This is a genomic window from Agromyces aerolatus (assembly GCF_031432255.1).
Lineage (GTDB): Bacteria > Actinomycetota > Actinomycetes > Actinomycetales > Microbacteriaceae > Agromyces.
The window spans coordinates 57,672-115,063 of record NZ_JAVKGQ010000001.1; the positions used below are offsets into that span (position 1 = coordinate 57,672).

Here is a 57,392-nt window from a genome sequence, read left to right on the forward strand (position 1 = left end):
TCGGCGCCGACACGCCGGGAACACGGCACGTCTTCCTGAGCAAGCTGGCTGGGGCGAGTCGCGGGGCGGGTCGGCAAGCGGATGCCTCCGGCGAGCCGGGAAACCGCGGCTCGGCCGAGACCTTTCCCTTGGGGTTCCCTGTTCAGGCCCTTGGGATTCCCTGTTCAGGAAGATCCGCACGACACGTCGACTGTGCGGGGCCGACACGCTGACGCCGCGCTGCGGCTTCCTGAGCACGCAGCGGGGTGAGTGGCGCGGGTGGTGAGCGGATGCCTCCGGCGGAGCCGGCGAGGGGTGCGACGCGTCAGTCGCGCGGGGTGAGCAGGTAGGCGTTGAACGCGGCGGTCGTGTCGGCGTCGTAGGGCAGCGGCACGCCGTCGAGCTCGCGGATCCCGGCGGCCAGGCGCACGCTCGACACCAGCCACGCGGCATCCGCCGTGCGCAGCTCGTCGACCGGGATATCCCGGTACTCGACGCGCTCGCCCTGCGCCGTGAGGTGCTCGAAGAGGCTCTGCTGCGTCGTGCCGTGCAGGATCGCGCCCGACGGCGCCGGAGTCGAGTAGACGCCGTCACGGCGCACGATGACCGTCGACGTCGGTCCCTCCATGACGAACCCGTCCGACGAGACGAACACGGTGTCGTCGGCCCCGCGGCGCTTGGCCTCGCGCAGCGCGGCCATGTTGACGGCGTACGACAGCGTCTTGGCGCCGAGCAGCAACCAGGGCGCCCGCTCGGCGGCACCCCGGTCGTAGCCGCGGTCGAGCGTCACGGCACGGATGCCCTGCGTGCGCGGCACGCTGAAGTCGGCCGCGGGCGAGGCCGCGAGCCACGCGGTCGGCGCCGGCCCGTGCTCGACACCGCGGCTCAGCACGAGCCTGATGAAGAACTCGCCGCGCTGCGGCAGCCTGGCGGCCGCCGTGGCGATCGCGGCCTCCCACTGGGCGAGGTTGGGCTCGGGCAGGTCGCAGATGCGCGCCGAATTGCGCAGCCGCTCGAGGTGGGGCCGCACCTCCTGCGCGTGCCCGTCGACGAAGCCGATCGTCTCGAAGATGCCGTCGCCGCGCTGCGTCGACAGCTCCCCCACCCGCAGCGCGGGCTCGCTCGCATCGACCTCGCGGAACGTCGCCGACGCGTCGCCGACCTCAGCATCCGCCGGGACAGGGTCGATGAGCAGGGTCACGATGACAGCCATGCTCCCACCGTAGCCGCGCATCGCACCTCGCCGGTCAAGGAGCGAGCACGCGCATCGAACCTCGCCGGTCGAGTAGCGAGCGAGGAACGAGCACGCGTATCGAGACCCGCCCGGGCAGAGAAATACCGGGCCGCAGAACGCCTCTCGGCGCGAGGCCGCTCGTAGCGGCGAATTTTGGAGCCCGGGGTTACTGCGGCCCGGCCATTCGAGTGTAACCCGGCGCTTCGGCGAGATATTCCAGGGTTGTCGGATCCGCTCGCGGTTCGTACCCTGCGCCGCGGGCGCCGGCTCAGTCGAGCGAGTCGTGGCGCCAGAGGCGCGCGCAGGAGGCGAGCTCGTCGCCGAGCTCGGTGAGGCGCAGGGCGCGCGTGGTGAGAGCTGCGGGGCGGTCGGGGTGCACCGCGTCCGAGGCATCCGCATCGTCGGCGAGGTCGGTGAACCCGGCCGAGGTGACGCGGCAGAACGCGGCAGCGCGCTCGAGCGCGACCGCGAAGTCGCCCGCGAAGACGCCGTGCAGGATCGTGTCCGCGAGATCGCGCACCTCGTCCGGTCCCGTGGGGATCGCCGCCCCCGCGACGACCTGGTCGATCGTGCGCGAGACCTCGGTGCCGCGCTGGAACGCGAGGCTGATGCCGACCGGGTCCTGACGGATGAGGGTACGCAGCAGGTAGAGCCGCCAGAGCGAGCCGGGCAGGCTCTTCGGCGAGGCCTGGGCCCAGAGTTCCGCGATCGTGTCGATGCCGTGCTGGTCGGCGTACGAGACGAGCCGCTCGACGATCTCGGGGTCGGGGTTGGCGCGCACGCGAGCCAGCAACGCCGCGGCGGTGTCGTGCGCGATGCGGCTGAGCTGGGCCGGGTCGTCGCCGCCCTGGTAGGCCTCGAACATCCCGGGCGGGAATCTGGTGGGTCGATGGAAGTCGGCGGGCATCCCGGCCACCCTACCTCCGCTATCCTGATTCGGCGGGCCTCTAGCTCAGTTGGCAGAGCAGCGGACTTTTAATCCGCGGGTCGTGGGTTCGAGCCCCACGGGGCCCACCACCTCTCCCGCGTCATCGCTGGAAAGGCCAAGGGCCCGGACGGTGGAACCGCCGGACCCTTCGTGAAGTTCTAACGGGGAGACCTGCCCCCGTCTTCAGGGTCTATCCTACCTCGCATGCACCAGGGGGTCCACGCGTCCGAGGCAGCTCGGTACCGGCTTCTCGAGCGGCGACTCACCGCCGTGCGGCTCGCGCCGTACGTCCGGGCGGCTCATGGGAATCATCGAGATGCGCTCCGCCTGTACAGGTGGAACATCACCCTGTCCGGCGCCGCCTTCCGAGCCGGGACCCCGGCCGCAGGTATCTGTGGGATCACGCGATCAGCCGCGCTTTTCCACATCTTCAGCGAAGCCCGAAAGAGCTCGTGGCTTCGGTCGATGGGATCTACCAGCTGCGCAATCGGGTAGCGCACCTCGAACCCCTGCTTCGTTCCGGGAACGTTCGCGCACAGTTCGGCAACATGCGCCAGGTGCTTCGCGAGATCGATCCCGTGGCCGCGGAGTGGTTCGTGAGCGTGCAGCAGATCACGACGGTATTGCGCAGCCGCCCACAGCTCTGACAGCGCCACCACAGCGGCGTGCCCCTGTCAAGTCCCTCCTTCGCGGTGCGCGAAGCGGAGAGGATGGGTGCGCGGGGATCGCCAGATCCCGCGGGCGGATCGAACGCTCCGCGCACGGCTCAGACCGGGTGCGGTGTTCCCGGGAGGGAGCGGGTTCGATCCGTCACCACCGCGCGGCGCGAAAGGGCAGGTCGATCATGATGACCCAGACGATGACACCGGCTCCGATCGCGCCGAGCGCTGCACCGAAGCTCGCGCCGTCCGCGAGGGCGAAGCCGCGCGGGGTCGCTCCGGTGACGGTCCTGCCGGTCCGGTCCGAGCCTGCGTCGCCTGCGGCTGCGAGCCCTGAGGGCGATGCACGCGTCGAGCTCGTGCAGCTCAGCGAGGTGACCTGGCGCGTGTGCGACTCGCACGCCACGCCCGGCGAACGGGGCTACATCGTCGGCTACCTCGAGCAGCTGGACGACGAGCTCGAGATGCTGTGGATGCATCCGCGCCCCGGTGTCGTCTACCGGCACGCCGATTTCGATGAGGCGGTGCGCGCGATCTCCATGCGCCTGCGCATGTCGGCGCGCTAGCGGCGACGACGCAGCCGACAATGACTGCGCCGGCGTCGACTCAGTCGACCAGGTCGCGGAACTCGCGCATCAGCGCGACACGATCGGCGGATGCCTCGGCCAGCGGTGTGACCGTCAGGGTCGTCACGCCCGCCTCGCGGAAGGCGGCCACGCGCTCGACGACGTCGCCTGCGGGGCCGACGAGGGAGATCGCGCGGACCAGCTCGTCGGGCACCGCGGCCACGGCCTCGGCCTTCCGGCCCGCGAGGTACAGGTCCTGGATGCGTGCGGCGGCGTCCGCGAAGCCGTAGCTCGCCACGAGGTCGTTGTAGAAGTTCTTCCCCCTCGCACCCATGCCGCCGACGTAGAGCGCGAGCTGCGGCTTGAGCTGCGGCAGGACGTCCTCGGGCCGATCGGTGATCGCGAGCGCGGGGCTCGCGAACACGTCGAGGTCGCCGAGGCCCGCCGGACGCTTCGCACGCCCCGCAGCGAGCGCCTCGCCCCACACCGCACCGGCCCGCTCGGGGTGGAAGAACATCGGCAGCCAGCCGTCGGCGAGCTCGGCGGTCTGCTCGACCGACTTGGGCCCGAGCGCGGCGATGGTGATGGGGACGCGTTCGCGCACGGGGTGGTTGATGAGCTTCAGCGGTTTGCCGAGCCCCGTGCCGTCGCCCTCGGGCAGCGGGATCGTGTAATGGCGCCCGTCGTGCTCGACGGGCTCGCGTCGCCAGACCTGCCGGCAGATCTCGATGAGCTCGCGGGTGCGGCCGAGCGGAGCGTCGTACCGGACGCCGTGGAACCCCTCGATGACCTGAGGGCCCGAGGCGCCGATGCCGAGCTCGAAGCGACCGCCGGAGACGTAGTCGAGGCCCGCAGCAGTCATCGCGGTCAGGGTCGGCGTGCGCGTATACAGCTGCAGGATGCCGCTCATGAGCGTCATCCGCTCGGTGCGCGCGGCGAGGAACCCGAGCTGACTGACCGCGTCGAACGAGTACGCCTCGGGGACCGCGATGAGGTCGACGCCGGAGGCCTCGAGCTCGACGACCTCGTCGGCCACCTCGCGGAACCCGCCCGCATAGTTCAGGAACATCCCGACGCGCATCCGTCGCTCCTCCTCAGGTGCCAGACCGCGCGCCCGCGCGGGCACCTCACCCTAACCGACCCGAAGGACACGGCGGCCCCGCGGCCCGTCCGTTGTGCCCTCAGCACCCTCGAAGCCGCGTGCGAGAGGGTGGTGAGATGACCTGGAGCCTCCTGCTCGACATCCTGCTCGTGCTCATCCTGATCGGTGCCCTCGTGAACGGGTTCCGCGCCGGGTTGCTGCGCACGGCCGCGGGGCTCGCGGGACTCGTCGCCGGCGGCATCGCCGCGTACTTCGTGATGCCGTGGGTCACCTCGATCGTCCCGGCGGCCGAATGGCGGGCACCGGCGGCGATCGCCGCGGCGATCGTGCTGCTCGTCGGCGGATCCTGGCTCGGCGCCGCCGTCGGCCGGGTGCTCCGACGTGGCGCGCGGGCCGTCAAACTGGGCGTGCTCGACCGCGTGCTCGGCGCGATCGGCAACGTGATCGTCACGGCCTTCGTAATCGCGCTCGTCGCGTCGGGCGTGACCTCGCTCGGCGTCCCCGTGCTGTCGCCGGCCGTCGCCGGATCATGGGTCGTCCGCGGCATCGACCAGGCGACCCCCGCGCCGGCCCGCACGCTCATGGCGGAGCTGCGCACCGCGACGATCGGCGGCGCGATCCCGTGGCTCGGCGAGGTGCTCGGCGGGCCCACCGAGCCGCCGCAGCTTCCCGACGGCTCGCTCGACACGCCCGAGCTCTCGAACGCGAGCGCGTCGGTGGTGCGGATCACCGGCACCGCGTTCGAGTGCGGCAGCAGCATGTCCGGCTCGGGCTTCGTCGTCGCGCCGAACCGCATCGTGACGAACGCGCACGTGGTCGCGGGCGTCACACAGCCGATCGTGGAGGCGCCGGGCCGCGCCCCGGTGCAGGGCCGCGTCGTCGCGTACCAGCCCGAGCACGATCTCGCGCTCATCGCGGTCGACGGCCTCGACGTCGACCCGCTCGCGGTCGCCGAGCGTCCGGTCGACGGAACCCAGGTCGCGGTGGCGGGGTACCCGTTCGGCGGCCCGTACCAGATGCGGCCGGCCCAGATCCTCACGACCGGTCCACTCACCATCGTCGAGGCGGGGACCGAGTCGACGCGCGAGGTCGCCACGCTCGCCGCGAAGGTCGACCACGGCAACTCGGGCGGGCCTGTGCTCACGCTCGACGGCGAGATCGGCGGAGTCGTCTTCGCCAAGAGCGAGACGGTCGACAACGTCGGCTACGCGATCCCGGTGACGACGCTCGAACCGCTGGCCGCCACGGCCGGCACGCTCTCCGCACCCGTCGACTCGGGGTCGTGCGTGCGCTGACGCGCCGCAGGTCGCTGGTCGAGTAGGCGCGCCGTCAGTCCGCCGGCGTGAACCCTCGGAAGCGGATGCCCCAGCTGGCGTGCCACTCCTCGCCCGGGTCGAGCCAGCGCAGGCCGCGGCCCGAGTTGAACGCCTCGGCGGGTGCCGTCATGGGCTCGACCGCGATCGCGACGTCGCCGCTCTCGCCGGGGAACTCGCGCGTCGTGAACACCTGCACGAAGCCGAACTCCGCGTCGGCCCAGACCGACACCGTGCGGCCGTCGGGCGCGGTGAGCGTGTGCTCGACGCATGCGTCGTCGTCGGTCGCGAGCTCGCCGAACGCGTCGTCGAGCTCGACGTCGCCGACCCGGCGCCCCTCGCGGAAGTCCCACACGCTGCCGTCGACGGGCACCTCACCCGTGGGCAGGAGCCGGTCGTCGACGTCGATGTGGCTCGCGGCGTCGAGCCGCAGCGTGAGGTCTTCGGTGCGCACCCCGCCGATCTTCACGAACGGGTGCGTGCCCACCGCGACGGGAGCCGGTGCGCCGCCCTGGTTCTCGAGGTAGTGCGTGACCTTGAGGCCGTCGGCGACGAGCTCGTACTTCACCGCGGTGCCGAGCAGGAACGGGTACCCGAGCTGGGGGTACACGGTCGCAGCGAGGGTGATCGAGTCGCGCGTGCGCTCGACCTCCGCGTACTCCGTGTAGCGGAGCAGGCCGTGGATCGCGTTGTGATACTTGGGCTCGGTGATCGCGAGCTGGTGATCGACGCCGTCGTGCGACCAACGACCGTCGCGGATGCGGTTGGGCCACGGCACGAGCACGATGCCCGACCCGAAGGGCGGCGTCTGGTCCTCGCCGTACGACGGGACCAGGTCGACGCCGTCGATGCTGAGCGTGCGGATCGCGGCCGCCACGCTCGTGATGGTCGCGCGGAGCTCACCGCTGGCCGTGGAGGTCTCGAGCACGTGCTGGTCACCGGTGGGCAGCGTCATGATTCCCACTCTATGCGGTCGGTTCGTCGCCGTCTGAGCGCTGCTGGTCGAGCTGCGCGCCGCCGAGCTGCGCGCCGCCGAGCTGCGGCCCCGCGGACGGCGCTCCCGCGACGAGCACGGGCAGCCCGAGCGCCTCGAACTCCTCGATGAGCACCTCGGGCGCCGCGGGATCCGTGATCAGCAGGCTGAACGCGTCGACCGGCGCGATCCGGCCGAGGTGCACCTCGCCGAGCTTCGACGCGTCCGCGACGATCACCGCCCGGGCGGCCGCGCGCAGCATGAGCGCCTTCACCTGCGCCTCGGGCAGGTTGGCGTTGGTGAACCCGTGCACGGCGTCGACGCCGTTGCCGCCGATGAACGCGAGGTCGACGTGGATCTCATCGAACATGGAGCCCGCGAGCGGATGCACGAGCGAGTGCTGCCTGGGCCGCAGCGTGCCGCCCGTGACGACGACCGTGAACCGCGGGATCTCGGGCTCGAGCTCGAGTGCGATGGACAGCCCGTTGGTGAAGATCGTGACGTCGTCGAGGTCGGCGCGTCTGCGGAGGGCGCGCGCGATCTGCAGCGTCGTGGTGCCGACGTCGAGGATCACGCTCTGGCCGCTGCGCACGAGCCCGGCCGCGGTCTCGCCGATCGCCTGCTTCGGTCGGACGGAGGCCTCGAGCGCCTCCTCGAACGTCGGCTCGCGCTCGGGCCGGTCGGCGCCCCCGGCGCCGAGGCCGTGCCCGCCGCTGAGCGGGACCGCTCCGCCGTGCACGCGGCGGATGGCGCCCGCCCGCTCGAGCGCGTCCAGGTCGGCGCGCGCGGTCACGGGGGTGACCCCGAACGTCGCTGCGAGGTCGGCGACCCGCACGAACCCGCGCTCGAGGACGAGGGCGAGCGCGAGCTCACGCCGGCTGGCGGCGTCGGGCGCGTCGGTCATACCGCGATTGTCCTCCCCCGGGCAGCTGCTTTGCAATACGAAAGCATAGTTGTTTGCGAAACGAAAGCCGCGTATCGTGTCGGCCGTGACCCACGATCCGCGCATCGCCGTCCGCCGCGCCCGCCTCGCCGACGGCCGCGCGCTCCTCTATTTCGACGACGCCGACACGACACTCGGCCCCGAGCGCGCGGTCGACGAGCGCGAGCTCGCGCCCCGCCCGCCCGCCGCCCACATGCGCCAGGACCCGCTCACGGGCGATTGGGTCTCCATCGCGGCCGCGCGCCAGCACCGCGTCATGCTGCCTCCCGCCCATCTCGACCCGCTCGCGCCGCAGTCGCCCGGAAACCCCTCCGAGATCCCGAGTCGCTACGACGTCGCGGTCTTCGAGAACCGCTCGCCCTCGTTCGGTCCGGACCTCGCAGATCCGGATGCCTCGCCGGCCGCGCAGCTCGCGGCGACCCGTGAGATCGGGCTCGAGCGCACGCTGCCCTCGCTCGGGCGCTGCGAGGTCGTCTGCTTCTCGCCCGAGCACGAGGGATCGTTCGGCACGCAGTCGGTCTCGCGGGCGCGCACCGTGATCGAGGCGTGGGCGCACCGCACCGCCGAGCTGTCGGCGCTGCCCGGCGTGCAGCAGGTCTTCCCGTTCGAGAACCGCGGCGAGACGATCGGCGTCACCCTGGGGCATCCGCACGGCCAGATCTACGCGTATCCGTACGTCACGCCGCGAACGCAGCGCCTGCTCGACTCGATCGACGTCTACGGCCCGACGCTCATGGCCGACCTCGTCGCGCGCGAGCTCGGCGGGCCGCGCGTGCTGCTCCGCGGCGAGCACTGGAGTGCGTTCGTGCCGTTCGCGGCGCGCTGGCCGATCGAGGTGCATCTCGTGCCGCACCGGCATGTCCCGGACCTCGCCGAGACCACGCTCGACGAACGCGACGAGCTCGCCTCGCTGTACCTGCGCCTGCTGCGCGGCGTCGACGCGCGCTACGACTCCCCCACGCCCTACATCGCAGCCTGGCACCAGGCACCCGTGCACGAACGGCGCGACGAGGTGCGTCTCATGCTCCAGCTCACGAGCCCGCGCCGCGCGGCCGACAAGCTGAAATTCCTCGCGGGCTCGGAGGCCGCGATGGGAGCATGGATCGGGGACGTCGCCCCCGAAGCACAGGCCGAGGCGCTTCGCGCCGCGATCGAGGGAGTGCAGCTGTGACCGACCGGGTCGACGCCGCCGAGGCGGCACGAGGGTTCACCGAGTACTTCGGCCACACGCCCGTCGGCGTGTGGAGCGCGCCGGGGCGGGTCAACCTGATCGGCGAGCACACCGACTACAACGACGGCTTCGTGTTCCCGTTCGCGCTCGACCGGCGCACGGTCGTCGCGCTCGGCGACCGCGACGACCAGGTGCTGCGCGTGAGCTCGACGTTCGCGCCCGACGCCGTGTCGGTGCACCTCGACGACCTGACGCCCGACGCGGTCAGCGGCTGGGCGGCGTACCCGCTCGGCATCGCGTGGGCGCTGCGCGAGTCGGGTGCCGACCTCGCGCACGTGCGCGGCGTGGACCTGCATCTGACGTCGGATGTCCCGATCGGCGCTGGGCTCTCGTCGTCGGCCGCGATCGAGTGCGCCGTGGCCCTGGCGCTGAACGAGCACTGGGGACTCGGGTTCGACCGGCCGGCGCTCGCGAAGGTGGGTCAGCTCGCCGAGAACCGCGTGGTCGGCGCCCCGACCGGCATCATGGACCAGTCGGCGTCGCTGCTCGGCGAGCCGGACGCAGGGGTCTTCCTCGACTGCCGGAGCCTCGACGCCGAGGTGATCCCGCTCGGATTCCGCGACGCGGGGCTCGTCGTCCTGGTCATCGACACCCACGTGTCCCACGCGCACGCCTCCGGCGGCTACGCCGCCCGGCGTGCATCGTGCGAGGCGGGGGCACGCGCGCTCGGCGTCCCGTCGCTGCGCGAGGTGCGCGTGGCCGACCTCGCGCGCGCCGAGGCCGTGCTCGACGAGGAGACGTTCCGGCGCGTTCGGCACGTCGTGACCGAGAACCAGCGGGTGCTGTCCACCGTGCGGGCCCTGCACGAGCAGGGGCCGGCGGCCATCGGCCCCTTCCTCGACGCGTCGCACGCGTCGATGCGCGACGACTTCGAGATCTCGGTGCCCGAGCTCGACGCCGCCGTCGAGGCCGCGGTGACCGCGGGCGCGCTCGGCGCGCGCATGACCGGCGGCGGCTTCGGCGGCGCCGCGATCGCGCTCGTCGCCGAAACGATCGTGCCCGTTGTGACCGAGTCCGTGCTCGCGGCATTCGAGGCGCGCGGGTTCCGTGAGCCGACCGTATTCACGGTCGCCGCATCGGAGGGGGCCCGGCGCGACGGCTGAGACAAGACGGGATGCCCGATGAATGGATAGTGGTATACTGACATTATGAGCATCTTCACCACTCTGGTTGCCGCGTCGCTCGCTGCCACCGTTTCATTCAGCCCAGCCGCCGCAGCCACTTCCCCGAACACCGACGACGCGACGAGCGCTGGGGTGGTGGTCAAGGAGGTCATCGCCGGCTGGGGCGAGTTCGAAGGAAACACGTCCAAGTGGTTCACAAGGTTCGAATGCCCCGCCGCCTACCCCTATCTCACGAAAGAGATCTTCAACCAGAGCCAAGGGTTCGCACTTCCTCCAGGCGTGGAGATCCGCTCGCACAACTTCTTCGGAATGATCGCGTCGGCAGTTGTCGCAAATCGGTACGTCAACGGGTACGTACGCGCGTCGGGCATCGATTCGGCGCTGATCCACAATGGCGTCGGAGACAAAGCCATCTACATCGTCCTGCACTGCACCACATAGCGCCCGTGACCCTTCACTGACGCCGACTGACAGCGTCGGCGCGCCGTGGCAGCATAGCCCGTGTGGAACGGCATGACGGGCACGAGCAGCGGCTGCGCGACCTCGCGCTGCTGCGGCGCGTGCGCGATCGGATGGACCGGGAGTACGCGCAGCCGCTCGACGTCGAGGCGCTCGCGCGCGGCGTGAACCTGTCGGCTGGGCACCTCAGCCGCGAGTTCAAGCAGGCCTACGGCGAGTCGCCGTACTCCTACCTGATGACGCGGCGCATCGAACGCGCGATGGCGCTGCTGCAGGTCGGCGAGCTCACCGTCACCGAGGTGTGCTTCGCGGTCGGGTTCTCGTCGCTCGGCACGTTCAGCACGAGGTTCACCGAGCTCGTCGGGGTCCCGCCGAGCGTGTACCGCCGTGAGGCGAAGCATCCGCTCGAGGGCGTGCCGTCCGTCCTCGCGAAGCGTGTGACCAGACCGGTCAGGAATCAAGAAGCCGCGGTCACGCGGCGTCGGTAACGTGACGCCCATGGACCTCAACATTCAGTACACATTCCTGCCCCACACCGACGCCGAGGCCTCGCTCACGTTCTACCGCGACGTGCTCGGCTTCGAGCTGCGCAACGACGTCGGGTACGACGGCATGCGCTGGCTCACACTCGGCTCGGCGAGCCAGCCCGAGACCTCGATCGTGCTGACCCCGCCCGCCGTCGACCCCGGGATCACCGACGACGAGCGGCGCGTGGTCGAGGAGATGATCGCGAAGGGCACCTACGCGAGCATCGTGCTCTCGACGCCCGACGTCGACGGCGTGTTCGACGCCGTCCAGGCGAGCGGCGCCGAGGTCGCCCAGGAGCCGATCGATCAGCCGTACGGTGTCCGGGACTGCGCGTTCCGCGATCCTGCGGGCAATATGGTTCGTATCCAGCAGCCGAGCTGACGGCCGACGAGTCCGGCCGCGGCCAGCCCGCGGCCGGACCGCCGCGAGATGACCCCCGATCGAACCATGGAGCAAGGATGACCCTGGCCGAGACCTCGACCACGTCCCCCGGCGACCGCCACCCCGCCGACCGGCACGACCTGATCCGAGTCGAGGGGGCTCGCGAGAACAACCTCAAGAACGTCAGCGTCGACCTGCCGAAGCGCCGGCTCACGGTGTTCACCGGCGTCTCCGGGTCGGGCAAGAGCTCGCTCGTGTTCGAGACGATCGCGGCCGAGTCGCAGCGCATGATCAACGAGACCTACAGTTCGTTCGTGCAGGGCTTCATGCCCTCGCTCGCGCGGCCCGACGTCGACCTGCTCGACGGCCTGACGACCGCGATCATCGTCGACCAGGAGCGCATGGGCGCGAACTCGCGCTCGACGGTCGGCACCGTGACCGACGCGAACGCGATGCTGCGCATCCTGTTCAGCCGGCTCGGGGAGCCGCACCTCGGCTCGCCGCAGGCGTTCTCCTTCAACGTGCCGACCGTGCACGGCAAGGGCGGCATCACGATCGAGAAGGGCGACCAGAAGTCCCAGAAGCCGATCCGCGCTGAGTTCACCCAGATCGGCGGCATGTGCCCGCGCTGCGAGGGCATGGGCTCGGTCTCCGAGATCGACCTGACCGAGCTCTACGACGAGACGAAGTCGCTCGCAGGCGGGGCCATCACGATCCCCGGCTACACGGCCGACGGGTGGTCGGTGAAGATGTACTCCGAATCGGGGTTCTTCGACGCCGGCAAGCCGATCCGCGAGTACACCGAGACCGAGCTGCACGACTTCCTGTACAAGGAGCCCGTGAAGGTCAAGGTGAGCGGCATCAACATCACCTACGAGGGCCTCGTGCCGCGCGTGCAGAAGTCGATGCTCTCGAAGGACGTCGACGCCATGCAGCCGCACATCCGGGCGTTCGTCGAGCGCGCGGTCGCGTTCACAGCATGCCCCGACTGCGGCGGCACGCGCCTGAACGAGGGCGCGCGGTCGTCGAAGATCCGCGGCGTCGGCATCGCCGACGCGTGCGCCATGCAGATCAGCGACCTCGCCGAGTGGGTGCGCGGCCTCGACGAGCCGTCGGTCGCGCCGCTGCTCACGGGCCTGCGCGAGACGTTCGACTCGTTCGTGGGCATCGGCCTCGGCTACCTCTCGCTCGACCGCCCGTCGGGCACGCTGTCGGGCGGCGAGGCGCAGCGCACGAAGATGATCCGGCATCTCGGCTCGTCGCTCACCGACGTCACCTACGTGTTCGACGAGCCGACCGTCGGGCTGCACCCGCACGACATCGAGCGCATGAACACGCTGCTGCTCCAGCTCCGCGACAAGGGCAACACGGTGCTCGTCGTCGAGCACAAGCCCGAGACCATCGCGATCGCCGACCACGTCGTCGACCTCGGCCCGCGCGCGGGCGCGGCGGGCGGCGAGATCGTGTTCGAGGGCACGGTCGACCAGCTGCGCGCGAGCGGCACGCTCACCGGCCGGCATCTCGACGACCGGGCGAGGATCAAAGCCGAGGTGCGTACGCCCGCGGGCGCGCTCGAGGTGCGCGGGGCGACATCGCACAACCTGCAGGGCGTCGACGTCGACATCCCGCTCGGCGTGCTCGTGGTCGTGACCGGGGTGGCCGGCTCGGGGAAGAGCTCGCTCATCCACGGGTCGGTGGCCGGCCGCGAGGGCGTGGTCGCGGTCGACCAGGGCGCGATCCGCGGCTCGCGGCGCAGCAACCCGGCGACCTACACGGGCCTGCTCGAGCCGATCCGCAAGGCGTTCGCGAAGGCGAACGGCGTGAAGCCGGCACTCTTCAGCGCCAATTCCGAGGGCGCGTGCCCGAACTGCAACGGCGCGGGCGTGATCTACACCGATCTCGGGCCCATGGCGACCGTGTCGACGGTGTGCGAGGTGTGCGAGGGCAAGCGCTTCGACGCCTCGGTGCTCGACTACACGCTCGGTGGGCGCGACATCAGCGAGGTGCTCGCGATGCCGGTCGACGAGGCCGAGCAGTTCTTCGCCGCGGGCGACGCGAAGCTGCCCGCCGCGCATGCCATCCTGAGGCGGCTCGTCGACGTCGGGCTCGGCTACCTCACGATCGGCCAGCCGCTGACCACGCTCTCGGGCGGCGAACGGCAGCGACTCAAGCTCGCCGTGAGCATGGCCGAGACCGGCGGGGTCTACATCCTCGACGAGCCGACCACGGGCCTGCACCTCGCCGACGTCGACAACCTGCTGGGCCTGCTCGACCGACTCGTGGAGTCGGGCAAGTCGGTCATCGTCATCGAGCACCACCAGGCCGTCATGGCGCACGCCGACTGGATCATCGACCTCGGCCCCGGGGCCGGGCACGACGGCGGGCGGGTCGTGTTCGAGGGGACGCCGGCCGACCTCGTCGTCGACCGATCGACGCTCACCGGGCAGCATCTCGCGGAGTACGTCGCCGGCTGACGGACGCGGCTGGCCGCGCCGGCTGACCGCGCCGGCTGGCGGCGGCTGACCGCGCTCGGGCGGGCGGGCTGCGGTCGGGTCAGGCGGCGCCGGATGCCTCGGCGTCGGCGCCGCGCGCCGGCTCGACCTCGCGCGGGGTGCCGCCGGTGATGCGGACCAGCTCGTCGAACGTCGTCGGGAAGACCGTCTTCGCGTGGCCGGCAGCCGCCCAGACCTCGTCGTACTCGTCGAGCATGACGTCGACGTACGTGCGCACAGGCGCCGGGTGGCCGACCGGCGCCACTCCCCCGATGACCTGACCGGTCGCGGCCTTGACGACCTCTTTCGACGCCCGGCCGATCGTGCCGCCGAGCTCGGCACCGAGCCAGTCGGTGTCGACCCGGTGCGCCCCCGAGGTCAGCACGAGGATCGGCTCGTCGTCGAGCGTGAAGACGAGCGAGTTGGCGATCTGCCCGACCTCGATGCCGAGCGCGTCGGCCGCGAGCTTCGCGGTGGTCACGGTGTCGCCGAACCAGGTGATGCGCGGTTCGACGCCGGCGGCGCGGAGCGCCTCGGTCACACGGTCGACGGCGGGATGCGAGGGCGAGGTCATGCACCCGATCGTACTCACCGCCGAGGCGGCGGGCAGCGAGAGTTCACCCGAGGGTCACTGGCGCTTCACTCCCGCGCCGTAGCGTGCCCGCATGACCGAGGCATCGTCCGCGACGCACGGCGTGGCCGTGGCGATCATCCCCGCGCGGGGCGGGTCGAAGGGCCTGCCGGGCAAGAACGTGATGCGGGTCGGCGGGGTGCCGCTCGTGGCTCGGGCGATCGCCGCCGCACGTGCGGCCCGCTCGGTCGGGCTCGTCGTCGTCACGACCGACGACGACGAGATCGCGCGGGTCGCGCGCGACGCCGGCGCGGTCGTCGTGCCCCGGCCGGCCGAGCTCGCGGGCGACACCGCGTCCAGCGAGTCGGCCCTGCTGCACGCGCTCGACGATCTGCTCGAGGACGGCGGCTGCGACGGGGTCGACGGCTGCGACGGCACGGACGGGCACCCCGAGGCATCCGTCACGCTCTTCATCCAGGCGACCTCGCCGTTCATCTCGCCCGCCGATCTCGACGCCGCGGTCGCGCAGATCGCGACCGGCGAGCGGGACAGCGTCTTCGCCGCGGTCCCGAGTCACGCGTTCCTGTGGACGGATGCTCCGCGCGGAGGTGCGGCGGGCGTGAACCACGACCCGGCGTTCCGCCCGCGACGGCAGGACCGCGCGGCCGAGTACCGCGAGACGGGCGCGTTCTACGCCATGCGGACCGACGGGTTCCGTTCGGCGCGGCATCGCTTCTTCGGTCGCATCGGGGTGCAGCTCGTGCCCGAGCTGCACGCCATCGAGATCGACACCGCGGCCGACCTCGTCGTCGCGCAGGCGCTCGCGAACCTCATCGACGGGGCCGCGCACGGGCTCGACGTCGACGCGGTCGTGACCGACTTCGACGGCGTGCACACCGACGACACCGCGATCGTAGGCGAGGCGGGCGTCGAGTTCGTCCGCGTGAGCCGCAGCGACGGCGCGGGCGTGGCTCGCCTGCGCGAGGCGGGCGTGCCGGTGCTCATCATCTCGGCCGAGACGCATCCGGTGGTCTCGGCGCGGGCCGCCAAGCTCGGCGTCGAGGTGCGTCAGGGCGTCGCCGACAAGGCGGCCGCCCTGCACGAGTGGGCCGCCGAGCGTGGCATCCCGCTCGATCGCGTCGCCTATCTCGGCAACGACCGCGGCGACCTGCCCGCGCTCGAGATCGTCGGCTGGCCGGTCGCGGTCGCCGATGCGATCCCCGACGTCCGGCGCGTGGCCCGCATCGTGCTCGAACGTGCGGGCGGGCACGGCGCCGTGCGCGAGCTCGCCGACGCCGTCCTCGCGGGGCGCGCCGCCCACGCCGACCGCGCGGACCATCCCGGCCACTCCGAGCGCGCCGAAGGCGCGCGGCCCCCGATCGCCGACCACCGCGTCCGCCCACGTATCCGTCCCTAAGGAGCCTGACATGTCCGTTCGCCTCGGCCGCCACGAGATCGGCGTCGACCAGCCCGTGTACGTCATCGCCGAGATCGGCCTCAACCACAACGGCGACGTCGAGCTCGCGAAGCGGCTCATCGACGTCGCCGCGGGCGCGGGCTGCCAGGCGGTCAAGTTCCAGAAGCGCACGCCCGAGCTCGCGACCCCCGAGCACATGAAGGATGTCCCGCGCGAGACGCCGTGGGGCACCATGAGCTACCTCGACTACCGCCGGCGGGTCGAGTTCGGCAGCGACGAGTACCTCGAGATCGCGCGGCACGCCGACCTCGCCGGGCTCGACTGGTTCGCGTCGCCGTGGGACGAGCCGTCGGTCGCGTTCCTCGAGGAGCACGGCAGCGCCGCGGTCAAGGTGGCGTCCGCCTCGGTCACCGACCTGCCGCTGCTGCGCGCCATCGCCGCGACCGGCAAGCCAGTGATCCTGTCGACCGGCATGTCGACCGTCGAGGAGATCGACGAGGCCGTCGCCACGCTCGGCACCGAACGGCTCGTCCTGCTGCACGCCACGTCGAGCTACCCCATGCCGACCGAGGAGGCGAACCTCCGCACGATCGACACGCTGCGCGAGCGCTACGCGGGCGTGCCCGTCGGGTACTCGGGCCACGAGCGCGGGCTGCAGATCTCGCTCGCAGCCGTCGCGCTGGGCGCGGTCGCCGTCGAGCGGCACATCACGCTCGACCGAGCCATGTGGGGATCGGACCACGCGGCATCCCTCGAGCCGCAGGGCCTCGAGCACCTCGTGCGCGACATCCGCATCATCGAGGAGGCCATGGGCGACGGCGTGAAGCGGGTCTTCCCCGGCGAGCTCGCGCCGAAGGCGAAGCTGCGCCGGGTGCTCGTGTGACGGGCGCTGCCGCGCCCGGCGCCCACGCCGCGGCGGGCGCGCACACCGCGCCCGGCGCCCACGCCGCGGCGGGCGCCACCCGCCGGCTGCTCGTCCTCAGCGACTCCGACTCGTACACGAAGTGGGGCGCGACCCTCGCCGCGTCGCTCCCCGAAGGCTGGCACAGCGAGCTCGCACTGCTCGACACCGATGTGATGCCGAGCCCGCGCCAGCTCTCGGTCGCGGTCGCGGGCACGCGCTGGGCGGACGTGCCGCCGCGGCGGGTGGCCCTCGACGGCCTCGTGGCGTTCGTCGGCGAGGTCCATCCCGACGCGGTGCTGCTCGCGTTCCGCGGGCCGCTCGTGCGGGTGACCGCGGGCCTGCTGCAGGCGCTGCCCGACCGGCCCGTGCTCATCGCCGGATTCCCGGGGCTCACGATCCCGGCGGTGCCGAAGGCGATCATCTACCGCGAGCAGGTCGACCTCGTGGTGCTGCACAGCCGGCGCGAGGTGCGCGAGTTCACGCGGCTCGCCGCCGACCTGCCCGCGGCTCCGCGGTTCGGGCTCGCGACACTGCCGTTCCTGCCGGGTCGCGGGGCGGATGCCTCGGGGCGGGTGCGGCCCGACGGCGACGTGGTGTTCGCGGTGCAGGCCAAGGTGCCCGCGACCCGCGAGGAGCGCGTGCACCTCGTCGGTGTGCTCGCCGCGGCCGCGCGACGCCAGCCGCGGCGCCGGTTCGTCGTGAAGGTCCGCGCTCAGGCCGGGGAGGCGCAGACGCACGCCGAGAGCTACGACCTCGGGGAGCTCGTGCGCGACCCCGACGTCGCGCGCGAGCTCGGGTGCACGCTGCCGCCGAACCTGCTCGTCGAGGACGGGCCGATGTCGGCGCACCTCGCGCGCGCCGCCGCGCTCGTGACCGTGAGCTCGACCGCCGTGCTCGAGGCGATCGCGGCCGGCGTGCCGGCGCTGCTGCTCGACGACTACGGCATCGGCCCGCGGCAGCTCAACGTGGTCTTCGAGGGCAGCGGCCTGTTCGGCGACGGCGAGGCCCTCGCGGCCGGTGCCTGGCGGCAACCGGACCCCGGGTGGCTCGACGACAACTACTTCCACGGTGCGGCGGCCGACGACTGGGTCGACCGGCTCGAGTCGCTGCTGGCGGCCCGCGCCGCGGCGCCGCTGCCGGTGCTCACCCGGCATCACAACCGCACCGGGGGTGCGCTTCGGCGCGCGTTCGAGCGACGCAAGATGCTCGGGTCGCACGACCGCACGCTGGCCGGCCGGGCGTCGATGCTCGTCGCGGTGCCGGTGCGCGGCGTGGTGCGGGCCGTGCGGCGGCTCCGCACGCGGCTCACCGGGGCCGCCGCCGTGGACCCGTCGCAGCCGGTGCACGAAGCCCGGACCGCGGAGCGTGCGATGCGCTGATCCCCGGAGAGTGGCCCGAGGTAGCTCAACAGGATCGAGACGGAAACTCTGATATACTAGTGGTCATGCTTTGATCTCGTGCAACCTCAAACGCCCTGGTCGGCAGCGCTGTCGCGCTCGCGATCGCCGCGGCGACCGCCCTGACCCCTGCCGCGGCCCTCGCCGACGAGCACGTCGCGCCAGCAGTCGACGTGACCGTCGTCGACGCGCAGATCGACACCGACGGCTTCAACAAGCTGCTCATCAACCGCGGCATCCCCTTCGGCCCCACTCGGATCGACGCGCACTGCCCGACGGACTTTCCCTACCTCGACGGCACCCAAGGCACTCCGCTCATGAACGTCGGGAGAGGACTCATCGTCGGCGCCGCGGTCGGCGTAACGGTCGACATCGATGCCCCCGCGACAATCTGGGAATACGACTCCCGCATGGATCGATACCTCGCCAAGGGGACGACACTCGTCGCCTGGAATCATTGGGCGTTCGCCGATCTCAACGTCGGCGTCATGATGTACTGCACGAAATCGAAGGAGAAGGCGTGGGCGGAGCGGCCGCGCTAATCCACCGGGGTGGTGTGCGTCACGACGTTGCGCAGGTACGACTCGGCGTTGCGGCGGATGCCCGCGCGCTCCTCGTCGGTGAGCTCACGCCGTACCTTGGCCGGCACGCCCGCCACGAGCGAGCCGGGCGGCACCACGGTGCCCTCGAGCACGACGGCGCCGGCCGCGACGAGCGAACCGGCGCCGATGACGGCGCCGTTCAGCACCGTCGCGCTCATCCCGATGAGGCAGTCGGCCTCGATCGTGCACCCGTGCAGCACGGCGCCGTGACCGACGGAGACCCCCGCCCCGACCGTGAGCGGGAATCCGGCGTCCACATGACAGACGACCGTGTCCTGCAGGTTCGCGTCCGCGCCGAGCACGATGGGTTCGACCTCGGCGCGCAGCACCGCGTTGTACCAGACGCTCGAACCCGCCTCGAGGCGGACATCACCGACGATCACCGCTCCCGCGGCCACGAAGGCCGACTCATCGAGGACGGGCGCCGGCACACCGGCGAGCTGGATGATCCTGGCCGAGGGGTCTGCACTCATGCCGCAAGCCTACGGCGGCGGGCCCGCACGACGAGGCGCACGGCCGCGCCCACCGCGAACACGGCGGCGCCGGCCACGACCGACAGCCACGGCAGGGTGACGACGAGGACGAGGCATCCAATCGCCCCCGCGACCGAGAGGGCGCGCGGAACCCGTCGCTCGCTGCGCGGCTGCGTGACCGCCGCGAGGTTCGCCACGAGGTAGTAGACGAGCACGCCGAAGCTCGAGAAGCCGATCGCGCCGCGCAGGTCGGCGACCAGGATCAGCACGACGATCGCGGCGCCGACCGTCGCCTCGGCGACGTGCGGCACGCGGAACCGCGGATGCACCGCCGCGAGCGGCGCGGGCAGCTCCCGGTCGCGGGCCATGGCGAGGCCCGTGCGCCCGATGCCCGCGATCAGCGCGAGCAGCGCGCCGAGCGCCGCGAGGCCGGCTCCCGCGCGCACGATCGGCTCGGCCCAGCCCCACCCGGCGAGCGCGACCGTGTCGGCGAGCGGCGCGGTCGATGCGGCGAGCGCGGACGAACCGAGCGCGGCGAGGAGGACCACGGCGATCGCCGCGTACACCGCGAAGACGATGCCGAGCGACGTCTGGATCGCGCGCGGGATGGTGCGCGCAGGGTCGACCACCTCCTCGCCGAGGGTCGCGACGCGGGCATAGCCGGCGAAGGCGAAGAAGATCAGGCCTGCGGCCTGCAGCACCCCCCAGGCGGATGCCTCGGCTGTGGGCGCGTCCGCGAGGAGCGCGGTGCGCAGGCCCGCGCCGGGGTCGCCGACGAACGCGAACGTGAGGCCGGTCGTCGATCGGATGACCGCGACGACGATGCCCGCGACGATGACGAGGACGAGCACGGCGAGCACGATCGTGACGATGACGGTCGCGGCGCGCGATGTGCGCGTGATGCCACGCAGGTTGACCGCGACGATCACGAGCACGGCCGCGATCGCGACCGGCCGCTGCCACGCCTCAGGAACGAGGTAGGCGGCCGCGGTCATCGCCATGGCCGCGCAGCTCGCGGTCTTCCCGATGACGAAGCCCCACCCGGCGAGGAATCCGGGCCATTCGCCGAGCCGCTCGCGCCCGTACCGGTACGCGCCACCCGACTCGGGGTATCGCGCGGCGAGCTGCGCGGTCGAGCCCGCATTCGCGAACGCCACGAACGCCGCGATCGCGAGGCCCACGAGCAGCAGATCCCCAGCCGCTGCCGCGGCCGGCGCGAACACCGAGAACACGCCGGCGCCGATCATCGACGCGAGCCCGATGGCGACCGCGCCGCCGAACGTCAGACGCCGGGCGAGGGAGGGCTGATCACCAGTCACGTGGGGCAGGGTACCGGGCGCGGGTGACGCGCGGGCCCCGGTCGGTGGTGGACGCCGGTCAACGGCAGCCGGGGTCGTCGGGGTAGTCGAGGCATGAGCCGCGGGTGAGGCGGGTCTCGACGGTGACGACGCGGACCCGGGTCGGGGCGGCGGCGACGTCGAGCTCGCCCACGGTGGTCCAGCCGGAGCCGTCGAACCGGTAGGCCGCCTCGAACGTGACCGTGGGGCGGACGTCGTAGTAGCCGCGTTCCTGGTAGCGGTGACTGGTCGCGGTGTCGGTCAGCTCCTTCACGCGCAGCTTCGCCCAGGTCCTGCCCGGCTTGGCCGACTCGACCCGCCCGCCGTCACCGGTGTCCCACACGTAGAAGACCGGGGTGAATCGCACCTCGGCGGGGCGGCCCAGCAGCGGTGCGCTGACGACCTGTTCGGTGGCGTGGCTGATGAAGTTCGCCGGTAGCCGTCGGACCGCGATCCCGGGGCCGGGCTCCATCGACCCGGCCGGCACCGCGGGCGCGAACGACGCGATGTCCTCGATCGTGACCCCGGGCGTACCCGGGTCGGCCGGCTCGGCTGTCGACGGCGGCGCCCACCCGCAGATCCCCGCGCTGCACCACGACGGCGTGCCACGCGGGTCGCCGCCGCGGTCCGAGTTCGATCCGTGGCCGCCCCCAGGGTCAGAGCGATGTTCGCTCGACGGTGCTCCGGCGATCCGTTCCCACGCGTCGAGCTCGACTCTCCCGTTCCCGATCGACCCCTGAACTGGAGGTGGGCACCCGATCCAGGATCCGTTCGCAGAACAGCTCGTCGACGCGCCGGCCGCGGCCGTCAGACCGAGGACGATCGTGCCGCTCAACAGAATTGCTCGCCAGACCACGTCTCACTCCCGTCCAGTCGCACCTGACCTGAGTCCAATACCGTGAATGAGACGACCAGCGGCGCGACATCGGGCCGATCGGGCGTCCCATCGTTGCCAGCCGCATCGATGATCCGAGTATCGCCAGCGCTCAGGCAAAGTTCGAGGTCGAGGTGCCGCCGCAGCTCGTCGATCTCGGCCAGACGCCAATCAACGAGCGCGCCGCTCCCCGTGATGTGCACGCCCGCCTCCCGCATGCTGCGGAACTCGGCGAGCAACTCCGTCCCATAGCGGTTCGTCGTCACATCGAGAATGCGCTCAGCGTTCGTGCCATGGTCCGCATTGATGGCCGCGTTCACTGCGAGATACCGCTCATAGACCTCGACCGCAGCAGCCGTCGCCTCCTCGTCCGAGTCGAACATCGGCGTCGGGCTCGGTGAGACGGCCGGCTCGCCATTCGCGGCGCTGCACCCGGCCATACCCACCACGATCGCGAAGCTCACCAGGACCCTAGGCCATCTCCCCACACCGCCACCGCGAGTGCGGCCTTGCGCCGTTCGCTGTACAGATCGCGCGTCCCCCGATTGCATGCGCCCACCGTACGGTCCCCCGCACTCCGGCGGCGCGAGTTATCCACACCCTTCCGACCGCGAACCGTTTCCCCCGGTTCGGGCGAACCGTCGTGGCCAAGGGCCGCCGTCCTGCCAAGCTCGTCGCGCGCCGGGCGGAGCCGATTCGCCATTGCGGTTTTGGAGGACAGAAGCTAGCATGGCTCAACTCGCATGGGCGCACAGCGCCGACAAGCATGGCGTCGAGCGAGCTGATGCACTTCACGCGATGCAGGCCGTCGCGATCCATGTCCGTTCGTTCGACGAATCGCGGATACCGGGAGGGATGCGACCGGACTTATTCATCGGGCCGAAGCGCGAGCGAACCGACCTCATCGAGGTCATGGCGATCATCGACCACACAGATCGCGATGCAGGGGTGTTCCATGTCATGCCGCTTCGATCGAAGACACTCGATCGGGCCCGATTGCTCATCGCGGAAGGGAGACGAGATGCACGCGGATGACGATGCACTCCGGGGCCGACCACTCGATGCCGCCGAGACGGCGATTGCCGAAGAACTGAGCGCATGGGCGGAATCGAAAGCGTTCGACATCGGAAATCCCGAGGAGATCCTGGTCGGCCCCGAGGCGGCGGCGGCCGGCCGATCGCTCATGGAATCGATCGTCGGCGAAGAGGCACTCGATCGCGCGATCAACCGGGGCGGGCGACCGAGCCTGAGCGGGACCACGGGATCCGGCGCCTCTCCGAAACGGCAGGTGCGACTTCCTCGCGAGGTCGACGAGCGGCTCCTCGCGAGGGCGTCGCGCGAGCATCGCGACATCAGCGACCTCATGCGAGAGGCCATCGTCGCCTACCTCGATACCGGATCGCGACGCTGACGGCCGAGTGACGTCCCCTGGCCGAGCACACCTCAGCAGATCGGCTCGCCGTCCCAGGGCTTGCTGCCGTCGAGCAGGATGCGTGCCGCGTTCGCCGAGCGGAACGCCGCCTCGACGGTGACGAGGTCCTCGGTGTCTCGGGGAGCCTCTTCGCCGGGGTGCTCCGAGAGTTGCATCGCGCTGACGTCGAGGCAGATCGCGACGCTCAGCCGCGTGCGGTCGCGGTCGATCTCGACGAGTCGGGACGCGGCCATGGTCGCGGGCCCGGCCGGGCGCTCCCCCGTCGCGCGCATCTCCCGGAAGTCCGCGAGCAGGTCCAGCCCGTAGGTGTCCGTGGTGACCTCGAGCACGCGCTCGGCCCCAGCGCCGCCGGCCGAGACGATCTCGGCCTCGACCGACAAGTACCGCTCGTAGGTCGTGACGGCCGCGGCCAACGCCTCATCGTCGGAGGCGAAGACGGGCTGCACGGCCGTCGGCTCCGCGGGACGCAGATCGCGTAAGACGCATCCCGTGCAGGCGCCCACCGCCGTGAGCGCGACCCCCACAGCGACCACACGCACCGACCCGCGCCGTACGGCATGAGCCCTTCCCGAGTGCCGCCTCGACTTCCGCTCCACCCAGCTCGTCATGCGAGCACCATAGAGCGCCTCGCGCGGCGCCCGTTCGCGCTCTCCACAGGCACCACGGCCCGCGCCCCGCATCGGCCGCTTTCAGGCGTGCCCACGCGACCCGCCGAGCGCGCCGACACCCAGTCGCGGTCCCACCGCAACTCGGAACATTCCACCTCAGGAACCTTCACGGGACACGCCGTCCCCGGAGCATCCGTTCGCCGCGCGTCGCCGGACTCTTCCTGAGCAAGAAACCCGTTGGAGGCGACGCCGGCAGCGCGCGCCAGCACAGCAGCGCGCGCCAGCACAGCAGCGGGCGCGCACCAGCGCCGCCACACCATCGGCGGCGGCGCGCGCTAGGCCGACAGCCGCAGCTCGGCCGCCTTGACGACGTTGGCGAGCAGCATGGCGCGCGTCATCGGCCCGACGCCGCCCGGGTTGGGTGACAGGTGGCCTGCGACGGACGCGACGGCCGGATCGACGTCGCCCGTGAGCTTGCCCTTGCCGGTCTCCTCGTCCTCGACGCGCGTGATGCCGACGTCGAGCACGGCCGCGCCCGGCTTCACCCAGTCGGGCTGCACGAGGTGCGGCACGCCCACGGCGGCGACCACGATGTCGGCCCGCCGCACCTCGGCCGCGAGATCCACGGTGCGCGAGTGCGTGAGCGTCACGGTCGCATCGAGTCCCTTGCGCGTGAACAGCAGCCCGAGCGGACGCCCGACCGTGAGCCCGCGACCGATCACGGTCACGTGCCTGCCGTGGATCGGCACGTCGTAGCGCTGCAGCATCTCGACGATGCCCGCGGGCGTGCACGGCAGCGGCGAGCGCAGCTCGCCCTCGATGCCGAGCACGAGCCGGCCGAGGTTCGTCGGGTGCAGGCCGTCGGCGTCCTTCGACGGATCGATGGCCTCGAGGGCGGCGTGCTCGTCGAGCCCGGCGGGCAGCGGCAGCTGCACGATGTACCCGGTCACCTCGGGCGCCGCGTTGAGGTCGGCGATGGCCGCCATGACGTCGGCCTGCGACGCCGAGGCGGGCAGCTCGACCTGGATCGACTCGATGCCGACCTCGGCGCAGTCGCGGTGCTTGCCCGCCACATATGACTTCGAGCCGGGGTCGTCACCCACGAGCAGCGTGCCGAGCCCCGGAACGATGCCGTTCGAACGCAGCTGCGCGATGCGCACCGCGAGCTCGGACTTCACGGCCGACGCGGTCGCGACGCCGTCCAACTTCACCGCGGTCATGTCTGGTTCTCCATCTCGTACGGCGTCTCCCGGATCGGCGGGCGGGCGGATGCGGCGCCGCGCGGCGGCGATGAGCCGCCGCGCGCGCCACGGCACTACTGCTGCAGGCCGGGGTAGAGCGGGAACGCCTCGGTGAGCTTCTGCACGCGCGCGCGCAGCGCGGGGACATCCGCCCCGCCCTTCAGCACCTCGGCGATGACGTCGGCGACCTCGGTGAACTCGGCGTCGCCGAAGCCGCGCGTCGCGAGCGCGGGCGTGCCGATGCGCAGGCCCGACGTGACCATCGGCGGGCGCGGGTCGAACGGCACCGCATTGCGGTTCACGGTGATGAGCGCGTCGTGCAGCAGGTCCTCGGCCTCCTGGCCGTTGATCTGCGAGTTGCGGAGGTCGGCGAGCACGAGGTGCACGTCGGTGCCGCCGGTGAGCACGTCGACGCCTGCGGCGCGCGAGTCGTCGGCGGTCAGCCGGTCGGCGAGGATCTGCGCACCGCGGATGGTGCGCTCCTGCCGGTCCTTGAACTCCTCCGACGCGGCGATCTTGAACGCCGTCGCCTTCGCGGCGATGACGTGCATGAGCGGACCGCCCTGCTGGCCGGGGAACACGTTCGAGTTGAGCTTCTTCGCGAGCTCGGTGTCACGCGACACGATGAAGCCCGAGCGCGGGCCGCCGATCGTCTTGTGCACGGTCGACGACACGACATCGGCGTAGGGCACGGGCGACGGGTGCAGGCCCGCGGCGACGAGGCCCGCGAAATGCGCCATGTCGACCCAGAGCTTCGCCCCGACCTCGTCGGCGATCGCGCGGAACGCCGCGAAGTCGAGGTGCCGGGGGTAGGCCGACCAGCCCGCGATGATGACCTGCGGCTTGTGCTCGAGCGCGGCGTCGCGCACCCGGTCCATGTCGACGAGGAACGTCTCGGGGTCGACCCCGTAGGCGACGGCGTTGTAGAGCTTGCCCGAGAAGTTCAGGCGCATGCCGTGCGTGAGGTGGCCGCCGTGCGCGAGCTCGAGGCCCAGGATCGTGTCGCCGGGCGTCGCGATGGCCGACAGCACGGCCGCGTTCGCGGTCGCGCCCGAGTGCGGCTGCACGTTCGCGTACTCGGCACCGAACAGCGACTTCGCGCGCTCGGTCGCGAGCGACTCGGCGACGTCGACGTACTCGCAGCCGCCGTAGTAGCGGCGCCCCGGGTAGCCCTCGGCGTACTTGTTGGTGAGCACGCTGCCCTGCGATTGCAGCACCGAGACCGGCACGAAGTTCTCGCTCGCGATCATCTCGAGGTAGTCGCGCTGGCGACCGAGCTCGAGCTCGAGCACCTCGGCGATCTCGGGGTCGACCTCTGCGAGCGGCGAATTGAAGATGGACTCGGCCAAGACTGGCTCCTTCTGGGTACACGGACCAAAGTGGGTGCTGCCTCGAGCGACAAGCGCCACGAGGCAGTCGTACCGGCCCAGGCGTGCGGTCGGTCCGTGCCAGTCGCTCCCCGATGGGAATCCATCTCAACGCCAGTCGCGACGCCAGCAAGCATAGCAACGGATGCCTCGCCGGGAAGCGCTCGGCCCGGACTCCCGCGGGTCCCGCGGAGGCGGAGAAGGGTCCGGCCGCGGGCGCGTGGTCCCCCGTGCGCCCGCGGCCGGCCTGCGCGCGTCGTCGCGTGCTCGAGGTTCGCCGGTGGGTAGGCCGGCGCCCCTTGCGACGGGTTCGGGTGTCCGCCGCAGGGGGTCCTCACCCGAAGAGACGCCGGCCGGCCCGTTTCATGACGCGCATCGCCGAAGAATTTCTGCTGGAATGGTGGTCGAGCGTCCGGTTCCCCGACCGGGCATGACCGCGCACACCCGACCCGCTCAGGAGACCGCCCGTGTCCTCCGTGCCGTCCGCACCCGCCACCGATTCCGTCGACTCCGACGCGCTCCTGGTGCTGCGGACTCGCGCGGGTGACGAGACGGCCTATGCCGAGCTGTGGCGCCGCCACGCGTCCGCCGGTCGCGCGGTCGCGCGCGGGTTCAGCACGCTCGACGACGAAGATCTCGTGGCCGAGTCGTTCACGCGCATCTACGAGGCGATCCGGAACGGTGGCGGGCCCACGGGCGCATTCCGGCCGTATCTGTTCACCACGATCCGCAACACGGCGGCCTCGTGGGGACGTGCGCCGCAAACGACGACGATCGACACGCTCGACACGATCGAGGACCCGGATCGCGGCGAGGAGGCGCAGCACGAGGCCCTCGACCGAAGTCTCGTCGCCGACGCATTCCGGTCGCTGCCGACCAGGTGGCAGGAGGTGCTCTGGTACGGCGAGGTCGAGGAGCTGACTCCTCGGCAGATCGCGCCGCTGATCGGCATGAGCGCGAACAGCACCTCGGCGCTCACGTACCGGGCGCGCGAGGGACTCCGGCAGGCGTGGATCCAGGCGCACCTGCGGAGCGCCGTGGCGGCGGACTGCCGCTGGGCGCTCGAGCACCTCGGCGCCCACACCCGGAAGCGATTGGGCCCGCGCGACGCCCGGCGGCTCGACGTGCATCTCGACGACTGCGCGAGCTGCCGCGACGCCGCGGCTGAGGCGAAGCACGTCGGTGCGCGGCTCGCCCTCGTGCTGCTGCCGCTGACCGCGGGCCTCGCGGGTGCGGCGAGCTACGCGGGATGGCTTCGCGACGGTGCGCCGGCAGCCGGGGTCGCCGCGGGCGCACTCGGCGTGCCGGCGACGGAGGGCTCGGCGGCGGCCGGCAGCATTCCGCCGCCGATCATGGAACCCGGCACGAGCAGCGCGGGCACCTCGGCCGCGGCGACGTCCGCGGCGGGCACCACAGCCTCCACCGGTGCGGCGACCGCTGGCATCGGTGCTGGTGCGGGTGCGGTCGCGGGGCTCGCGGGCGGGGCACTGCTCGTCGCCGCCGCGGTCGCGGCCGCCGTGGTGCTCCCGTCGCTGCCCGGTCCGGCTCCCGCCGCCGACCTCGCCACACCGGCCGCGGTCGCCGAAGCAGAGCCCGACTCCCCGCTGCCGACCGTCGGCGCCTCGCCCGAGCCGGTCACCGAGCTCGCGCCCGCGCCCGACCGGGCGACCGACCTCCAGCCCATCCCGCGCGAGGTCGGCCCGCCCGCATCGCCCCCTCCGCCGGCCGGAGCGCCCGAGCCCGCGCCGTCCGTCGACGCTCCGCCCTCGCCGAGTGCTGCACCGAACCCCGCGCCGCACCCGGCGCCGCCCGAACCGGAGCCGAACCCCGAGCCGGCCCCACATCCGGCGCCGGAACCAGAGCCGGGGCCGGAGCCAGAACCAGAACCGGCCGCGCCCCCGGCCCCGGTCGTGCACGTAGCGGACACCGCGGGCGGGCTCGCCGACCCCATCCTGTCCGGCCTCGCCGGGCCGCGGTCGGCCGTCACCGTGACCGACGAGCGAGGCGGGTCCTGGACCGCGGACGCCGACGGCACCGGCAGCTGGACGGTCGCGGTGCACGGACTTCCACCCGGAGCATCCGTGCTGCGACTCACCCAGACCGAGCCCGGCGGCCGGATCTCGGAGCCCGCCGAACAGCTCGTCGAGCTGGCCGCACCCGAGGTGCGCGTCACGGTGCTCTCGCTCGACCTCCGCGGCGTGCCCAACTCGATCGTCGAGCTCATGATCGACGGCACCCCATGGATGCACGTCCCGCTCGACGCGGACGGCGCGGCGAGCCGCCTCTTCCCCGGGTGGCTCAACCGGATCGAGGCGCGCTACTCCGTGCCGGTCGACGGGGGCGCCCGGACCGGTCCCGCGGTGCGCGCGATCCGATAGCGACGACCGCGACCGCGACCACGAGCACCGCCGCGTACAGCCAGGGCAGCGTGGCGACGCCGAGTGCGCCGAACACCACCGAGCCGACGAGCGCACCGCCGCCGATGCCGACGTTGAACGCCGTGGTGTACAACGCGCTCGCCGCGTCGCGGTGCCCGGCGGGCGCGGCCTGCAGCAGCCGGATCTGGAGGAGTGGCGGGATCGCCCCGAACGCGAGCCCCCACACCGCGAACGCGGCGATGGAGACGCCGACGGCGAGGTCGAGCGCGAGGACCGTCAGGGCGACCGCCGCGATCGACATGGACCAGATCATGGTGCCGGTCGCGTGCCGCGACAGCGGCGAGCCGGCCAGCACGAGCCCGGCGGCGCCCGCGATGCCGTAGACGAACAGCAGGGGGCCGATCGCGCCGGCCTCGAGCCCGATCAGGTCGGTGATGAGCGGCGCCACGTACGTGTACACGGCGTACTGGCCCAGCATGGTCACGGCCGTCACGACGCAGACGAGCAGCACCTGCCCGAACCCGGCGTCGCTCGGCCGGTAGCGCGCCGCGGTCGGCGAGGCGCCCGCGCGGTCCGCGGGGAGCGCGAGCCGCACGACGACGGCGCACACGAAGGTGAGCACCGCGACCACGCCGAACGCGGCGCGCCAGCCGATCGCCTGGCCGAGCACGGTCGCGGCCGGCACGCCCGCGACCAGCGCGAGCGTGCCGCCGCCGAGCACGACGGCGACCGCGCGGCCGATCAGCCGCTCGGGCACCAGCCGCGCCGCCGACGCGGCCACGAGCGCCCAGAACACGCCGTGCGCGACCCCGCCGACGACGCGCACCGCGACGAGCATCCAGTAGTCGACGGCGAGCGCCGAGAGCGCGGTCGAGCAGCCGAGCACGATGAGCACCGCGACGAGCAGCGCCCGCCGGGGAATCCGGCTGGTGGCGGCGACCAGCGGCGCCGACGTGACGACGACCGTGAAGGCGAACACCGACACCGTGAGGCCGATGAACGCCTCGGGAACGGCGAGCTCGCCGCCCATCTCGGGCAGCAGCCCGGTCGGCAGCATCTCGTTGGTGATCGAGAGGAAGACCGCCGCAGCGAGGGCGATGAGCCCCGGCCAGGGCATCGCGGGCGCGGCGCGCTCGTGCACGGGTTCGGTGTCGGACATCAGGATGTCTCTCCGACGGCGTTCCCCGCCTCGACGAGCCGGGCCAGACGATCGTCCGGGTCGGGATCGGATCGGGGAGGCACCGGCGCGGCGGCGGGTCGACTACGCGCTCATGTGCGCGCCCAGGGCCGACGGTGACCGGCGACCGTGAGCAGTCTACCGCGGAAGGTACGCTGGGCGGATGACCACCGCCCCCGCCGACGGCCATCTGTACCACTGGGTCTTCACCCTGAGCTGCGCCGACGGACCCGGCATCGTGCACGCCGTGAGCGGGGCGATCGTGGCCTCACGCGGCAACATCAGCGAGAGCCAGCAGTTCGCGAGCCTCGACACCGGCCGCTTCTTCATGCGGGTCCAGGTCGAGTCCCCCGCCGACCGTGCGGAGTTCGAAGCGGCCCTCCGCCCCGTCGTCGAGCGCTGGGACATGACGTGGCACCTCGATGAGGTGGGTCGGCCGCTGCGCACCCTCGTGCTCGCGTCGACGGCGGGCCACTGCGTGAACGACCTGCTGTTCCGCCAGCGCGCGGGCCAGCTGCACGTCGAGATCCCGCTCGTGCTGTCCAACCACGGCACGCTGCGCGACCTGGTCGACTTCTACGGGGTTCCGTTCGAGTCGGCGGCCGTCACGAACCCCGACGAGAAGGCCGCGTTCGAGCGGCGCATCCTCGACGCGGTCGACGAGCACGACATCGAGCTCGTGGTGCTCGCGCGATACATGCAGATCCTCTCCCCCGAGCTGTGCGACGCCCTCGCGGGCCGCTGCATCAACATCCACCACTCGTTCCTGCCGGGCTTCAAGGGTGCGAACCCGTATCGGCAGGCGCATGCGCGGGGCGTGAAGCTCATCGGCGCGACCGCGCACTTCGTGACGAGCGACCTCGACGAGGGCCCGATCATCGAGCAGAACGTGGTCCGCGTGGATCACTCGCGAAGCGTCGCCGAGCTCGTCGCGATCGGGCAAGACGAGGAGAGCCGCACGCTCAGCCAGGCCGTGAAGTGGTTCGCCGAGCGCCGCGTGCTGCTCGACGGCGCGCGGACGATCATCTTCCGGTGAGCCGCGTCGTAGACTGGTCGGTCGTGACCGAACCCGCACCCCAGCCCATGCCGAAGATCGGCCCGAACGACGTCCTGCGTTTCCTGCTCGAGCTGTTCGCGTTCGTCACGCTCGCCGTCTGGGGCTTCGTGGCGTTTCCGCTGCCCTGGCCCGGCGTGTTGATCGGCATCGGCGCTCCGCTCCTCGCGGTGCTGCTCTGGGCGCTGTTCGTCTCGCCCAGGGCCGTGATCCGCGTGGACCCGTTCGGCAAGGCGCTCGTCGAGATCGCCGTGTTCTCGGCGACCGCGATCGCCTGGTGGATCATGGGTCAGCCCGTCGTCGCGATCCTCACGGCCGTCGTCGCCGCCGTGAGCGGCATCATCAACGGCCGCAAGGAGCTCGCCGGCTGAGCGGTCACGCCGCACCACGGCTCAGGTCGCGATCGCGGCCTCACGGTCGGGCTCCGCGGCGCCCGCGGTGCGGAAGTGCCCGAGCACCGACAGCAGCGCGCCGCCCACGGCCCACGCGGCGAGCACCAGCCACGGGAACGTCAGGTCGGCCGCCGGGAAGTACGACAGCTCGCGCACGAGCGTTGCGGCCGCCCCCGGCGGGAACCATTGCCCCACCTCGCCCCACGGCACCGGGTAGAACTCCTTCGGGAGCGCAGCCGCCGAGATCGGGTTCGCGAACAGCAGCATGACGATCGGGCCGACCGCGAGGCCCGCGCGCCCCATGAGCGCCACGAACCCGGTGATCGGCGCGGCGATCGCCGCGAGGGCCAGGGCGATCGCGGCGGCGTTCAGCCAGAGCTCGCCCTGCAGCGCGCCGAACCACGACCCGAGGATCGCGGCGAGCGCGATCCCGCCCACGACCGCGTAGACCGCGACTGCGAGGAGCCGGCGCAGCGCTCCGATGACCGCGAGCGAGATCGCGATGCCGCCGAGCATGCCGCCGAGCACGATCGGGAACAGCGAGGCCGCCAGCCCCGCGCCGCGCGGGTCGCTTTCGGCGAGCGGCACCACGTCGGTCACGGCGACGTCGATGTGCGGTGGCGCCGCCGGTGAGCCCGCGGCCTCGGCCGCCTGCGCGGCCTGCGCGTTCACCCCGGTCTCGAGCTGCCCGGCGAGCGCCGTGAGCAGTTGGCTCACCAGCAGGCTCGAGGCGGACGAGACCAGCACCTCGGGCTCCGGCCCGAGCACGATCGCGCCGTACACCGCGCGTGACTCGATCGCGTCGACGGCGGCGCCGCGGTCGGCCACCTCGTCGAACGCGATCGCGCCGGGCTGCTGGTCCTGCACCGCCGACTCTGCGGCGGTGACCGCCTGGGCCGGCCCGGTGATCGCGATCGGGAGGTCGTGCGGCTCGGCGGTGACCGACGGCCAGGCGAACGCGAGCACGATCACCGAGACGACGCCGGCGAGCACGAGCGCGAGCGCGATCACGCGGCCGATCGGCGTCCGCGTCCCCGCGCCGCCGCCGTGGCCGGCGCCGGTCGCTCCGGGCGTCGAGTCGGCTGCGCTGCGGGTGGCAGGGACGGCTGCGGTCGGGGCCGCTACGTCGTGACGAGACATCCTGCTCGACCTCCCATAAAAAACGAATATTCGTTCTTTATACTCCTCCCGCACCCTATGCTTGTCAATACATCCGCGGCAGAGGAGGGAGCGCGCCCGTGCCCAAGGTGTCCGACGCCCACCGTGCCGCCAGACGCACCCAGATCCTCGGTGCCGCCGTGCGCTGCTTCGCCCGCAAGGGGTATCGCGGCACGTCGATGACCGACATCATCGCGGAGTCCGGGCTCTCGGCCGGCGCGATCTACGGCCACTTCGAGGGCAAGCAGGAGCTGTTCGCCGCGGTGGCGGAACAGGTGCTCGCCGCCAGGGAGGGCGACCTCGAGGCCCGACATCCCGACGGCACCCCGCTGACGCCCGGTGAGCTCATGCGCACGCTGCTCGACGGGTTCCGGCGCGAACCGTTCAGCCATGTGGTCGTGCAGCTCTGGTCCGAGGCCGCGATCGACCCTGAGATCCGCCGGCTCGCGAACGCCGTGTTCGTGCGGCTGCGCGCGACCGTGACGGCCCAGCTCGTCGACTGGGCGAACGCCGGACCCGGACGCGTCACGGGCGATCCCGAGGCGTGGGCACGTCGCGTCGCCCCGGTGGTCCTCGCCGTCGCGCCCGGGTTCATGGTCCAGCGCGCGATCGTCGAGGACTTCGACGACGAGGGCTATCTCGCCGCGCTCGCCGAGACCCTCCCGCACTGAGCGCCTCGCACGTCGGGCTCCGCCCCGAGTGCCGCGCCGGGCTCGATCAGGCGCCCTGCCACGCGGCCGTTCCGATGAGCGCGGCGCCGACCGCCGCCACGGGGAACCCCGGCGGCACGAGCTGCACGCGGTGCGCGAGACCGATCGACGCGAGGAACGCGGAGTCCGCCGACCAGCGGTCGAGCACGTCGCGCAGCCCGTCGGCGAGCTCGTCGCCGAGCTGCGTGAGCCCGCCGCCGATGACGACCCGGTCGACGTCGGTCGTGAGCGCGAGCAGGCGCACCGCGGATGCGACGCCGGTCAGGAACCGGTCGCGCTCCGCGACCGCGTGTACGTCGCCGGCCGCTGCGCGATCGAACAGCTCGCGCGCGGGCAACGGATGCGTCGTGGGCCACCGTCTGGCGATGGCCGAGCCCGAGGCGATGACCTCGAGACATCCACGCTGTCCGCAGACGCACCGCTCACCGGCCGGATCGACCGGGATGTGGCCGATCTCGCCCGCGATGCCACGGCCGCCGCGCAGGATCTGCCCGTCGAGCACGATGCCCGCCGCGAGGCCCGTGCCGAGATTCAGGAACGCCATGGAGTTCGCCGGAACACCGTCGGCCTGGCCGAGCAGGTGGTGCGCGCCGAGCGCGGCCGCGTTCACGTCGTTCTCGACGCGAACCGCCACGCCGAGCCGGTCGGCGATGCGGTCGCCCAGGTCGAGACCGTCGAGGCCGAGGTTCACGGCATGTTCGACGCGACCCGTGCGGCTGTCGACCGCGCCAGGGATGCCGACCCCGATCGACGCGAACGACCTCGCGTCGACGCCGGCGATCGCGCTCATCCGGGCGACCGCGTTCAGCGCGGCGGCGACCACGGCATCGGCCCCGAAGCCCGTCGGCAGGCGCACCTGCTCGCTGAGCTCGCCGTCGACGCCCACGAGCACCGCCGCGGTCTTGGTGCCGCCGATGTCGATGCCGAGCCTCATGTGGTCACCGCCTGCCGGCCCGGGCCTGGCGCCTTCCCCGCGAGTGCGTCGGCGATCAGGGCGATGAACGCCCGACCCGCGAGGCGCGAGGCGCCGAACGTCGCCACATCGGCATACGCGCGGTCCTCGCCCGGCCAGCCGAGATCGCACGTCACGACGTCGTCCCGCGCCGCGCGGAGCGCGTCGACCGCCGCGACCGCGAACGCGTGCCGGTGCAGGTCCTTGCCGATGACGAGCACGGGCCCCTCGAGGCCGGCCGGGTCGGTGAGCGGCCGCGTCGCGGCGAGCGGCTCCACCTTCGTCTCGCTGAGCCACGACGGCACGGATGCGGCGGCCTCGGCCGCGAACGGGCCCCACGGCACGCCGCCGACGGCGATGTTCGCGACGGTGTCCACACGCACGACCGTCCCGATCCGGCCGCCGGCGAGCATGTCCAGCGCACCGGGACGCAGGTCGAACGCGGTCGCGAGCATCGCGGGAGCGACGACGGCGTCATCGGGCGCCGTCGCGGCCTGAGCGTGGCCCTCCCCGACGGTCGGCGCCGCCGGCACCGCCGGCGCGGTCGCCGCGAGCTCGCGCACGCGCGCCGCCGCCTCGGCGACGCGCGCGCGTGCGAGCCGCCCATCGGCCACCGCACGCTCGACGGCCGCGACCGTGCCCTCGACCGTCGCCTCGGAGACATCCGTGCCGATGCACAGCAGGTCGCAGCCGGCCGCGAGCGCCAGCACCGCCGCCTCGGCGATGCCGCGCTCGCCGCTCGCCCCGCGCATGTCGAGCGCGTCGGAGACGATGACCCCCTCGAAGCCGAGCTCGTCCCTGAGCAGCCCGCCGAGGATGCGCGGCGAGAGCGTCGCCGGGAGCCCGGGGTCGAGCTGCGGCAACAGGATGTGGCTCGTCATGATCGTGCGCGTGCCCGCCTCGATCGCCGCGCGGAACGGCACGAGCTCGCGGGCCGTCAGCTCCGCGAGCGGCAGGTCGACGACGGGCAGCGCGAGGTGCGAGTCCTCGGCCGTGTCGCCGTGGCCCGGGAAGTGCTTGGCGCTCGCCGCGACGCCCGACGCCTGCACCCCGCGCACCCATGCGGCCGTGTGCCGCGCGGCGAGCGCCGGGTCGGCGCCGAAGCTGCGCACGCCGATGACGGGGTTCGAGGCGTTGCTGTTCACGTCGGCGTCGGGTGCGAACGTGAGCGTGACCCCGACGTCGGCCAGGGCTTCGCCGACGGCCCGCGCCACCCGTTCGGTGAGCGCGACGTCGTCGAGCCGGCCCAGCAGGGCGTTGCCCGGGTACGGCGAGCCCGCGGCCGCGTGCAGGCGGGTGACGTCGCCCCCCTCCTCGTCGATCGCGACGACCGACTCGGGCCCGGCCCCGCGCAGCGTGGCGACGAGGGTGCGCAGCTGCGCGGCCGACACCACGTTCGAGCCGAACAGGCACACGCCCCCGAGCCCCTCGCGCAGCAGATCGAGCAGCCAGCCCGGGGCATCCGGACCTTCGAAGCCCGGGAGCAGGGTCGCAAGGGCGTCGCGGCGCAGCGCCCCGCCGGCCGTCGCGGCCGATGCCGTCGCCGCGGTCATCCCTTCACCGCCCCGCTGACGAGTCCGCTCGTCATGCGCCCCTGCACGATCAGGAAGAACACGATCACGGGGATCGCCATGAGCGTCGACCCGGCCATGATGGCCGCCCAGTTGGTCGTGCCGTTCGCGACGAGGAACGTGCGCAACCACACCGGCAGCGTCATCATCTCGGGCCGGGCGTTCAGCACGAGCGCGAACACGAACTCGTTCCACGCCTGGATGAACCCGAACACGCCCGTCGCGACGAGCCCCGGCGCGAGCAGCGGGAACGTGACCCGCCAGAACGCACCGAACCTCGAACAGCCGTCGATCATGGCGGCCTCCTCGAGATCGACGGGCACGCCGTTCACGAACCCGCGCAGGGTCCAGATCGTGAACGGGAGCACGGTCGCGATGTACACGAGCGTGAGCCCGATGATCGTGTTGAGCAGCTGCCAGCCGTCGATCACGCGGAACACCGAGACGATCATGGCCTCGCCGGGGATCATCTGGATCACGAGGATCGGGATGATGAACGCGCGCCGCGTCTTGAACCGGAACCGTGTGACCGCGACGGACGCGGCGAACGCGAACAACAGGGCCACGATGACGGTCGTGACGGTCACGATCAGCGAGTTGGCGGCCGCCGGCAGGAACGGCGTGCGCCCCGGGTCGAACAGCACGGTCTCGTAGTTGCGGAGCGTGAAGTTGTCGGGCCAGAAGTGCATCTCCGAGCCGCGGATCTGGTTGTTCGGCTGGAACGAGGTGTTGACCATCCAGTAGACGGGGAACACGAAGATCGCGAACAGCACGACCGAGATGGCGCTGTAGACCACGGTGGCCGCGCGGCGACGCATGGAACCGCGGCGACGCGCGGGAGCACGGCGCGCCGCGTTGACGGGGCGACCAGCGGCGGCGGTGGCGGCAGTGGCGGTCACAGCTCCTCCTCCTTGACGACCTGCCGCACGTAGTACAGCGAGATGGACATGACGATGATCGCGGTGATGACGGCGATGGCGCCACCCGAGCCGAAGTCACCGCCTGCGATCGAGATCTGGTAGATGTACACGCCGAGCGTGCTGGTCTGCTCACGGATCCCGCCGATGTCCTGCAGCGCGAAGATCTGCGTGAACACCTTCAGATCCCAGATGATCTGCAGGATCGTCGTGATCAGGAAGATCGGCTTCAGGTACGGGAAGACGATGAGGCGGAACCGCTGGAAACCGCCGGCCCCGTCGAGCTGCGCCGCCTCGAGCACCTCGTCGGGAACCTGCGTGAGGCCGGCGTAGAGCGTGAACGCCACGAACGGCACCGCGCCCCACACGACGATGAGCCCCGCGACGAAGAAGAAGCTGAGGGGCTCGATGAGCCACGGATGCTGCCGGAACTCCTCGAGCCCGAACGCGTTGACGAGCACGTGGTTGACCACCCCGTAGGCCGAGTCGAACATCCACCCCCAGACGATCGTCGCGGTGAGCGCGGGCATGGCCCACGCGAGCAGCATGCCGATCGAGAGCAGCATGCGGAACGCCTTCGGCAGCCGCGCGAACATGAGCGCGATCAGGGTGCCGAGCACCATGGTCACGACGACGCAGACCGCGGCGAACAGGATGCTGCGGATGAGCACCTGGTAGAACGCAGGGTCAGTGAGCACCGAGGTGTAGTTCTCGAACCAGACCCAGGCGGGCGGCGCGCCGAACACCTGCGCCCGGCCGAACTCCTGGAACGAGGTGACGATCAGCTGGACGAGGGGCCAGCCCACGATCGCGGCCAGCACGATGCTCGCCGGGACGAGCAGGCCGTACGGGGTCAGGCCGCCGCGGCGGCGGCCGCGGCGCCGGTTTCGCGAGGGCGGTGGCTCGGGTGCGACGAGTCGCTCGCCCTCCATCGCGCTCGGGGCGGCGCCCGGGGTGCGGTCGACCGTGGTCATGGCATCTCCTCAGATCGAGGCGGGACGCGGTGCGGCGGTGGGACCTCCCGCCGCACCGCGCTGATCCAGCGTGGCTCTCGCGAACGGGGTCAGCCGTTGAGGATGGCCTCGATCTTCTCGTCGGCCTCGTCGGCGAGCGCCTGCACGTCGCCGCCCTGCGCGATCTTCACGAACAGGTCCTGCAGGATGCCGGCCGCCTCGACGTCGGCCCAGTTCGGCGAGGCCGGCGTGAGCTTGGCGTTGGCCGCGGCCGCGGCGATCGCCTGCGCGACCTCGTCGGTGCCGAGCGTGTCGGCCAGCGAGATCTTCGCGGGCACGAGCCCGTTCTCGCCGTAGATCGTCTGGAACTCGTCGGACAGGATGATCGCGAGCGCGTCCTTCGCGAGCTCGGGGTTCGCCGAGTTCGCCGAGATGCCGATGTTCGACCCGCCGGCGAAGACCTGCGCCGCACCGCCGTCCATGCCGGGCAGCGCATATACGCCGAGGTTGGCCTCCTGTTCGGGGCATCCGGGCGTCTCCGCGTCGGCCGGGGCGAGGATCGACCACTTGACCCAGCTCGGCGCCGAGAGCTGCAGCGTCGTGCCGTCGCAGTAGCCGACCTGCGGGTTGGTCTCGTTGGCATCCTTCGGCGCGGCCGAGGCCTTGGTCATGACCTCCTGGACCTGGGTGAGGCCTGCGACGGACTCGGCCGACCCGAGCTGCGCGTCCCACTCCTCACCGTCGGCGACGGCGACCTCGCCGCCGTGCTCCCAGATGAACGGCAGCGCGTTGTACCAGTCCTGGCCCGGCCACCAGATGCCCGACTTGCCGGGGTTGGCGGCCGCGAGCGCCTCACCGGTCGCGACGTACTCGTCGAGCGTCGTCGGCACGGTCAGGCCGGCGGCGCCGAGCGCCTCCTTGTTGTAGAAGACGAGTCGCGCGCCCGAGTAGAGCGGTGCGGCGTAGAACTTGCCGTCGTACGAGCCCGCCTCGACGAAGCCGGGCAGCAGGTCGTCGCCGCCGAGCGCCTCGAAGTCCGAGGTGAGGTCGAGGAACGCGCCGGCCGAGGTGAACGCGGCGGCCTGGGTGTTGCCGATCTCGACGACGTCGGGGCTGTCCGAGCCCGACAGGCTGGTCGTGAGCCGGTCGACGAGACCGTCCCAGGACTGCTCCTCGATGGTCAGCGTGGCGTCCGGGTGCTCTTCCTCGAACGTCGTCTTCAGGTACTCCCGGGCCTCGTCGGGCGTGTCGGTGCCGACCAGCCAGACGCGGATCTCGGCGCCCTCTTCCGACGAGGCCTCGTTGCCTCCGGAGGCACAGCCGGCGAGGGTCAGCGCAGCCGCGGCGCCGAGCGCCACGATGCCGAGTGTCTTCCTCATGTCGTTGCTTCCTTTCGTGGGGGTGAAGGTGACGGAAGCCTCCGGCACCCTGGTGCTGTGGTGGGGTCTACGAGACCCCGAGCTGGCCGGAGAGGACCATGACCGCGGCACCGCGCAGGACGATGTCCTGCCCGTGCTCGGTCATCCGGAGTCGGAGTCCGCGGTGCTGTTCCGCCATCGTCCGGTCCCGGAGCGTGTCGACGGCCGCGTCGTGGAACGCGCCGTCGAGCAGTTCGACGGGGCCGCTCAGGACGACCTCCGCCAGGTTCAGGGCGCCCACGACGGGCGCGAGCACGATGCCGAGCCGGCGGCCGGCCTCCCGCAGCAGGTCATCGCGAGCGGATGCCTCGCCACCGGCGAGGTCGATCTCGGCGAGTTGCGCCGTCAGACGCGGCACGGCCACCCACGCCTCGAGGCAGCCGTCCTTGCCGCAGGCGCAGCGCGGACCGCGGTCGGTGCCGACGACGACGTGACCGATCTCGCCCGCGGCGTACCCGTCGCCCACGACGGGCCGGCCACCGATGATGAGGCCGGCACCGACACCGTGACCGATCTTGACGAGCAGCAGGTCGCGCCCGTCGGACTCGCCGTGTTCGGCGAGCACGGCGACGTTCGCGTCGTTCGCGACGTGGACGGGGACGCCGAGCACGGAGGCGACGTGGTGCTGCAGCGGCTCGTCGTGCCAGCCGAGGTTCGGGGCCGAGCGGACGACGCCCGCCGGGTCGACGACGCCGGGGCTGCCGACGCCGGCGCCCAGCACGGGCGCGGTCGCGAGCCCGGCGAGGCGCTCGGCGAGCGTCACGACGCGCGCCGTGGCCTCGGGTCCGGTCGCGCCGTCGAGCGCGATCTCGGCACGCGCGACGACCTGGCCGTCGAGGTCCATGACCGCCCCGCGGAACAGGTCGTGCTCGGAGAGGTCGAGGCCGAGGATCTGGAACGCCGCGCGGTCGATGTCGATGAGGGTCGCGGGCTTGCCCGGCCGGCCGGCCTCCTGGGGGCCGAGCTCGGTGACGAGGCCTTCCGCGATGAGTGCGGCGACGAGGTCGGAGACGGTGACCCTCGTGAGCCCGGTCTCACGGGCGACGTCGGCGCGGCTCCGAGGGCCCGCCGAGTACAGGGTCTGCAGGACGAGCGAGCGGTTGTGCCGCCTCGCGTGCTCGGGAAGCACTTTGCCGCGCGGGCGCAGGGCTCGGGTCGAGGCATCCGCCGTGGTCGTCATCGTCACATTTGTTAGTACACCTTACGAACAAACAAATGGCAAGCCTCGATTCGGTAACGCCATCGTTGGTCGAGTGGCGAAGAGTATCGAGAGCCCACGCGGGGTCTCGATACACTTCGCTCCGCGACCAACGGAACGGCCGGATGCCCCGACGGGGCATCCGGCCGTTCATCGGCGAATGTGGCTACGCGGCCAGGCGCGCCTTCAGGTTCGCGTCGATGGAGTTCAGGAACTGCTCCGTCGTCTCGTACGGCTGGTCGGGCCCGACGAGGAGTGCGAGGTCCTTCGTCATCGAACCCGACTCGACCGTCTTGATGACGACGTCCTCGAGCGTGGACGCGAAGTCGATCAGCTCCTGGTTGCCGTCGAGCTTGCCGCGGTGCGCGAGGCCCCGGGTCCAGGCGTAGATCGACGCGATCGGGTTCGTCGACGTCGGCTTGCCCTGCTGGTGCTGACGGTAGTGGCGCGTGACCGTCCCGTGCGCCGCCTCGGCCTCGACGACCTTGCCGTCGGGGGTGGCGAGCACGCTCGTCATGAGGCCGAGCGAGCCGAAGCCCTGCGCGACCGTGTCGGACTGCACGTCACCGTCGTAGTTCTTGCACGCCCAGACGTAGCCGCCCTCCCACTTGAGGCTCGCGGCGACCATGTCGTCGATGAGACGGTGCTCGTAGGTGAGGCCGGCCGCGTCGAACTGGTCCTTGAACTCGGCGTCGAACACCTCCTGGAACAGGTCCTTGAACCGGCCGTCGTAGGCCTTCAGGATCGTGTTCTTCGTCGAGAGGTAGACCGGGTAGTTGCGGGAGAGGCCGTAGTTGAGCGACGCGCGCGCGAAGTCCTTGATCGACTCGTCGAGGTTGTACATGCCCATCGCGACGCCGGCGCCGGGCGCCTGGAACACCTCGAACGACTGCGGCTCCGAGCCGTCCTTCGGGGTGAAGGTCATCGTGAGCGTGCCCTCGCCCTCGAACTTGAAGTCGGTGGCACGGTACTGGTCGCCGAACGCGTGACGGCCGACGATGATCGGCTTGTTCCAGCCCGGGACGAGCCGCGGGATGTTCGAGATGATGATCGGCTCGCGGAAGATCACGCCGCCGAGGATGTTGCGGATGGTGCCGTTCGGCGAACGCCACATCTTCTTGAGGCCGAACTCCTCGACGCGCGCCTCGTCGGGCGTGATGGTCGCGCACTTGACGCCGACGCCGTGCTTCTGGATCGCGTGCGCCGCGTCGACCGTGATCTGGTCGTCGGTCTCGTCGCGCTTCTGGATCGAGAGGTCGTAGTACTCGAGGTTCACGTCGAGGTACGGGTGGATCAGCTGGTCCTTGATGGCCTGCCAGATGATGCGCGTCATCTCGTCGCCGTCGAGCTCGACGACGGTACCTTCAACCTTGATCTTCGACAACAGGGGCTCTCCTTGATTCAGTGCGGGCCTTGGATCGATGCGGGCCGTGCCGGAAACGCCCGCGGCCGGCTCGTCCTGGCCGCCGGGCACGCCGCGGAACAGCTTACCGCTTCGGGCAGATATCTCGACATCGAGAGAGTGCGCAGAAGAGTCGAGCGATGCTCGGATTTCGGCCACCCGAACTGGGGGCACACCCCGCAGGAAAACGGGCGTAGCGTGATTCACGTTCATGAGCCCCCCTCAATGAGCGTGAGCGCGACGATTACCCAACCCGAATCGAGTCCCCATGTCCGCTCCCCGGTTCGAAGCATTGTGCCCGCAATGTGCCGAAGACCAGACCGACCGCGTGTTTGGACGCCGAGATGTTCCATGTTGAGCATTTCGACCGCCTCGAACACACCGTGACCACGATCCGGCGCGCCGAGCTCGACCGGCTCGCCGCGATCGTCGCCGAGCCGCACGAACACGCCCTGCTCCTGACCGGCGAACCCGGCTCGGGCAAGAGCACGCTGCTGAACGGCATCCATCCCGACGGCTACGCCGTGCACCGGGCGCGCGTGAGCGCATCCGAGCGCGACATCCCGTACTCCGGACTGTCCGCGATCGCAGCGTCGTTCGACGACCCGGCCGTCGCGAACCTCTCGGCCACGCTGCTCGCGAGGACCGGCACCGCACCCGCGCCGTCGGTCGCCGCCGCCGCCTTCCTCACGCTGCTGCGCGCGGCCGGCTCATCGCCGGGCGTGCTGATCATCGACGACGCCGACCTCATGGACCCCGAGAGCCGCGCCGTGCTGTCGATGATCGCCGGCCGGCTGGGCGGCACGGGCCTGCACCTGGTCGCAGCCATGAGCTCGGAGCAGCGCGCCGACCTGCTCGGGGCCATCCCCCGGTTCCGGCTCGAGTCGCTCGACGCGGACCAGTCGATGCACGTCGCCTCCGCACTCACCGATCATCGCGCCGACCGCGCAGTGCGCAACATCATCGTCGGCGCGGCACGGGGCAACGCGCGTGCGCTCGCGGAGATCGCGAGCCGGCTGAGCGAGGAGCAGCTCGTGCGGGCCGCCCCGATCGAGCTGCCGTTCCGGCTCTCCCCCGCATCCGCCGAGACCGATGTCGAGCCGCTCATCGCCACGCTGTCGAGCGCACACCTGCACTCGGCCGCCGCGATCGGCGCCGAAGACCCCGACGCGCTCGAGCGGCTGCTCTCGGACGGGGTCGTCACGCGTGAGCGCGGGTACGTGCACCTCACCGATCCCGTGCTCCGCTCGCGCGTCTACTGGTCGATGCCGCTCGACCGCAGGCGGCTCCTGCACGAGCAGGCCGAGCTCGCCGAACGCGACCACGATGCCGGGCTCGCGTGCTGGCACGCGAGCCTGCGCGACCAGTCGTCGACGGCCGCGACGACGCTCGCGGCCGCCGCGGCCCGGTTCGCGCACGCCGGTCACACCTGGCAGGCGGTCGAGCTCGCCGAGCGCGCGCTCGCGCACGGCCAGCCGACGGGCACGCTCGCCGCACCGCTGCTCGACCTCGCGAGCGCGTGCTTCCTGCACGGCGAGCCCGCGTACGCGGAGCGGTACGCCCGGTGGTCCAGACGCACGTCGCCCGGCCACGAGACGCACGCCCCGGTCTCGCTGATCCGGGTGCTGAGCACCTTCGTCGCCACGAGGCGACTCTCGCTCGACACGCCCGACTACGCGATGCTGGTCGCGCGCGGCAATGAGGATGCCCCTCAGCTGACGCAGCTCGCGGCCGTGCACGCCGAGCGCTGGGAACACGCCGAGGCGAGCCGTCTGCTCGACCGGGCCGCCGCGGTCCGTGCGCCGGCCCCGGTCGAGGCGCCGGGGCCCGCCAACCTGCACGACCTGGTGCGCATGCAGGTCGCCGCGCTCGCGGGCGACGCCGCACCGGCGAAGGCGCTGATCGCGCGCATCGGCGGCCGGCACCGGCCGGGCACGGCGAGCACGATCGAGCTCCTCATGCTCGGCCGCAGCCTCACCTTCCTCGACCGCAACCACGACGCACGACAGGCGCTGCGCGCGGTCCTGAGCGCGGAGCCGGCACCGGCGCCCCTGCTCGAGGAGTACGCGCGGGCCTACCTGACCGAGCTCGAGATCCGCGCGGGCCGCCAGCTCGAGGCCACGGCGCTCATCGAGCGGAACCGCCACGCGCGCGGACGCGCCGACCACCCCCTCGAGCAGATGCTGCTCGCCTGGCGCCGGCTCGCGCTCGGCGACGTCGACCTCGACATCGCGGAGCTGCACCGGCAGTTCGCGTTCGACGACCCCGCCATCGCCGCGCGCCTCGCGGTCTATCAGGGGCAGGCCGCGCTCGCGGAGGGCCGGTTCGACGATGCGGTCGCCGTGCTCAAGACGGCCGCGGCCGCTGGCGCGGCGTTTCCGAACCCGTCCCTGCTGCGCTACGACGTCGATCTGGTCGAGGCGTACGCGGCCACCGGCCGCCACGAGGAGGCCCTCGCCCAGGCGCGGGACTTCGCGCGCCGGGCGGAACCGTTCGCGACACCCTGGACGCGTCAGGCGGGAGCGCGGATCGCCGCGCTCCTCGCCCCCGGGGAGGAATCCCTGATCGCGTTCGACCGTGCCCTGCGGCTCGCCACCCCACCCGATCTGATGTTCGAGCGGGCGCGCACGTTCATGAGCTGGGCCGAGCGACTCGCGGGCCTCGGGCGCGCAAGCGAGGCCGACGAACACCGGCGGGCCGCCCGCGCGGTCTTCACGCAGCTCGGCACCGTCCAGTGGATCACCCGGACCGAGCACGCTCGACCGGTCGCGAGCAGCCGTCCGGCACATCCCGTGCTCTCGACGCTCAGCGACGACGAGCGCAGGGTCGTGGACCTCGTGCGGCAGGGCCTGCGGAACAAAGAGATCGCCGCGATGCTCTACGTCTCGCTGCGGACCGTCGAGGTGCGGCTCACACGCATCTACCAGCGGCTCGGCATCGGCTCGCGCGCGCAGCTGATCTCGGCACTCGCCGAGGCCGGCGCCGAGCCGGCGGTGCTCCCCCGGTCGGGTTGACGCCGGAGCATCCGCTCACGATGACGCGGGCCGCGCCGCCTCAGCGGCGGCGGCCCGCCTCGTCGGACTCGTCCACCGGCCGCTCGCGATGCGCCGCCCGGTGACCGCCTCGCCGAGCGAGCGCAGGCAGATCGCCGCGTCGACCGCGCGCAGCACCGGGAACACGATCGCGTAGGCGAAGTAGCCGGGCCGGCGGGACGCGATGACCGCCGCGATCGTGAGCAGCAGGTCGGGGATGTAGATGCCCAGCAGGATGGCTACGGGCGGCGCCACCCGCCACAACCCGTCCATCGGCCCGATGTCGCCGGTCACCGCCGACCACGCCCAGACGCCGCCGGCCGCGAGCAGCAGGCCGATCATGAGCAGCAGCATGGCGCTCGAGACCACGAGCTCGACGATGTAGAGCGTGAGCGCCGCCCAGAACCGGTCGCGCCGGGCCCGGTGCCGCCGCACGGTCTGCCAGAACCCGAGCGTCCAGCGCCGCATCTGCTTCACGTAGTCCTCGAACGTGTCGGGGTCCTGGGTGCGTGCGACCGCCGCGTTCGGGCGGAAGTCGATGCGCCCGAGCCGCTTCGCGTGCAGCTCGAACGTCATGTTGAAGTCCTCGATCACGAGCCCGGGTGCGTTGATGTCGATCTCGGCGAGCACACTCGTGCGGTACATGCTCGCGAAGCCGGGCACGATCGACACGACGTTCGCCGGCCGCGAGGCCTGGCCGTACTTGAGCAGGTACTGCACGACGACGTAGAACCGTTCGCGGTACGCGAGGAGGAGCCGGCCGAACCTCGTCGCGGGCGGCGGATCGGTCGTGGTCGTCGCCCGGCCGGCGACCGCGACCACACCGGGGTCGTCGAACGCGGGGAGCCCGGACGCGAGATAGTCGACGTGGAGCCTGGTGTCGGCGTCGAGCAGGAGCACGACGTCGAACCGCCGGATGAGCTCGAAATGCTCGATGGCCGCGACGATGGCGCCGGCCTTGCCGCGGTTCGGGTCGAGGTCGAGCACGTTCGCGCCGGCAGCGCGCGCCAGGTCGGAGGTGCCGTCGGTCGAGCCGTCCGACGCGACGAACACCTGATCGGCGCGGACCTGGGTGCAGGCCGAGCTGATCGTGTCACCGATCACGAGCTCCTCGTTATGCGCCGGGATGAGCACCGCGACCCGGTCGGGCTCGATGCGCCGGCCGGTCGCGACGGGTGCGGGCTCCACCGCGCGCGAACGCAGATAGCGCAGTGCGCCGGCACTCGCCCACAGCAGGGTGTTCACCCCGACCATGAGGATGACGAGGATCACGAAAGTGGTCACTGGGGGGCTCCTCACCTCGGACTCGAACGTACTCGCGGTCAGGACGCGCCGACCCGGGACCACATCGGGGTGTGGATCGCGTGCGGTTTTCCACACCTTCGCCGCCGAGCCCTCCCAGCAGGGTCGGTGCGGGCCCACACTGGCGACGGATGCACCACCGGCGGCCCGCCCGCCGGCCAACCAGTACCCGACTGCGAGGACCCCATGACTTCAGAACCCATCATCACGCCGCGCACGCGGGTCGCCCCGCCGCGCCGCCGCCGCCAGGCCGAGCGCATCCAGGTGATCCCGCGCGTGGTCTTCGACTTCGACGTCGCGATCGTCGGCCTCGGGTACGTCGGGCTCCCGACCGGCCTGACCTTCCATGCCAACGGTGCTCGTGTGCTCGGCATCGACACCGATGGGCGCCGGCTCGAGCAGATCCGCGCGGGGGCTGCGGATCTGCTCGAGTTCGACCGCGCCCGCCTCGCCGCCGCGCTCCGCGACGACGAGGGCTTCGCGATCGACGGCGACATCTCCCGGCTGGGCGACGCCGCGGCGGTCGTGATCTGCGTGCCGACCCCCATCGACGAGCACCTGACGCCCGACCTCGGCATCCTCCGCGCCGCGTGCGCCATGGTGGTCGAGCATGCCGTGGCCGGTCAGCTGATCATGCTCACCTCGACGACCTACGCCGGATGCACGCGCGAGTTCCTCGTGGAGCCGCTCGAGCGTCGCGGCTTCGAGCCCGGCCGCGACATCCACATCGCGTTCAGCCCCGAACGCATCGACCCCGGCAACGCGGGCTTCGAGCACGAAGACGTGCCGCGCGTCGTCGGCGGGGCCACACCGTCCTGCCGCGAGGCGGGCGAGGCCCTGCTCAGCCGCTCGACCCGGCTCATCCATCCGGTCGGCTCGCTCGAGGCGGCCGAGATGACCAAGCTCGTCGAGAACACGTTCCGCGCGGTGAACATCGCGCTCGCGAACGAGTTCGCCGAGGCGTGCAGCTCGCTCGGCGTCCCCGTGATGGACGTGGTCAACGCGGCCTCGACGAAGCCGTACGGCTTCATGCCGTTCTACCCCGGCCCCGGGGTCGGCGGGCACTGCATCCCGTGCGACCCGCACTACCTGCTCTGGCAGCTGCGCAAGGAGCACATCATTCTGCCGCTCATCGAGCAGGCCATGTCCGAGATCGCCGTGCGGCCCCGCCGGGTCTTCGAACGGGTCAGGGAAGAGCTCGCCGACCGCGGCCAGTCGATCACCGGCGCACGCGTGCTGGTCGTGGGCGTCGCCTACAAGGCCGACGTGGCCGACCTGCGCGAATCCCCCGCGCTGGAGATCCTGAGCCTGCTGCAGCAGGCCGGTGCGACCGTGGCCTTCCACGACCCGCACTTCCCGCAGCTGCGGCTCCGCGACGGCAGCATCCTCGTCGACACGGCCGACGCACTCGCGTTCGAGCCCGACCTCGTCGTGCTGCACACCGCGCACACCTCGGTCGACCAGTCCTGGCTCGCCGAGGTCCCCACCGTGCTCGACACCACCTATCGCGGCGCCGACCTGCCCCAGCGGGTCCTGCTCTGAACCGCGGACTCGAGAAGGAGAACATGATGCGCTCGGCGATCACCGGCGGAGCCGGATTCATCGGCAGTCACCTGGTCGAGCATCTGCTCGCGCGCGGAGACGAGGTCGTCGTCCTCGACGACTTCTCGACGGGCTCCCGGCGGAACCTCGCCCACCTCGAACACGACCACCGGCTCAGGATCATCCAGGGGTCGATCCTCGACCGCGCGCTCGTCGAGCGCATCGTCGGCGCGACCGACCGGGTGTTCCACCTCGCGGCGGCGGTCGGCGTGAAGCTCATCGTCGAGCAGCCGCTGCGCAGCCTCCGCACGAACATCCACGGCACCGAGAACGTGCTGCACGCGGTGTTCGAGACCGGGTCGACGCTGCTGCTGGCCTCGACCAGCGAGATCTACGGCAAGAACACCGCAGACGCGCTCTCCGAGGACGCGGACCGCATCCTCGGATCGCCGCTCACGTCGCGCTGGACGTACGCGGCCGCCAAGGGCATCGACGAGTCGTTCGCGCACGCGTACTGGAGCGAGCACGGCACCAGGGTCGCCATCGTCCGCCTGTTCAACACGGTCGGCCCGCGCCAGACCGGGCGCTACGGCATGGTCGTGCCGAACCTGGTCAACCAGGCCCTCCGCGGCGAGCCGCTGACGGTGTTCGGCGACGGACGGCAGACCAGGTGCTTCTCGTACGTGGGCGACGTCGTCCCGGCGATCGCGACACTCGCCGAGACGCCCGAGGCCTACGGCCGCGCGGTGAACCTCGGCGGGTCGCGCGAGATCTCGATCCTCGAGCTCGCGATGCGCATCATCGACGTGCTCGGCAGCTCGAGCGAGATCCGGTTCGTGCCGTACGAGCAGGCCTACGCGCCAGGCTACGAGGACATGCGGCGCCGGGTGCCCGACAACGGGCTCGCGCGCTCGCTCATCGGCTTCGAGCCCACCACGCCGCTCGACGAGGTGATCATGCGCGTCGCCGACACCGCACGCGACGGCGGACACCCGTCGGAGACCATGCAGCTCGCGATGCCGATGACGGCGGGCGTCGGGCTCGAACCCGCCATCGAGGTGCGCTGATGTGCGGCATCATCGCGTGCCGCGGCCCCGGCTCGGCCGCGGAACGGCTCGTCTCGGGGCTCAGGCTGCTCGAGTACCGCGGCTACGACTCGGCCGGCGTCGCCCTCTCGGCCGCCGACGGCAGCACCGCGGTGTTCCGTACCACCCAGCGGGTCGGCGCGCTCAGCGAGCTCGTCGACGCGTGGGAGGGCCCGGCGCTGAACGGCACGGGGATCGGCCACACCAGGTGGGCGACGCACGGTGCCGTCTCGGTCGCGAACGCCCACCCCCACCAGGACTGCAGCCGGCGCGTGAGCGTCGTGCACAACGGCATCATCGAGAACGTCGTCGAGCTGCGCCGGCAGCTCGTCTCGGCCGGGCACGTGTTCGCCTCCGACGTCGACAGCGAGATCATCGCGCACCTCGTCGAGGACGCGCTCGCGGGCGGGGACGGCCTGATCGAGGCGGTCGCGGGCACCGTCGCGCGGTTGCGCGGCTCGTGGGCGATCGTCGTGCTCGACAGCCGGACGTGCCGCCTCGCCGCCGCGTCGCACCGTTCGCCGCTCATCGTCGGCGAATCCGCCGAGGGCGTGTTCCTCGCGAGCGACATCGCGGCGGTCGCGTCCTGGGTCGACGACTTCCGCGTCCTCGGCGACCACGACATCGTGGAGGTAGGCGACCGGGTCGTCTGGACCTCGGCCGGGACGCCGATCGAGCCGCCCGCGCTCCGCGCCGGGCCCGGCCGCGCGTCCTACGCCCTCGTCGCCGAGCACGACCGGCACATGGCCGCCGAGATCGCCGAGCAGCCGGCCGCCGCCGCGCGTGCGGTCGACGCCATCGCCGACCGCGTGGCCGACGGCCGGCTCTGGCATGACCTCGGCCTGCCGCCGTTCCAGCGCCTCCGCGTCCTCGCGTGCGGTACCTCGCTGAACGCCGGGCAGGTGATCGGCGGCGTGTTCACCCGGCTCGGCGGCGGCGGATTCCAGCCCGTGGTGGCGAGCGAGGCATCCGGCACGTTCGTCGAGCCGGGCACGCTCACGCTCGCGATCAGCCAGTCCGGCGAGACCGCCGACGTGCTGCGCGCGGTCGACGAAGACCCGGCGGGCGTCCCGGTGCTCGCCCTCGTCAACAACCTCGACTCCACGCTCGCGCGGAGCGTCGACGCTGCGATCGGCTGCCAGGCCGGTCCCGAGATCGGCGTCGCCGCGACCAAGACGTTCGTGTGTCAGATCCTCGTCGGGGCCGGGCTCGTGATCTCGTCCCTCGTCGATCGCGACCTCATCGATCGCAGCCTCGCGCGCCGCCTCGCCGACGAGCTGAGGCGCGTGCCCGACCGGCTCGCGCGAGCCGTCCAGGACGCCTCGCTCGTCGAGACCGTCCGCGAGGTGCGCGACGCCTCGGGCTTCGTCTTCCTCGGTCGCGGGGCCGCCGTGCCCTACGCCGGCGAGGGTGCGCTCAAGCTCAAGGAGCTCACCTACCGCTGGGCCGAGGCCTACCCGGCGGGCGAGCTCAAGCACGGCCCGCTCGCGCTCGTCGAGCAGGGCACACCCGTCATCGTCATCGACGACGGCGATGTGCGCCTGCCGACGAACATCGCCGAGGTGCGGGCCCGTGGCGGCAACGTCATCACGGTCGGCCGCGTCGGCAGTCGCATCGAGGCACCGGTCGAAGACCGGCTGCCATGGGGGCCCATCGAGGCGTCCGTGCCCGTGCAGCAACTCGCGCTCGAACTGGCCGTCGAACTCGGCCTCGACGCCGACAAGCCGCGCAATCTCGCCAAATCCGTCACGGTCGACTGACCGTGGAGCCTCCAACGAAGGAGCACGCCATGAAGCCCCCGAATCGACGACCGGGAGTCCTCCTGCGCTCGTCGGCGATCATCGCCGGCGCCGCGCTCGCGGCCTCGCTCGTCGCCACCGCCACGCCGGCCGCCGCGCTCGAGGGCGCGCCGACCGTCGTCAGCATCACGTTCGACGACTCGAACGCCAACCAGATGGCCGCGGCCGACATCCTCAACGCCAACAACCTCGACGCGACGTTCTACACCCTCAGCGGATTCATCGGCCAGCCGGGCTATCAGACCCGGGCCGACCTCGACGCGCTCGCCGCGGCCGGCCACGAGATCGGCTCGCACACCGTGACGCACCCCGACATGGCCACGCTGAACGCGAACGAGGCGAAGGCCCAGGCCTGCCAGAGCCGCGAGACGCTGACCTCGTGGGGCTTCCAGGTGACGAGCTTCGCGTACCCCTTCGCGTCCATGAGCGACACCGCCAAGCAGGCGGTCGCCGACTGCGGGTACAACACCGCCAGAAACCTCGGCGACATCGAGACCAGGTTCGGCTGCGCGGGGTGCGGCTTCGCCGAGTCGCTGCCGGCGCCGGCCGACCCGTTCGAGCTCAGGGTGCCCGACATGGTCGACAACACGTGGACGCTCGCGGACCTGCAGAACACCGTCATCAACGCCGAGAGCTCCACGGGCGGCTGGGTGGGCCTCACGTTCCATCACGTGTGCGACAACTGCGACGCAGAGGGGCTCGAGGTCTCCACGAGCCTGTTCACGGAGTTCGCGCAGTGGCTCGCCGGCCGGTCAGCGACGCACAACACGTCCGTGAAGACCGTGCAGCAGGCGTTCGGCGGCGCGGTCAAGCCCATCGTCGACACGTCGTACCCGCCGGCCCCCGGTCCCGGGGTGAACGGCATCAAGAACGCCAGCCTCGAGACGCTCGGCACGAACGGCGTGCCCGACTGCTTCATCCTCGCCGGGTTCGGCAGCAACACGCCGACCTTCAGCACGGTGTCGCCCGGTCGCACGGGCAACGTCGCCGAGAAGCTCGTCATGTCGAACTACGTCGACGGCGATGCGAAGACCATCATGACGATGGACTTCGGCACGTGCGCGCCGACCGTGACGGCCGGCACTCAGTACTCGCTGCGGACCTGGTACACCTCGACCGCGGTCACGCAGTTCGCCGTCTACCTGCGCAACGCGCTCGGCGGGTGGGAGTACTGGACGTCGAGCCCGTATTTCGCGGCCGCGACCACGTACAGCCAGGCGGTCTGGGACTCGCCGGCCATCCCGGCGGGGTACACGGGCATCAGCTTCGGGCTGAACCTGATCTCCAACGGCGAGCTCGTGACCGACGACTACGAGCTGTACGACCTGAACGGCGCGCCGGCCGTCACCGTCCCCGGCGTCGTGACCATCACGGGCACCGCCCAGGTCGGGCAGGTGCTCACCGCGAACCCCGGCATGTGGACGCCCGCGCCGGCGACGTTCAGCTACCAGTGGCTGCGGAACGGCACGGCGATCAGCGGCGCGACCAACGCGACGTACACGCCAGTCGCCGCCGACGTCGGCGCCACGCTGACCGTGCAGGTCACGGGCACGCCCGCCGGCGGCAGCACGGCGAGTGCGACATCGACGCCAGGGGTCGTGGTCACGGCGGGAACCATCACGCCCGCCGTCCCGGTGATCTCGGGCAATCCGCAGGTGGGCTTCGAACTCGCGGCCATCGCCGGCACGTGGACGCCCGCCGGAGTCACCCTGACCTACCAGTGGCTGCGGAACGGCACCGCGATCAGCGGCGCGACCAACCGGACGTACACGCTCGTGGACGCCGACCTCGCTGCGCGGATGTCGGTGCGGGTCACGGGCACACTCGGCACGGCGACGGCGAGCGCGACCTCCGCGCAGACGTCGGACGTGCAGGCGCGCTCGGTGACAGTGACCCGGATGGAGGGGGCCGACCGGTTCCTGACGGCCGTGGCGGTGTCGTCGAAGTCGTACAGCCCCGGCGTCGCGCGGGTCTACATCGCGAACGGGCTGAACTTCCCCGACGCGCTGTCGGCCGCCCCGGCGGCGGCGCAGTTCAACTCGCCACTGCTGCTCACGGCTCCGACGGCGCTGCCCGCCGCGGTCCGCGCCGAGATCGTGCGACTGAAGCCCGGCCGCATCGTGATCGTCGGCGGGGTCGACAACGTCTCGAGCGCGGTCGCGACCCAGCTCGCACAGATCGCCACGGTGCAGCGCATCGCAGGCGTCGACCGGTACGAGACCTCGCGGCTCATCGCGGCGAACGCGTTCGGCACCTCGGGCGCCGCGACGGCGTACGTGGCGACGGGCACCAACTTCCCCGACGCGCTGGCTGCGGCCCCCGCGGCGGCGAAGGCGAACGGGCCGACGATCCTGGTGCCGGGCAACGACACGACGCTCAGCCAGGCGACCCGTACCCTGCTCGACACGCTCAATGTGAGCAGCGTGAAGATCACGGGCAGCACGCCGTCGGTGAGCCCGCAGATCGCGAGCGCACTGGCGACCGTCCCCGGCGTCACCTCGGTGCAGCGGCTGGCGGGCCCCGACCGGTACGCCACGGCGTCCGCGATCAACGCCGACGCGTTCGGGGCGGCTCCGACGATGTACCTCGCGAGCGGGGAGAACTTCCCCGACGCGCTCGTCGGGTCGGCGCTCGCGGGCTGGAAGAACGCGCCGATCTACCTCTCGCGCAACGCGTGCCTCAGCCCGTCGGCATCGGCCGGGCTCACGCGACACGGGTCCAGCAACCTGGTCCTGTTCGGCAGCGCCGCGACCCTCAGCGCCAATGTCGCGAACCTGCAGGTCTGTACCTGATCGAGGGGCCCCGCGCCCGGCCCGTGGTCTCCACGGGCCGGGCGCGACCGCGCCCGCGGTCCTCGCGACCGCGCCCACTGTCGCCGCGACCGTGCTCGCGCTCGTCGCGACCGCGGTCGTGCTCAGCGCGTGCGCATCGTCCGACGGAGGCGACCCGATGACCGCACCCACGCCCGGCGGGTACCCCTGGCACACCGACATCGTGGCGACCACGTTCTGGGTCGGCGAGGTGTTCGACCCCGACGCCGAGGACGGCACCCAGGAGTATTCGACCTACGACTCGAGCTGGATGGCCTCGTACGGCGGCTGCGACGGCCGCCTCGAGGACGGCGTCTGCGAGACCGAGGCGCGCACCGCGGCCGACGACTACTTCCCGACGGCGATGACCCCGAACGAGAACCCGTTCTACCTCGACCTCCCGTACGACGATCTCAACGACCCCGAGGGTTTCGCCCGGCGCGGCGAGGTCATCCCGTGGGCCGACGAGCCCGGATACCGCGAGCTCGTCGACGACCCCACGGTGAGCCTGATGAAGAACCGCTGGGTGCGGCTCCATGCGAACGGGCGCGAGTGCTACGGCCAGATCCAGGACGCCGGGCCCGGCGAGTACCACGACGCCGCGTACGTCTTCGGCGACGACGACCGGCGCCCCGCGAACCGGCGCTACAACGGCGCCGGCATGGATGTCTCGCCCGCCCTCAACGGGTGCCTCGGCTTCACCGAGCTGAACGGTGAGGACGACCGCGTCGACTGGCAGTTCGTCGACGAAGAGGACGTGCCTGACGGCCCGTGGCGTCGCGTCGTGACCACGAGCGGCGTCCGCTGATCGTGCGCGACGTGACGTGTCGTGACGCGTCCTGACCGCCTCCTCGCAGACCGGAGTTCTCTTGAACGCCCGCCCCGGGTTAGCCTTGCTCCATGGCTGAGCTGCGACTGGAAGACCTGTCCGCGTCGAACATCGTGGCAGCGAACCAGTTGTCGCTGAAGCCGGGGCAGGAGCAGTTCATCGCCCCGGTGACCTACTCGGCCGAGGCCTCCGTCGTGAATCCCGACACCGCGTGGCAGCGCGTCGCCCTCCTCGAAGACCGGGTCGTGGGCTTCATCCACGGCAACTTCGACCCCGAGAACGAGCGCGAGGAGTTCCGGGCGTGCATCTGGCGCATCAACGTCGACGCCGAGGCGCAGGGCCAGGGCGTCGGCCGCTTCCTCGCGAAGACGCTGGCCGAAGAGGCCAAGCGCCGCGGCTTCGACCACATCAACGTGCTGTGGGAGCCGGGCGACGAGGGTCCCGGCGAGTTCTTCCACCGGATCGGGTTCCGCGATGTCGGCGAGACCGCCTACGGCGACGTCATCGGCGCCCTCGAGCTCTGACGGGCGCGAGCCCGACCACGTGCCCGAGCCCCCGGTGCGGATGCCTCGGCCGTCGTCATTCGTCGACGCCGTGCTCACGGTGGTCGCCGACATCCCGCCCGGCGAGGTCGCGACCTACGGCGACGTCGCGGCCGTGCTCGGCTCACGCGGGGCGCGCGCCGTCGGCATGGTGATGGCCAGGTACGGCTCGGATGCCCCGTGGTGGCGCGTCGTCCGGGCGGGCGGCCGGCCACCCTCCGGGCACGCCGAACCTGCGCGCGCGCACTACGAGACCGAAGGCACCCCGCTGCGTTCGGCTCCCTCGGACGACCCCGACGGCTACCGCATCGACCTCGCCGCGTGCCGCTGGAACCCCTGACCCCGCCGCTCGAACAGCGAGCGACGAAGGAGCACGCGTACCGAGACCCACCACCCGCTACTCGATCAGCACCGGCTGGGGCTCGAGCGGAATGCGCACGGTCACGGTCGTGCCCGCGCCCGCGGGGCTGTCGAGCTCGAGCGAGCCGCCGACCGCGTCGATCCGGTCCGCGATCCCGAGCATGCCCGTCCCCTGCTCGAGCGATGCGCCGCCGACGCCGTTGTCGCGGACCACGACCCTGAGCTCGTCGCCGACGACGTTCGCGCGCACCCAGCCGCGCGTCGCACCCGAATGCTTGGCGATGTTGGCGAGCAGCTCGGCGACCGCGAAGTACGCGGTGGACTCGACGATCTCGGGCAGGCGCCCCTCGGCCTGCACGTCGATCTCGATCGGCACAGGGCACCGGCCGGCGAGCTCGGGGACGGCGAGCGCGAGCCCGCCGGCGGACAGCAGGCTGGGGTGGATGCCGTGCGCGAGCTCGCGCAGCTCGCGGAGGCCCGCGGCGAGTTCGTCGATCGCCGCTTCGAGCGACGCGACGAGGCGGTCGTCGCCCAGCTCGGCCGCGCGATCGGCCGCGAGCCGGAGCCGCATGCCGAGCGAGACGAGCCGTTGCTGGGCCCCGTCGTGCAGGTCGCGTTCGATGCGCCTGCGCGCCTCGACCCCGGCCTCGACGATCCGCTGACGCGACTGGCGGACGTGCTCGAGGGTCCGCTCGATCTCCGAGCGCAGGCGGCCGTTGTCGACCGAGAGCCGGAGAGCGCTCGACACGCCGTCGAGCAGCCGCATGTTGTCGGTCAGCACGCGGTCGTGCCTGATGAGCGCGATCGGCACGCCGAGCGGTGACGCCACGGGCAGCACGCTGTGGCTGCCGCGCGGGTCCGCGTCGGCCTCCTCGATCGCGACGCCGCCGGCGTCGAAGTATCCGCCCCGTTCCTCGTCCCACCAGTAGACCCGGACCGAGGCGTCGCGGAGGGTCCGGGCGAGCGACTCGGCCCAGAGCCCACGGTCGGCGCCCTCGCGCGTGATGCGCATGAGGTCGGCGACCCTGGCCCGCATGTTGCGGGCATGCGAGATCCCCGCGTCGAAGCTCACGGGCACCGACGCGATCGCGATGAGCGAGATGGTGCGGAGCACCGCGTCGGCCGTGGTCTCGGCGGCGTAGGTCACGGCCTGCGCGGCGAGCGTCGTCGCCCACGCCAGCAGTGCGACGGGCATGAGGAAGGCCACCGTGCGCGCGGGCACGCTGGCCCGCACCCACTGGACGAGCAGGCGGCCGGCGATGACCAGCGCGAGGCCGACGCCGACGATCCGGTAGGCGTTGTCGATGAGCCCGAACAGCCACGGCAGGTCGGCGACCTGGTACGGGTTCGGCACGCACGCGCACGTGTCCGGACCCGGCGCCGCGAGCAGCAGCACCGCCAGGAGGTTCACGCCCGACGCGACGATCGCGATGCCCGCGATCCACCGATCGAACCGGCCGCCGAGCCGGCCGCGCGGGTAGACGAGCACGAGGATGCCGGTGATCACCGCCCAGCCGAGGTCGACGCCGCGCACGATCGGCCAGAGCCAGCCGACGTCGCCGATGACCTGGTAGATCGATTGCGGGATCCAGAGCACGACGAACGCGATCATGAGCCGCGCCGGCAGTGGCGACGGCCCGGCGACCCACGCGACGCCCGCGCATGCGGCGAAGACGAGCGGCACCATGGCGTGCAGGGCGACGTACGACCCCTCGTCGCGCTCGGCCTGCGGCGTCGCGAGGAACCCCGACACCTCCATGGTGAGGCTGAGCGCCACGGCCACCGCGATGATCGCGGAGCGCAGCACGATGCGCCGTTTCCGGCCGGGCGCCATCATGACCTCAGCCTCCGCTCACCTCGCGCCGAGCAGCGTCAGCACCGCGAGCACCCGACGGTGGTGCTCGGGCGACTCCTCAAGGTTGAGCTTCTGCAGGATGCTGCGCACATGCGTCTCGACGGTCTTCAGGCCGAGGAAGAGCGCCTGCGCGATGCCGCCGTTCGAGTAGCCCTGGGCCATGAGCTCGAGCACCGAGCGCTCGCGCTCGGTGAGGCGCGCGAGCGGGTCGTCGGCGCGCGTGCGCCGCACGAGCTGTTCGACGACCTCGGGGTCGACGACGGATCCGCCGTCGGCGACCGTCTCGACCGCGCGCACGAGGGTCTGCGGCTCGCTCACGCGCTCCTTGAGCAGGTAGCCGGTGCCGCTGCCCGCGCCCATGACGCGCAACGCGTACTCGGGCGTCGCGTACATCGAGAGCAGCAGCACGCCGATCTTCGAGCCCGACGCCCGCAGGGACTCGAGCGCGACGATGCCCTCGTCGCGGAAGCTCGGCGGCATGCGGATGTCGAGCACCGCGACGTCGATGTCGTCGGTGCGGACGACCTCGAGCAGCTCGTCGCCGGTGCCGACCGACGCGACGACGTCGATGCCGCCACCCTCGAGCACCTTCTGGATGCCCTCGCGGAGCAGCAGCGCGTCATCGGCCACCGCAACCCTGAGCGGGGATCTCACCGTGTCAGCCATCGCCCCTCCGTCTCGGTCGGCGCGCGCTCGACCCCCGCCGTCGGTCGCGGTATCTCGCGACTGTATCGCGTTCGACCCCCGGTTCGTGCACCCCGTTCAGGGGCCACACCGATGCGGCGGCCCGCACGGCGTGCCACGCTGGGTTGGCCATCTCG

At 71.9% G+C, this 57,392-nt stretch carries 51 protein-coding genes, 1 tRNA gene and 1 riboswitch; of the genes, 27 read left to right on the forward strand and 25 right to left on the reverse strand.

Translation table 11 applies throughout. From position 1 onward, the window contains the following. Positions 1–304: 304 nt before the first annotated feature. The gene (locus RH864_RS00250) at positions 305–1,192 is read right to left on the reverse strand and encodes an aminodeoxychorismate lyase (RefSeq protein WP_310515504.1); all 888 of its coding nucleotides are present in this window, start codon (positions 1,190–1,192) and stop codon (positions 305–307) included. Positions 1,193–1,481: 289 nt separating this feature from the next. Then, on the reverse strand, positions 1,482–2,120 hold the full coding sequence (locus RH864_RS00255) for a DNA-directed RNA polymerase subunit beta (RefSeq protein ID WP_310515505.1): 639 nt from the start codon (positions 2,118–2,120) through the stop codon (positions 1,482–1,484). Positions 2,121–2,154: 34 nt separating this feature from the next. Here RH864_RS00255 and RH864_RS00260 point away from each other — a divergent pair. Together RH864_RS00260 and RH864_RS00265 are read left to right on the forward strand one after the other, a co-directional pair. Next, positions 2,155–2,230, forward strand: a tRNA-Lys gene (locus RH864_RS00260). Positions 2,231–2,988: 758 nt separating this feature from the next. Then, a complete protein-coding gene (locus RH864_RS00265) occupies positions 2,989–3,366 on the forward strand; it encodes a hypothetical protein (protein WP_310515506.1) in 378 nt (125 codons plus the stop codon). Positions 3,367–3,406: 40 nt separating this feature from the next. On the opposite strand, the gene RH864_RS00270 is transcribed toward RH864_RS00265, so the two are convergent. Then, positions 3,407–4,447, reverse strand: a complete 1,041-nt coding sequence (locus RH864_RS00270) for an LLM class F420-dependent oxidoreductase (RefSeq protein ID WP_310515507.1) — start codon at positions 4,445–4,447, stop codon at positions 3,407–3,409. A gap of 137 nt (positions 4,448–4,584) precedes the next feature. On the opposite strand from RH864_RS00270, the gene RH864_RS00275 reads away from it, so the two are divergent. Continuing rightward, positions 4,585–5,763, forward strand: coding sequence for a MarP family serine protease (locus RH864_RS00275; RefSeq protein ID WP_310515508.1), 1,179 nt, complete (start codon positions 4,585–4,587; stop codon positions 5,761–5,763). A gap of 34 nt (positions 5,764–5,797) precedes the next feature. On the opposite strand, the gene RH864_RS00280 is transcribed toward RH864_RS00275, so the two are convergent. Together RH864_RS00280 and RH864_RS00285 are read right to left on the reverse strand one after the other, a co-directional pair. Beyond that, positions 5,798–6,736 carry an aldose 1-epimerase family protein gene (locus tag RH864_RS00280; protein WP_310515509.1) on the reverse strand — a complete coding sequence of 313 codons (939 nt, stop codon included), beginning with the start codon at positions 6,734–6,736 and terminating at the stop codon, positions 5,798–5,800. 10 nt (positions 6,737–6,746) lie between these two features. Next, on the reverse strand, positions 6,747–7,658 hold the full coding sequence (locus RH864_RS00285) for a DeoR/GlpR family DNA-binding transcription regulator (RefSeq protein WP_310515510.1): 912 nt from the start codon (positions 7,656–7,658) through the stop codon (positions 6,747–6,749). Between the two features lie 85 nt (positions 7,659–7,743). On the opposite strand from RH864_RS00285, the gene galT reads away from it, so the two are divergent. The 6 genes from galT (at position 7,744) to RH864_RS00315 (ending at position 13,894) form a co-directional block, all read left to right on the forward strand. Next, complete coding sequence (gene galT, locus RH864_RS00290) at positions 7,744–8,868, forward strand: galactose-1-phosphate uridylyltransferase (RefSeq protein ID WP_310515511.1); 1,125 nt, start codon at positions 7,744–7,746, stop codon at positions 8,866–8,868. Next, complete coding sequence (galK, locus tag RH864_RS00295; RefSeq protein ID WP_310515512.1) at positions 8,865–10,031, forward strand: galactokinase; 1,167 nt, start codon at positions 8,865–8,867, stop codon at positions 10,029–10,031. The genes galT and galK overlap by 4 nt, the downstream gene beginning before the upstream one ends. Before the next feature lie 45 nt (positions 10,032–10,076). Beyond that, a complete protein-coding gene (locus RH864_RS00300) occupies positions 10,077–10,493 on the forward strand; it encodes a hypothetical protein (protein WP_310515513.1) in 417 nt (138 codons plus the stop codon). Positions 10,494–10,555: 62 nt separating this feature from the next. Further along, positions 10,556–10,999, forward strand: coding sequence for a helix-turn-helix transcriptional regulator (locus tag RH864_RS00305; protein WP_310515514.1), 444 nt, complete (start codon positions 10,556–10,558; stop codon positions 10,997–10,999). A gap of 10 nt (positions 11,000–11,009) precedes the next feature. After that, the gene (locus RH864_RS00310) at positions 11,010–11,420 is read left to right on the forward strand and encodes a VOC family protein (RefSeq protein ID WP_396129928.1); all 411 of its coding nucleotides are present in this window, start codon (positions 11,010–11,012) and stop codon (positions 11,418–11,420) included. A 77-nt stretch (positions 11,421–11,497) separates the two neighbouring features. After that, positions 11,498–13,894 carry an excinuclease ABC subunit UvrA gene (locus RH864_RS00315; RefSeq protein ID WP_310515516.1) on the forward strand — a complete coding sequence of 799 codons (2,397 nt, stop codon included), beginning with the start codon at positions 11,498–11,500 and terminating at the stop codon, positions 13,892–13,894. Between the two features lie 79 nt (positions 13,895–13,973). On the opposite strand, the gene RH864_RS00320 is transcribed toward RH864_RS00315, so the two are convergent. Next, a complete protein-coding gene (locus RH864_RS00320; RefSeq protein WP_310515517.1) occupies positions 13,974–14,486 on the reverse strand; it encodes a YbaK/EbsC family protein in 513 nt (170 codons plus the stop codon). A gap of 91 nt (positions 14,487–14,577) precedes the next feature. Between RH864_RS00320 and RH864_RS00325 the strand changes: the two genes are divergently transcribed. The 4 genes from RH864_RS00325 to RH864_RS00340 all read left to right on the forward strand — a co-directional run bounded on the left by RH864_RS00325 (position 14,578) and on the right by RH864_RS00340 (position 18,743). Then, positions 14,578–15,900: an acylneuraminate cytidylyltransferase gene (locus RH864_RS00325; RefSeq protein ID WP_310515518.1), complete on the forward strand. Its 1,323-nt coding sequence runs from the start codon at positions 14,578–14,580 to the stop codon at positions 15,898–15,900. Positions 15,901–15,910: 10 nt separating this feature from the next. After that, on the forward strand, positions 15,911–16,783 hold the full coding sequence (locus RH864_RS00330; RefSeq protein ID WP_310515519.1) for an N-acetylneuraminate synthase family protein: 873 nt from the start codon (positions 15,911–15,913) through the stop codon (positions 16,781–16,783). Then, entirely contained in the window at positions 16,780–18,183 is a 1,404-nt protein-coding gene (locus tag RH864_RS00335; RefSeq protein ID WP_310515520.1) for a DUF6716 putative glycosyltransferase, read from the forward strand. Before RH864_RS00330 ends, RH864_RS00335 begins: the two co-directional genes overlap by 4 nt. Positions 18,184–18,374: 191 nt before the next feature. Beyond that, positions 18,375–18,743, forward strand: coding sequence for a hypothetical protein (locus RH864_RS00340; protein WP_310515521.1), 369 nt, complete (start codon positions 18,375–18,377; stop codon positions 18,741–18,743). On the opposite strand, the gene RH864_RS00345 is transcribed toward RH864_RS00340, so the two are convergent. From RH864_RS00345 to RH864_RS00360, 4 genes are read right to left on the reverse strand one after another with little or no spacing between them, the layout of a single operon-like run. Then, complete coding sequence (locus RH864_RS00345) at positions 18,740–19,276, reverse strand: gamma carbonic anhydrase family protein (RefSeq protein WP_310515522.1); 537 nt, start codon at positions 19,274–19,276, stop codon at positions 18,740–18,742. The two genes, RH864_RS00340 and RH864_RS00345, sit on opposite strands and share 4 nt — an antisense overlap. After that, positions 19,273–20,595 carry an APC family permease gene (locus RH864_RS00350; protein ID WP_310515523.1) on the reverse strand — a complete coding sequence of 441 codons (1,323 nt, stop codon included), beginning with the start codon at positions 20,593–20,595 and terminating at the stop codon, positions 19,273–19,275. The genes RH864_RS00345 and RH864_RS00350 overlap by 4 nt, the downstream gene beginning before the upstream one ends. Before the next feature lie 58 nt (positions 20,596–20,653). Then, on the reverse strand, positions 20,654–21,448 hold the full coding sequence (locus tag RH864_RS00355) for a hypothetical protein (RefSeq protein ID WP_310515524.1): 795 nt from the start codon (positions 21,446–21,448) through the stop codon (positions 20,654–20,656). Further along, on the reverse strand, positions 21,445–21,951 hold the full coding sequence (locus RH864_RS00360) for a hypothetical protein (RefSeq protein WP_310515525.1): 507 nt from the start codon (positions 21,949–21,951) through the stop codon (positions 21,445–21,447). The genes RH864_RS00355 and RH864_RS00360 overlap by 4 nt, the downstream gene beginning before the upstream one ends. Before the next feature lie 265 nt (positions 21,952–22,216). Between RH864_RS00360 and RH864_RS00365 the strand changes: the two genes are divergently transcribed. Both RH864_RS00365 and RH864_RS00370 read left to right on the forward strand, forming a co-directional pair. Beyond that, positions 22,217–22,522, forward strand: coding sequence for a hypothetical protein (locus RH864_RS00365; protein WP_310515526.1), 306 nt, complete (start codon positions 22,217–22,219; stop codon positions 22,520–22,522). After that, complete coding sequence (locus RH864_RS00370; RefSeq protein ID WP_310515527.1) at positions 22,509–22,898, forward strand: ribbon-helix-helix protein, CopG family; 390 nt, start codon at positions 22,509–22,511, stop codon at positions 22,896–22,898. The genes RH864_RS00365 and RH864_RS00370 overlap by 14 nt, the downstream gene beginning before the upstream one ends. 32 nt (positions 22,899–22,930) lie before the next feature. On the opposite strand, the gene RH864_RS00375 is transcribed toward RH864_RS00370, so the two are convergent. The 3 genes from RH864_RS00375 to glyA all read right to left on the reverse strand — a co-directional run bounded on the left by RH864_RS00375 (position 22,931) and on the right by glyA (position 26,117). Beyond that, positions 22,931–23,365, reverse strand: a complete 435-nt coding sequence (locus RH864_RS00375; RefSeq protein WP_310515528.1) for a hypothetical protein — start codon at positions 23,363–23,365, stop codon at positions 22,931–22,933. Positions 23,366–23,862: 497 nt separating this feature from the next. Continuing rightward, positions 23,863–24,747 carry a bifunctional methylenetetrahydrofolate dehydrogenase/methenyltetrahydrofolate cyclohydrolase gene (locus tag RH864_RS00380; protein WP_310515529.1) on the reverse strand — a complete coding sequence of 295 codons (885 nt, stop codon included), beginning with the start codon at positions 24,745–24,747 and terminating at the stop codon, positions 23,863–23,865. A gap of 95 nt (positions 24,748–24,842) precedes the next feature. Further along, positions 24,843–26,117 (reverse strand): serine hydroxymethyltransferase, encoded by a 1,275-nt coding sequence (glyA, locus tag RH864_RS00385; RefSeq protein ID WP_310515530.1) that lies wholly within the window; start codon positions 26,115–26,117, stop codon positions 24,843–24,845. A 68-nt stretch (positions 26,118–26,185) separates the two neighbouring features. Continuing rightward, positions 26,186–26,267: riboswitch (ZMP/ZTP riboswitch) on the reverse strand. A 335-nt stretch (positions 26,268–26,602) separates the two neighbouring features. Between glyA and RH864_RS00390 the strand changes: the two genes are divergently transcribed. Beyond that, positions 26,603–28,513 (forward strand): sigma-70 family RNA polymerase sigma factor, encoded by a 1,911-nt coding sequence (locus tag RH864_RS00390; protein WP_310515531.1) that lies wholly within the window; start codon positions 26,603–26,605, stop codon positions 28,511–28,513. On the opposite strand, the gene RH864_RS00395 is transcribed toward RH864_RS00390, so the two are convergent. Then, positions 28,434–29,672, reverse strand: coding sequence for an MFS transporter (locus RH864_RS00395; RefSeq protein WP_310515532.1), 1,239 nt, complete (start codon positions 29,670–29,672; stop codon positions 28,434–28,436). The two genes, RH864_RS00390 and RH864_RS00395, sit on opposite strands and share 80 nt — an antisense overlap. 181 nt (positions 29,673–29,853) lie before the next feature. Between RH864_RS00395 and purU the strand changes: the two genes are divergently transcribed. Together purU and RH864_RS00405 are read left to right on the forward strand one after the other, a co-directional pair. After that, a complete protein-coding gene (purU, locus tag RH864_RS00400) occupies positions 29,854–30,726 on the forward strand; it encodes a formyltetrahydrofolate deformylase (RefSeq protein WP_310515533.1) in 873 nt (290 codons plus the stop codon). Next, the gene (locus RH864_RS00405; RefSeq protein ID WP_310515534.1) at positions 30,723–31,115 is read left to right on the forward strand and encodes a YrdB family protein; all 393 of its coding nucleotides are present in this window, start codon (positions 30,723–30,725) and stop codon (positions 31,113–31,115) included. The genes purU and RH864_RS00405 overlap by 4 nt, the downstream gene beginning before the upstream one ends. Positions 31,116–31,136: 21 nt before the next feature. Here RH864_RS00405 and RH864_RS00410 read toward each other — a convergent pair whose 3' ends face one another. Further along, entirely contained in the window at positions 31,137–32,276 is a 1,140-nt protein-coding gene (locus tag RH864_RS00410; protein ID WP_310515535.1) for a hypothetical protein, read from the reverse strand. Between the two features lie 98 nt (positions 32,277–32,374). On the opposite strand from RH864_RS00410, the gene RH864_RS00415 reads away from it, so the two are divergent. Beyond that, positions 32,375–32,965: a TetR/AcrR family transcriptional regulator gene (locus RH864_RS00415; RefSeq protein WP_310515536.1), complete on the forward strand. Its 591-nt coding sequence runs from the start codon at positions 32,375–32,377 to the stop codon at positions 32,963–32,965. A 46-nt stretch (positions 32,966–33,011) separates the two neighbouring features. On the opposite strand, the gene RH864_RS00420 is transcribed toward RH864_RS00415, so the two are convergent. The 7 genes from RH864_RS00420 to RH864_RS00450 all read right to left on the reverse strand — a co-directional run bounded on the left by RH864_RS00420 (position 33,012) and on the right by RH864_RS00450 (position 41,397). After that, positions 33,012–33,938, reverse strand: a complete 927-nt coding sequence (locus tag RH864_RS00420) for an ROK family protein (RefSeq protein ID WP_310515537.1) — start codon at positions 33,936–33,938, stop codon at positions 33,012–33,014. Then, positions 33,935–35,509 (reverse strand): glycoside hydrolase family 3 protein, encoded by a 1,575-nt coding sequence (locus tag RH864_RS00425; RefSeq protein ID WP_310515538.1) that lies wholly within the window; start codon positions 35,507–35,509, stop codon positions 33,935–33,937. The genes RH864_RS00420 and RH864_RS00425 overlap by 4 nt, the downstream gene beginning before the upstream one ends. Further along, complete coding sequence (locus RH864_RS00430; protein ID WP_310515998.1) at positions 35,506–36,345, reverse strand: carbohydrate ABC transporter permease; 840 nt, start codon at positions 36,343–36,345, stop codon at positions 35,506–35,508. Before RH864_RS00430 ends, RH864_RS00425 begins: the two co-directional genes overlap by 4 nt. A gap of 77 nt (positions 36,346–36,422) precedes the next feature. Beyond that, positions 36,423–37,418 carry a carbohydrate ABC transporter permease gene (locus RH864_RS00435; RefSeq protein WP_310515539.1) on the reverse strand — a complete coding sequence of 332 codons (996 nt, stop codon included), beginning with the start codon at positions 37,416–37,418 and terminating at the stop codon, positions 36,423–36,425. 89 nt (positions 37,419–37,507) lie between these two features. After that, complete coding sequence (locus RH864_RS00440; protein ID WP_310515540.1) at positions 37,508–38,776, reverse strand: extracellular solute-binding protein; 1,269 nt, start codon at positions 38,774–38,776, stop codon at positions 37,508–37,510. Between the two features lie 67 nt (positions 38,777–38,843). After that, complete coding sequence (locus RH864_RS00445; protein ID WP_310515541.1) at positions 38,844–39,995, reverse strand: ROK family transcriptional regulator; 1,152 nt, start codon at positions 39,993–39,995, stop codon at positions 38,844–38,846. A 184-nt stretch (positions 39,996–40,179) separates the two neighbouring features. Beyond that, positions 40,180–41,397 carry an NADP-dependent isocitrate dehydrogenase gene (locus RH864_RS00450; RefSeq protein WP_310515542.1) on the reverse strand — a complete coding sequence of 406 codons (1,218 nt, stop codon included), beginning with the start codon at positions 41,395–41,397 and terminating at the stop codon, positions 40,180–40,182. A 362-nt stretch (positions 41,398–41,759) separates the two neighbouring features. Here RH864_RS00450 and RH864_RS00455 point away from each other — a divergent pair, with 362 nt between their 5' ends. Continuing rightward, entirely contained in the window at positions 41,760–44,429 is a 2,670-nt protein-coding gene (locus RH864_RS00455; RefSeq protein ID WP_310515543.1) for a helix-turn-helix transcriptional regulator, read from the forward strand. Between the two features lie 15 nt (positions 44,430–44,444). On the opposite strand, the gene RH864_RS00460 is transcribed toward RH864_RS00455, so the two are convergent. Further along, on the reverse strand, positions 44,445–45,731 hold the full coding sequence (locus RH864_RS00460) for a glycosyltransferase family 2 protein (protein ID WP_310515544.1): 1,287 nt from the start codon (positions 45,729–45,731) through the stop codon (positions 44,445–44,447). Positions 45,732–45,935: 204 nt separating this feature from the next. Between RH864_RS00460 and RH864_RS00465 the strand changes: the two genes are divergently transcribed. The 7 genes from RH864_RS00465 (at position 45,936) to RH864_RS00495 (ending at position 54,696) form a co-directional block, all read left to right on the forward strand. After that, positions 45,936–47,291, forward strand: a complete 1,356-nt coding sequence (locus RH864_RS00465) for a nucleotide sugar dehydrogenase (RefSeq protein WP_310515545.1) — start codon at positions 45,936–45,938, stop codon at positions 47,289–47,291. A gap of 26 nt (positions 47,292–47,317) precedes the next feature. Then, positions 47,318–48,358, forward strand: a complete 1,041-nt coding sequence (locus RH864_RS00470; protein ID WP_310515546.1) for an NAD-dependent epimerase/dehydratase family protein — start codon at positions 47,318–47,320, stop codon at positions 48,356–48,358. Beyond that, positions 48,358–50,136: a glutamine--fructose-6-phosphate transaminase (isomerizing) gene (glmS, locus tag RH864_RS00475; RefSeq protein WP_310515547.1), complete on the forward strand. Its 1,779-nt coding sequence runs from the start codon at positions 48,358–48,360 to the stop codon at positions 50,134–50,136. Before RH864_RS00470 ends, glmS begins: the two co-directional genes overlap by 1 nt. A 29-nt stretch (positions 50,137–50,165) precedes the next feature. Next, a complete protein-coding gene (locus RH864_RS00480; protein ID WP_310515548.1) occupies positions 50,166–52,967 on the forward strand; it encodes a cell wall-binding repeat-containing protein in 2,802 nt (933 codons plus the stop codon). 157 nt (positions 52,968–53,124) lie between these two features. After that, positions 53,125–53,793 (forward strand): hypothetical protein, encoded by a 669-nt coding sequence (locus RH864_RS00485; protein ID WP_310515549.1) that lies wholly within the window; start codon positions 53,125–53,127, stop codon positions 53,791–53,793. Positions 53,794–53,885: 92 nt separating this feature from the next. Further along, complete coding sequence (locus RH864_RS00490; RefSeq protein WP_310515550.1) at positions 53,886–54,338, forward strand: GNAT family N-acetyltransferase; 453 nt, start codon at positions 53,886–53,888, stop codon at positions 54,336–54,338. Between the two features lie 19 nt (positions 54,339–54,357). Next, a complete protein-coding gene (locus tag RH864_RS00495) occupies positions 54,358–54,696 on the forward strand; it encodes an MGMT family protein (RefSeq protein ID WP_396129929.1) in 339 nt (112 codons plus the stop codon). Positions 54,697–54,753: 57 nt separating this feature from the next. On the opposite strand, the gene RH864_RS00500 is transcribed toward RH864_RS00495, so the two are convergent. Continuing rightward, entirely contained in the window at positions 54,754–56,553 is a 1,800-nt protein-coding gene (locus RH864_RS00500; protein WP_310515551.1) for a sensor histidine kinase, read from the reverse strand. A gap of 15 nt (positions 56,554–56,568) precedes the next feature. After that, positions 56,569–57,237: a response regulator transcription factor gene (locus RH864_RS00505; RefSeq protein WP_310515552.1), complete on the reverse strand. Its 669-nt coding sequence runs from the start codon at positions 57,235–57,237 to the stop codon at positions 56,569–56,571. Positions 57,238–57,392: the final 155 nt, after the last annotated feature.

Bases quoted from the DNA above. Each gene is read 5' to 3' on its own strand.
- RH864_RS00250 (WP_310515504.1), bottom strand. From the start codon at position 1,192: ATGGCTGTCATCGTGACCCTGCTCATCGACCCTGTCCCGGCGGATGCT.
- RH864_RS00255 (WP_310515505.1), bottom strand. From the start codon at position 2,120: ATGCCCGCCGACTTCCATCGACCCACCAGATTCCCGCCCGGGATGTTC.
- RH864_RS00265 (WP_310515506.1), top strand. From the start codon at position 2,989: ATGACCCAGACGATGACACCGGCTCCGATCGCGCCGAGCGCTGCACCG.
- RH864_RS00270 (WP_310515507.1), bottom strand. From the start codon at position 4,447: ATGCGCGTCGGGATGTTCCTGAACTATGCGGGCGGGTTCCGCGAGGTG.
- RH864_RS00275 (WP_310515508.1), top strand. From the start codon at position 4,585: ATGACCTGGAGCCTCCTGCTCGACATCCTGCTCGTGCTCATCCTGATC.
- RH864_RS00280 (WP_310515509.1), bottom strand. From the start codon at position 6,736: ATGACGCTGCCCACCGGTGACCAGCACGTGCTCGAGACCTCCACGGCC.
- RH864_RS00285 (WP_310515510.1), bottom strand. From the start codon at position 7,658: ATGACCGACGCGCCCGACGCCGCCAGCCGGCGTGAGCTCGCGCTCGCC.
- RH864_RS00300 (WP_310515513.1), top strand. From the start codon at position 10,077: ATGAGCATCTTCACCACTCTGGTTGCCGCGTCGCTCGCTGCCACCGTT.
- RH864_RS00310 (WP_396129928.1), top strand. From the start codon at position 11,010: ATGGACCTCAACATTCAGTACACATTCCTGCCCCACACCGACGCCGAG.
- RH864_RS00315 (WP_310515516.1), top strand. From the start codon at position 11,498: ATGACCCTGGCCGAGACCTCGACCACGTCCCCCGGCGACCGCCACCCC.
- RH864_RS00320 (WP_310515517.1), bottom strand. From the start codon at position 14,486: ATGACCTCGCCCTCGCATCCCGCCGTCGACCGTGTGACCGAGGCGCTC.
- RH864_RS00325 (WP_310515518.1), top strand. From the start codon at position 14,578: ATGACCGAGGCATCGTCCGCGACGCACGGCGTGGCCGTGGCGATCATC.
- RH864_RS00330 (WP_310515519.1), top strand. From the start codon at position 15,911: ATGTCCGTTCGCCTCGGCCGCCACGAGATCGGCGTCGACCAGCCCGTG.
- RH864_RS00345 (WP_310515522.1), bottom strand. From the start codon at position 19,276: ATGAGTGCAGACCCCTCGGCCAGGATCATCCAGCTCGCCGGTGTGCCG.
- RH864_RS00365 (WP_310515526.1), top strand. From the start codon at position 22,217: ATGGCTCAACTCGCATGGGCGCACAGCGCCGACAAGCATGGCGTCGAG.
- RH864_RS00370 (WP_310515527.1), top strand. From the start codon at position 22,509: ATGCACGCGGATGACGATGCACTCCGGGGCCGACCACTCGATGCCGCC.
- RH864_RS00380 (WP_310515529.1), bottom strand. From the start codon at position 24,747: ATGACCGCGGTGAAGTTGGACGGCGTCGCGACCGCGTCGGCCGTGAAG.
- RH864_RS00395 (WP_310515532.1), bottom strand. From the start codon at position 29,672: ATGTCCGACACCGAACCCGTGCACGAGCGCGCCGCGCCCGCGATGCCC.
- purU (WP_310515533.1), top strand. From the start codon at position 29,854: ATGACCACCGCCCCCGCCGACGGCCATCTGTACCACTGGGTCTTCACC.
- RH864_RS00410 (WP_310515535.1), bottom strand. From the start codon at position 32,276: ATGTCTCGTCACGACGTAGCGGCCCCGACCGCAGCCGTCCCTGCCACC.
- RH864_RS00420 (WP_310515537.1), bottom strand. From the start codon at position 33,938: ATGAGGCTCGGCATCGACATCGGCGGCACCAAGACCGCGGCGGTGCTC.
- RH864_RS00425 (WP_310515538.1), bottom strand. From the start codon at position 35,509: ATGACCGCGGCGACGGCATCGGCCGCGACGGCCGGCGGGGCGCTGCGC.
- RH864_RS00430 (WP_310515998.1), bottom strand. From the start codon at position 36,345: ATGCGTCGCCGCGCGGCCACCGTGGTCTACAGCGCCATCTCGGTCGTG.
- RH864_RS00435 (WP_310515539.1), bottom strand. From the start codon at position 37,418: ATGACCACGGTCGACCGCACCCCGGGCGCCGCCCCGAGCGCGATGGAG.
- RH864_RS00440 (WP_310515540.1), bottom strand. From the start codon at position 38,776: ATGAGGAAGACACTCGGCATCGTGGCGCTCGGCGCCGCGGCTGCGCTG.
- RH864_RS00445 (WP_310515541.1), bottom strand. From the start codon at position 39,995: ATGACGACCACGGCGGATGCCTCGACCCGAGCCCTGCGCCCGCGCGGC.
- RH864_RS00455 (WP_310515543.1), top strand. From the start codon at position 41,760: ATGTTCCATGTTGAGCATTTCGACCGCCTCGAACACACCGTGACCACG.
- RH864_RS00465 (WP_310515545.1), top strand. From the start codon at position 45,936: ATGACTTCAGAACCCATCATCACGCCGCGCACGCGGGTCGCCCCGCCG.
- RH864_RS00470 (WP_310515546.1), top strand. From the start codon at position 47,318: ATGCGCTCGGCGATCACCGGCGGAGCCGGATTCATCGGCAGTCACCTG.
- glmS (WP_310515547.1), top strand. From the start codon at position 48,358: ATGTGCGGCATCATCGCGTGCCGCGGCCCCGGCTCGGCCGCGGAACGG.
- RH864_RS00480 (WP_310515548.1), top strand. From the start codon at position 50,166: ATGAAGCCCCCGAATCGACGACCGGGAGTCCTCCTGCGCTCGTCGGCG.
- RH864_RS00485 (WP_310515549.1), top strand. From the start codon at position 53,125: ATGACCGCACCCACGCCCGGCGGGTACCCCTGGCACACCGACATCGTG.
- RH864_RS00490 (WP_310515550.1), top strand. From the start codon at position 53,886: ATGGCTGAGCTGCGACTGGAAGACCTGTCCGCGTCGAACATCGTGGCA.
- RH864_RS00500 (WP_310515551.1), bottom strand. From the start codon at position 56,553: ATGATGGCGCCCGGCCGGAAACGGCGCATCGTGCTGCGCTCCGCGATC.
- RH864_RS00505 (WP_310515552.1), bottom strand. From the start codon at position 57,237: ATGGCTGACACGGTGAGATCCCCGCTCAGGGTTGCGGTGGCCGATGAC.